Annotated in this window: 35 protein-coding genes, 1 pseudogene and 1 other annotated feature (1 of these 37 cut by a window edge); of the genes and pseudogenes, 23 read left to right on the plus strand and 13 right to left on the minus strand. The window is 51.3% G+C overall.

The features are described from left to right. The 7 genes from C1714_RS07430 to C1714_RS07460 form a co-directional block, all read left to right on the plus strand. On the plus strand, positions 1-767 hold the 3' portion of the coding sequence (locus tag C1714_RS07430; RefSeq protein WP_102342588.1) for an MATE family efflux transporter. Its footprint begins 595 nt before the window's first position; the window shows 767 of its 1,362 coding nt (coding positions 596-1,362); its start codon lies beyond the left edge, outside the window; the stop codon is at positions 765-767. A gap of 5 nt (positions 768-772) precedes the next feature. Then, the gene (locus C1714_RS07435) at positions 773-2,260 is read left to right on the plus strand and encodes a TIGR02677 family protein (RefSeq protein ID WP_102342589.1); all 1,488 of its coding nucleotides are present in this window, start codon (positions 773-775) and stop codon (positions 2,258-2,260) included. Continuing rightward, the gene (locus C1714_RS07440; RefSeq protein WP_102342590.1) at positions 2,257-3,435 is read left to right on the plus strand and encodes a TIGR02678 family protein; all 1,179 of its coding nucleotides are present in this window, start codon (positions 2,257-2,259) and stop codon (positions 3,433-3,435) included. Before C1714_RS07435 ends, C1714_RS07440 begins: the two co-directional genes overlap by 4 nt. Positions 3,436-3,448: 13 nt before the next feature. Continuing rightward, positions 3,449-7,528, plus strand: a complete 4,080-nt coding sequence (locus C1714_RS07445) for a TIGR02680 family protein (protein WP_102342591.1) — start codon at positions 3,449-3,451, stop codon at positions 7,526-7,528. Beyond that, a complete protein-coding gene (locus C1714_RS07450; RefSeq protein ID WP_167849975.1) occupies positions 7,515-8,843 on the plus strand; it encodes a TIGR02679 domain-containing protein in 1,329 nt (442 codons plus the stop codon). Before C1714_RS07445 ends, C1714_RS07450 begins: the two co-directional genes overlap by 14 nt. Next, complete coding sequence (locus C1714_RS07455; RefSeq protein ID WP_167849976.1) at positions 8,815-9,255, plus strand: DUF1893 domain-containing protein; 441 nt, start codon at positions 8,815-8,817, stop codon at positions 9,253-9,255. Before C1714_RS07450 ends, C1714_RS07455 begins: the two co-directional genes overlap by 29 nt. A 77-nt stretch (positions 9,256-9,332) precedes the next feature. Further along, positions 9,333-10,385, plus strand: a complete 1,053-nt coding sequence (locus C1714_RS07460) for a glycoside hydrolase family 5 protein (protein WP_102342594.1) — start codon at positions 9,333-9,335, stop codon at positions 10,383-10,385. A gap of 100 nt (positions 10,386-10,485) precedes the next feature. Here C1714_RS07460 and C1714_RS07465 read toward each other — a convergent pair whose 3' ends face one another. Beyond that, positions 10,486-11,541: a ribonucleotide-diphosphate reductase subunit beta gene (locus tag C1714_RS07465; RefSeq protein ID WP_102342595.1), complete on the minus strand. Its 1,056-nt coding sequence runs from the start codon at positions 11,539-11,541 to the stop codon at positions 10,486-10,488. Positions 11,542-11,552: 11 nt separating this feature from the next. Then, a complete protein-coding gene (locus tag C1714_RS07470) occupies positions 11,553-14,066 on the minus strand; it encodes a ribonucleoside-diphosphate reductase subunit alpha (protein ID WP_102342596.1) in 2,514 nt (837 codons plus the stop codon). Between the two features lie 231 nt (positions 14,067-14,297). On the opposite strand from C1714_RS07470, the gene C1714_RS07475 reads away from it, so the two are divergent. The 7 genes from C1714_RS07475 to C1714_RS07495 all read left to right on the plus strand — a co-directional run bounded on the left by C1714_RS07475 (position 14,298) and on the right by C1714_RS07495 (position 21,024). Next, positions 14,298-15,998: a phosphoenolpyruvate carboxykinase (ATP) gene (locus tag C1714_RS07475; protein WP_102342597.1), complete on the plus strand. Its 1,701-nt coding sequence runs from the start codon at positions 14,298-14,300 to the stop codon at positions 15,996-15,998. A gap of 118 nt (positions 15,999-16,116) precedes the next feature. Then, a complete protein-coding gene (locus C1714_RS14240) occupies positions 16,117-16,509 on the plus strand; it encodes an ATP-binding cassette domain-containing protein (protein ID WP_210115270.1) in 393 nt (130 codons plus the stop codon). Continuing rightward, a complete protein-coding gene (locus tag C1714_RS14670) occupies positions 16,433-16,672 on the plus strand; it encodes an ATP-binding cassette domain-containing protein (protein ID WP_210115271.1) in 240 nt (79 codons plus the stop codon). Before C1714_RS14240 ends, C1714_RS14670 begins: the two co-directional genes overlap by 77 nt. Beyond that, entirely contained in the window at positions 16,669-16,893 is a 225-nt protein-coding gene (locus tag C1714_RS14250; RefSeq protein ID WP_210115272.1) for an ATP-binding cassette domain-containing protein, read from the plus strand. Before C1714_RS14670 ends, C1714_RS14250 begins: the two co-directional genes overlap by 4 nt. A gap of 369 nt (positions 16,894-17,262) precedes the next feature. Beyond that, entirely contained in the window at positions 17,263-17,844 is a 582-nt protein-coding gene (locus tag C1714_RS07485) for a GNAT family N-acetyltransferase (protein WP_102342598.1), read from the plus strand. 2 nt (positions 17,845-17,846) lie between these two features. Further along, positions 17,847-19,286 carry an aminotransferase class I/II-fold pyridoxal phosphate-dependent enzyme gene (locus C1714_RS07490; RefSeq protein WP_102342599.1) on the plus strand — a complete coding sequence of 480 codons (1,440 nt, stop codon included), beginning with the start codon at positions 17,847-17,849 and terminating at the stop codon, positions 19,284-19,286. 124 nt (positions 19,287-19,410) lie between these two features. After that, positions 19,411-21,024, plus strand: coding sequence for a transposase (locus C1714_RS07495; RefSeq protein ID WP_102341520.1), 1,614 nt, complete (start codon positions 19,411-19,413; stop codon positions 21,022-21,024). Positions 21,025-21,217: 193 nt separating this feature from the next. Here the strand turns inward: C1714_RS07495 and scfB are convergent, their stop codons facing one another. The 6 genes from scfB to C1714_RS07525 form a co-directional block, all read right to left on the minus strand. Next, positions 21,218-22,726 (minus strand): thioether cross-link-forming SCIFF peptide maturase, encoded by a 1,509-nt coding sequence (gene scfB / locus C1714_RS07500; protein WP_245305077.1) that lies wholly within the window; start codon positions 22,724-22,726, stop codon positions 21,218-21,220. A 30-nt stretch (positions 22,727-22,756) separates the two neighbouring features. Continuing rightward, positions 22,757-22,906, minus strand: coding sequence for a six-cysteine ranthipeptide SCIFF (gene scfA, locus C1714_RS07505; RefSeq protein ID WP_102342600.1), 150 nt, complete (start codon positions 22,904-22,906; stop codon positions 22,757-22,759). Positions 22,907-22,983: 77 nt separating this feature from the next. Beyond that, positions 22,984-24,090 carry an aminotransferase class I/II-fold pyridoxal phosphate-dependent enzyme gene (locus C1714_RS07510; RefSeq protein WP_102342601.1) on the minus strand — a complete coding sequence of 369 codons (1,107 nt, stop codon included), beginning with the start codon at positions 24,088-24,090 and terminating at the stop codon, positions 22,984-22,986. A gap of 113 nt (positions 24,091-24,203) precedes the next feature. Beyond that, positions 24,204-24,941, minus strand: a complete 738-nt coding sequence (locus C1714_RS07515; protein ID WP_102342602.1) for an amino acid ABC transporter ATP-binding protein — start codon at positions 24,939-24,941, stop codon at positions 24,204-24,206. Further along, entirely contained in the window at positions 24,934-25,605 is a 672-nt protein-coding gene (locus C1714_RS07520; protein WP_102342603.1) for an amino acid ABC transporter permease, read from the minus strand. The genes C1714_RS07515 and C1714_RS07520 overlap by 8 nt, the downstream gene beginning before the upstream one ends. A gap of 14 nt (positions 25,606-25,619) precedes the next feature. Beyond that, positions 25,620-26,438 carry a transporter substrate-binding domain-containing protein gene (locus C1714_RS07525; RefSeq protein WP_245305078.1) on the minus strand — a complete coding sequence of 273 codons (819 nt, stop codon included), beginning with the start codon at positions 26,436-26,438 and terminating at the stop codon, positions 25,620-25,622. A 135-nt stretch (positions 26,439-26,573) separates the two neighbouring features. Continuing rightward, positions 26,574-26,782 (minus strand) — a binding site (T-box leader). Between the two features lie 130 nt (positions 26,783-26,912). Between C1714_RS07525 and C1714_RS07530 the strand changes: the two genes are divergently transcribed. Continuing rightward, positions 26,913-27,671, plus strand: a complete 759-nt coding sequence (locus tag C1714_RS07530) for an alpha/beta hydrolase (RefSeq protein WP_102342604.1) — start codon at positions 26,913-26,915, stop codon at positions 27,669-27,671. Positions 27,672-27,677: 6 nt separating this feature from the next. Here the strand turns inward: C1714_RS07530 and C1714_RS07535 are convergent, their stop codons facing one another. Continuing rightward, positions 27,678-28,769, minus strand: a complete 1,092-nt coding sequence (locus tag C1714_RS07535) for a DUF2804 family protein (protein WP_102342605.1) — start codon at positions 28,767-28,769, stop codon at positions 27,678-27,680. Positions 28,770-28,963: 194 nt separating this feature from the next. Here C1714_RS07535 and C1714_RS07540 point away from each other — a divergent pair. The 4 genes and pseudogenes from C1714_RS07540 to C1714_RS07555 form a co-directional block, all read left to right on the plus strand. Then, positions 28,964-29,998 (plus strand): annotated as a pseudogene (locus tag C1714_RS07540) (branched-chain amino acid aminotransferase); the annotation flags it as partial. A gap of 142 nt (positions 29,999-30,140) precedes the next feature. Then, positions 30,141-31,493 (plus strand): MATE family efflux transporter, encoded by a 1,353-nt coding sequence (locus C1714_RS07545; RefSeq protein ID WP_210115273.1) that lies wholly within the window; start codon positions 30,141-30,143, stop codon positions 31,491-31,493. 101 nt (positions 31,494-31,594) lie between these two features. Further along, entirely contained in the window at positions 31,595-32,152 is a 558-nt protein-coding gene (gene efp, locus C1714_RS07550) for an elongation factor P (protein ID WP_102342608.1), read from the plus strand. A gap of 24 nt (positions 32,153-32,176) precedes the next feature. Continuing rightward, positions 32,177-32,923: an SDR family NAD(P)-dependent oxidoreductase gene (locus tag C1714_RS07555; RefSeq protein WP_102342609.1), complete on the plus strand. Its 747-nt coding sequence runs from the start codon at positions 32,177-32,179 to the stop codon at positions 32,921-32,923. A 10-nt stretch (positions 32,924-32,933) separates the two neighbouring features. Here C1714_RS07555 and C1714_RS07560 read toward each other — a convergent pair whose 3' ends face one another. Then, positions 32,934-34,190 (minus strand): methionine gamma-lyase family protein, encoded by a 1,257-nt coding sequence (locus C1714_RS07560; RefSeq protein ID WP_102342610.1) that lies wholly within the window; start codon positions 34,188-34,190, stop codon positions 32,934-32,936. A gap of 6 nt (positions 34,191-34,196) precedes the next feature. Next, the gene (iscB, locus tag C1714_RS07565) at positions 34,197-35,501 is read right to left on the minus strand and encodes an RNA-guided endonuclease IscB (protein ID WP_102342611.1); all 1,305 of its coding nucleotides are present in this window, start codon (positions 35,499-35,501) and stop codon (positions 34,197-34,199) included. An 854-nt stretch (positions 35,502-36,355) separates the two neighbouring features. On the opposite strand from iscB, the gene C1714_RS07570 reads away from it, so the two are divergent. Together C1714_RS07570 and C1714_RS07575 are read left to right on the plus strand one after the other, a co-directional pair. Then, positions 36,356-36,895, plus strand: a complete 540-nt coding sequence (locus C1714_RS07570) for a DUF3793 family protein (protein WP_280952015.1) — start codon at positions 36,356-36,358, stop codon at positions 36,893-36,895. Positions 36,896-36,919: 24 nt separating this feature from the next. Next, positions 36,920-37,339, plus strand: a complete 420-nt coding sequence (locus C1714_RS07575) for a flavodoxin (RefSeq protein ID WP_102342613.1) — start codon at positions 36,920-36,922, stop codon at positions 37,337-37,339. Between the two features lie 89 nt (positions 37,340-37,428). Here the strand turns inward: C1714_RS07575 and C1714_RS07580 are convergent, their stop codons facing one another. After that, positions 37,429-39,162 (minus strand): AAA family ATPase, encoded by a 1,734-nt coding sequence (locus C1714_RS07580; protein ID WP_210115274.1) that lies wholly within the window; start codon positions 39,160-39,162, stop codon positions 37,429-37,431. 165 nt (positions 39,163-39,327) lie between these two features. On the opposite strand from C1714_RS07580, the gene trkA reads away from it, so the two are divergent. Both trkA and C1714_RS07590 read left to right on the plus strand, forming a co-directional pair. Beyond that, positions 39,328-40,695 carry a Trk system potassium transporter TrkA gene (gene trkA / locus C1714_RS07585; protein WP_102342614.1) on the plus strand — a complete coding sequence of 456 codons (1,368 nt, stop codon included), beginning with the start codon at positions 39,328-39,330 and terminating at the stop codon, positions 40,693-40,695. After that, positions 40,692-42,146 carry a TrkH family potassium uptake protein gene (locus C1714_RS07590; protein ID WP_102342615.1) on the plus strand — a complete coding sequence of 485 codons (1,455 nt, stop codon included), beginning with the start codon at positions 40,692-40,694 and terminating at the stop codon, positions 42,144-42,146. Before trkA ends, C1714_RS07590 begins: the two co-directional genes overlap by 4 nt. 163 nt (positions 42,147-42,309) lie before the next feature. On the opposite strand, the gene C1714_RS07595 is transcribed toward C1714_RS07590, so the two are convergent. Next, entirely contained in the window at positions 42,310-43,329 is a 1,020-nt protein-coding gene (locus tag C1714_RS07595; protein WP_102341728.1) for an IS1/IS1595 family N-terminal zinc-binding domain-containing protein, read from the minus strand. Positions 43,330-43,479 lie beyond the last annotated feature (150 nt).

The raw sequence follows: 43,479 nt of genomic DNA on the forward strand, positions 1-43,479 counted from the left end.
TTGCGACGGTGATTTCAGAGATCGTTTCCGCCGTTCTTGTTACGGTTTCTCTGATGCGCCAGTCTGATGCGACCAGACTGGAATGGCGTCAGATTCGTTTAGACCGTCACATCTTCTTCAAAATTATGCGGGTTGGAATTCCTGCCGGTATTCAGAACATGATGTGGTCCGTTTCCAATATTGCGGTGCAGCAGGCCATGAATACATTCGGCTCCATCGTCGTTGCCGGAAACAGCGCGGCTTTGAATCTGGAAGGCTTTGTCTATGTCTCGATGAACGCGTTTACGGATGCATGCATTACCTTTACATCACAGGCGGCCGGCGCGCAGGATACGCATCAGGTCCGGCTGGTGATGCGGGTAACACTGATCCTGATGACCATTGCTTCGGCGTCGATGGGCATTCTTCTGACCGTGTTCGGCAATTCGCTGCTTCTGCTGTATACCAATGATCCGGATGTCATTGTTGCAGGTATGGTCCGGATGCGCTATGTCGTTCTGTGGCTGTGGATTAATGCCGTACTGGATATTCCCGCAGCTTCCATGCGCGGCATGGACTACAGCAATACGCCGACAGTCGTTATGATGCTTGGCATTGTCGTGGTGCGGCTGATCTATATCGCTACGTTCTGGCGCCTTCATCCGACACTCGAAATGCTGTATTTCTGTTTCCCGCTGTCCTGGGTGATTACGACGATTGCGATGTTCATCTTCTGGAAACAAAACTTCGATCATTTCTGCAGAACCTATGGGACTCCGTTAAAATAAAGAAGATGAGTGAAATCGAGCTCTCCCGGATTAATGAAACCAGCTATTTGAACGCGGATAATGCCGGCCGGTATCGTGCTATTATGCGCGTCTTTTATCATGCGGATGAGCGGATGCAGAATTCACTGTATCAGGAGGATGTGCTGCGTCTTCTCAAAGAAGAGTTTACGCTGTATCAGGATCTGGACCCTTCCCAGTTGAAGCAGGATCTGGCACAGCTTGTGGCCTGGGGAAACCTGGAAGCAGTCCAGGATCCCAAGCATGTCTATACGATTGCCGAATATAAAAACAAGCGGTTCCGCTATTCCATTACACCGGCGGCCGTGGAAGTTGAACGCATGGTCTGGAAGCTGGAAAATCTGCGGCTGCAGTCATCGTCCCTGTCCTCCAATTACTTTGTGCGTCTGGAGAATCAGCTGAAGAACATGGATCAAATACCATCTATGAATGAAACCGGAGTCAATGACTGGTGGAAATTACTGATGGAAGACTTCCGCTGCATGTACGATAACTATCGTGATTATCTGCGCGAGTTTTATTCCGGAAACGGTGAAAAGATCCTGAAAAGCGTTGAATTCGTTATTCATAAAGACCGTTTCGTTGCCTATCTGCGTGATTTCATTGTGCAGCTTCAGCAGCACACGGATCGGATTGCCTTACTGCTGCGACGGCTGGATGAGAATCAGAAACAGAAGATGCTGGAGCGGATTGTGCAGTGTCAGCTGAATATTCCGCATCTAGAGACGGCACAGGATGATACGTATGAGAAGGATCTGCGGGCCCAGATCTTTACCAGCTGGGACAGCCTGGAACACTGGTTCCTGTCCAAAAACGGGCAGCCGAGTGAGAGCCTGCGCATCCTTGATGTGACCAATGACATCATTGAAAAAATCATTCAGAATGCGGCTTTGATCGTTCAATTGCAGAATCACAGACTTTCCCGGCAAAGTGAATATGCCCGCTGGATTGATATGTTTGACCATTGTGCTTCTCTGGAGGATGCGCACTGTCTGTCCGCTTTTCTGTTCGGCGCAAAGGAGGCACGTCATTTTGCGACGGAAGATGATCGCAGCACCGATTCAATCAACGTTTCAACCAGGGAAGAGGAACCGTTTGTTTACCTTCTTTCATCGCATTCCCGTACCAGCAGAATCCGCAGCGAACGGGGAGTATATACGGAGAACCGTCTCTTTCAGCAGCAGCGGCGGGAAGAATATCTGGTCCGCATGCAGGAAAACCGGAAGGAAATCAAACGCTATATTCATCATCACCGGCTCGTGATTGCGGAGATACCGGATGTGATTTCAGCGGATCTGAGGCAGATGATCCTGGGCTGGATCGCGAATGCGAATATGTCGATGGAAAAGCGCAGCCATACAGAATTCGGCCAGCGTTATCAGCTGATCCGGGAAGAGGGAGAGTGTGTTCTGCACTGCCAGGACGGAGATTTGACGATGCCGCGCTATATTCTTGTGTTTGAGGGTGAGGAATGAACAGTCTGCAAGTGCTTCTGGAAAACGAATGGATCTGCAAGCGGGAGGACCGGGATCTGTATTATGCGGTCCGTCAGGATGTGCCTGCTCTGCAGAAGTTTGTGGCGGAATATCCGGGCTGGCGCCTGGTGGTCAATGAACGGCTGATCCGGATGGAAAAAGTCCCTGCTCATGCGCAGCCGTTTATGGGGATTCAGGAGTTTACCGATATCCGTGACTATGAAATGTTCTGCGTTCTGCTGATCTTTCTGGAGGAGCAGGAAGAGGGGGATCCCTTCTTATTATCGGATTTGACGGATCGCATTCAGGCACAGTTGAAACCATGGCTCAACGTCGACTGGACCGTTTTTTCCAACCGCCGCAGTCTGATCCGTGTCATGCAGTATGCGGAGAAGATATCCCTTGTCATTCTGCATGAAGGAAACCTGGATTCTGTTTCCGGAAATACAAGGTTTGAGGTGCTGTATGAAAATACGGGGCTGTCACACTATTTTGCCCTGTCGTATCCGTATGATACGTCTTCCTGTCAAACGGCGGCGGATTTTGAAACGCTGGCGGCGGACGATGTCAATCTGGATAGGGGACGGATGCGGGTCAACCGTGTCTACCGCCAATTATTGTTATCACCGGCCATGTACTGGTCTTCAGTCGATGATGCGGATGCCTTGTACCTGCGCAATCAGCGCCGCTTTGTCAGCGGCTATTTGAAGGAGGCTGTAGGAGCACGCCTCGATATCCACCGCAATGCGGCCTTCCTGGTTTTTCAGGAAGACGCATCAGCGTTTGGCCGCGAGTTTCCCGATATGTCAACATTATCCGATGTAGTCGTGCTTGTATGCGCATGGCTGCGCGAGCAGGATTTGAAGGTAGGGGCGGATGGTACGGCTCAGATCAGTCCGGATGATTTTCAGCAGGCTGTTCAGACCGTCCGCAAACAATATGGCGGCGCCTGGAGTAAAGAATATCGGGAAATGGATCTTCCTCTGCTCATCAGCCGCATTCTTTCCTGCATGCAGGGGTGGATGATGGCACGCAGAGAAGAAACAACGATCCGTCTTTATCCGGCGGTATGGAAGTTTGCAGGAGCCTATCCGGAAGGGGCACGTACCCAGCTGACAGAAGCGGCAAACACGAAGAAGAAACGGAAGGAATCAGAACAGACAACGCTGTTCTAAGGAGGCGGAAGGAATGGAACACAAGGATAACCGGTGGAAGATGAACCGTATGGGCTTCGTTAACTTCTGGCTCTATAAGAATCAGGAGTTTCCGCTTGATCATGGGCATATTCTTCTGCGGGGACAAAACGGATCGGGAAAATCCATCACGACGCAGAGTTTTATTCCTTTTATTCTGGATGGTGACCGTACGCCGAGCCGTCTTGATCCGTTTGGATCGGATGCGCGGCGGATGGAGTATTACTTCCTTGGCGACGGGCATGATGGCAGAGAAGATGAGACGGGATATTTATACCTGGAATTCGTCAAAGAAGAGACAAAGGAGTATCGAACCATCGGTATCGGCCAGCGGGCAAAGAAGGGAGCCTCCACATTAGGCTTTTGGGGTTTTGTGCTGATGGATGGCCGCCGGATCGGCAAGGATTGTTCCCTGTGCCGGCGGATCAGTAATGATGCGTTTCGCCCTTTGACCAAACTGGAGTGCCGCGACCTCATCGGGAACAACAATTTTTTCACCGAATCGCAGGGAGACTATAAGGCTGCCGTCAACAAGTATCTGTTCGGCTTTGAACGTATGGAGCAGTTTGAACAGTTTATCCGTCTGCTGATCAAAGTCCGGGCACCAAAGCTGTCAAAGGAATTCAAACCGTCCAAAGTATATGAAATACTAAATGATTCTCTGCAGACCTTAAGCAATGAAGATACTTCTCCGATGGTAAACGCTATGGAGAAGATGGATGAAATTGAAACACGTCTGGAGCAGCTGAAGAATACAAAAACACATTTGCGCGCGATCCTTGATGAGTATGAACGCTACAATCGGTGGGTTGCGGCCCGCAAAGCAGAAGCCTGCTGGCAGAGCACTAAGGAGTTTACAGACCAGGTGCTGCGCCAGCAGAACCTGCAGAAAGAAATGCAGGAAAGCGAGGGTCTGTTACAGGAAAATACGGAACAGCTGCGTACGCTGGAACTGGAGATTCAGAAGCTGGAGGATCAGGAACTTCTGTTCCACAACAGCGGTCTGGAGGATCAGGTCTCTCAGCGCGCAATTCTGGAAAAAGATCAGACGACAAAGCTGGCACAGGCATCGGAAAAGAAGGCACGGATTGAAAAGCTGGTCGGCGCCATCCGGGAAATCGATGTTGATCTGCATGCAAAAGAAGAGGAAAGCATCTATAACCGGCGGCAGCTGAACAAACTGTATGCGGAAATGGGGGATCTGAACAGGGATCTTCGCTTCCCGGAACACAATCAGTACCGGACAGCACTGGATCAGGAAAATGAAGACGGCAAAACACGGATCCGGATGCTCAATCAGAAACTGCGTGATCTGTCAAAGGCTATCGATGCAATTACACAGAAGCTGGAAGCAGTTGAAAAGGCTGTACAGGAGGCGGACGCTGCGGAAGAGGCCCTGGAGGTCTGCCGGAAAAACCTTGACGCATGCACGAAAGAGATTGAAACGCAGCAGTCTGCTGCAGAGGATCTGCGGGAAGAGCTTATCAGCCAATGGTATCAGGCTGCCGCTTCCTGCAAAGAAATACAGATTACGGACGTACATCTGCAGAAGGTCAGTGCCCTGATCCGGGAGTACCGTCTGGAAAATGCCTATTCATATACGCAGCAGGTGAATGCGATCGGACAGGAAAATCTTTCACGGCTGAGCATTCTGCAGAGCCGGAAAGACGATGAAATTGCGCGCCAGAAGGAAACTCTGAAGCAGTTAAAGGAAGAGCTGCGCCTGCTGGAGATGGAAAAAGAGGCAGTACCAGAGCGCAATGCGCAGGCTATTGCCTGCCGCAGAGAGCTGGCTAAAGCGGGCGTTGAGACAATTCCGCTATATGAGGCTGTAGAGTTTTCTAGTCTTAGTGAAAAGCGCATGGTGATTCTGGAACAGCAGCTGGCAGCGGCCGGTATGCTGGATGCGCTGATCCTTTCAAAGGAAGATGAGAAAAAAGCAGAACCGGTCCTGCGGCAGTATCCGGATCTCTTTTTGAGGCCGGGTCTGAAGGCAAGGAACGCCGGATTGTTTACGGTATCGAGAAGTTCGATGTCCGATGCTTTGCGGGAGTCGGTTAAAAATATTCTGAACTGCATTGGCGAAGAGGATGGACAGTTCATTCTGCGCCCGGACGGTTACTTTCAAAACGGTCTGTTATGCGGATGGGTTCATCCCAACGATGGGGATGAGGTGCATTTGATCGGTGCGGAAATGCGCCGCCGCACACATGCACGCAAAGTAGAGGAAAAGAAAAATGAAATTCAGGAAGCTGACTGCGTTCTGCAGCAGCTTCTTGAGCAGAAACAGAAACTGGACGAGCGAAGCTCTATTCTGCAGGATGAAATGGCACACCTGCCTGCCGATAGTGCGCTTCATGGCAGTCTGGACCGGCTGCGCCTGCTGGAAGAGAAAGAATCAAATGTACGTCAGGCATGTCAGCAGGCGGAGATTCTGCGGAATCATAAGAAGGAGACGGCACTGAATCTGCGGCATGAGGCGGATCTTTTGATGCGGCCTTATCCGTATGCTCATTCGGTGGAAGGGTATCGGGATGCGGCTGCGATGCTTGGCTCTTATCAGGACAATGCGCAGAAATTGAGTGATGCGTACATGGATCAGCTGCGGCTGAATGAGCAGTATGCCTCAAGGCAGGCACAGCAGGAAGATAAGGAAGAAGAGAAGGCGCACCTGGAGCTGGAACTGCGTCAGCTGGATGGTGAAATTCAGCGGATCCGGGCAAGAATCGATGCGATCAATCAGATTCTGAACCTGCCGGAGAATCAGAAGCTTGTTTCGGAAATTGATTCGATTCGCAGGCAGTGTGATGCGGACAAAAAGCAGAAGGAGCAGCTGCTGGGTGAAGTTGGAAAGCTGCAGGAACGTGTGGTCCAGAACAAGGAGCAGCTTTCGCAGCGGATGGAACAGGTGCAGGCCGCTGAGACAAAGCGGGACATGGCCAGCGCCTATTATCTGGAAGAGATGCGTCTAAACTATGTGCAAGACTGCTCGCAGATGGAAGATCCGGCGGTTTTGAAGCTTGCGGAAGAAGTGATGAACTCTGTTCCTCAGACGGAGCGGGCACGGGAAGTGAGCGAAGCGGTCGGCCGGCTGAATAATGTGTTCCAGAAGCACAGTGTGCAGATGTATGAAACAAATATCCAGATGGACAGCATCCTGGATGAGTCGCAGCGGCCGGATCTACTGCGCAGGCGTTCTGTGATCCGGGCGGCTGCCGGGGCGCAGAGGATTGATCTGATTGCCTTTGATCAGGAGATTCAGTCGAACATCGAGGCGACGGAGCAGCTCATTCAGGAAGAGGACCGGAAGCTGTTTGAAAATATCCTGAGCGATACACTGTGCCGGAAGCTGATGATGCGGATTTCCGAAAGCAGGCGCTGGATCAGCGATATGTCGAAGCTGATGCGGGATATGGATTCGTCGATGGGACTGAATTTCTCTTTGCACTGGGTTCCGAAAGCGGCGGAAGGAGAAGGCCAGCTTTCGACGGATGAGCTGGAGCGGATCCTTGGCCGGGATACAGCCCTGTTGAGTCTGGATGATAAGCGTAAGGTTGCGGAACATTTCCGTAAAGACATTCAGGCGCGGCGGCAGAAGGCACTGGATGATGGGCAGATTTTGAATTACCAGCAGATGGTTCAGGAGGCACTGGACTATCGGGACTGGTTTGAATTCCGGATGTACTACCAGCGCACAAATGAAACGATGAAGGAATTGACGGATCGTGCTTTCAATACGTTCTCTGGCGGTGAAAAAGGAATGGCGATGTACGTTCCTTTGTTTGCAGCGGTGAATGCGCAGTATCTGAAAGCACAGAAGAAGGATCATCCGCGTCTGATTGCGCTGGATGAAGCGTTTGCCGGCGTTGATGAGAAGAATATCAACAGTATGTTCCGGCTGGTTGGTGATCTTGATTTTGACTACATCATGAATTCTCAGGCGCTGTGGGGCTGCTATGAATCGGTGCGGGCGCTTCGGATCGCAGAACTTCTGCGGCCGGAGAATGCGGACTTCATCACGGTGATTTTCTATCACTGGAATGGAAAGGAACGTGTGCTGGATGAAAGCGAATGAGGCGGCAGACTATTTCCGCAGCAGTCCGGGGTTTGAACGGGCGTTTCAGCAGATGCACAACAAGTGGCGCTCCTACGGGCGCTGCGGCGGTAATGTCTGTATTACGGATCCGACAGATGTGGAACGGGAGGCGCTTGGCCGCTACTTCAGCCGCGATTTTTCCGATGGCCCCGTTAAATTTTCTCTCGCGGATTTCTCCCGTACGCTTTCGGATACAAAGTTTGGGGCCATTGATCTGTATGATGTGCTGTGCGCCTATTTTGATGAAGATCTGAAGTCAAAGCGGCAGGATGCGGCGGCGGAAGAAGAGAGGCTGGAGACACGGCTGGAAGCGCTGCGTAAGCAGGCGAAACCGATTGCCGGTGAAGGGTGGCCGCGGAAATGGGTGGCGTCTATTACGCTGCGGCAGTATCGTCAGCTGCTGAAAGGCGGAACGTTTTCTACGGAAGCGGATGCGGATGCGGCAGTTCTGGCATGCGCCAGGGCATTGAATTATCTGGAGCACGGCAGGCTGCCTGTGCGTCTTTCCGTACTGGCAATGGAAGTGACGGGCAATCCGCACGGTCTGGATCAGCGAACGGGAACCGGCTGTCTGTTCCTGAAGGCGCTGCAGGCGAAGGAACATGAAAGCGGCAGTCTGAGCGGGGAGGAAGTTCTTGATCTCTACGTGCGCAGCCAGATCCGGCCGGATGCGATTTCAAGCTTTACGGTAGTTCAGGGGATGCATATGTACGGGGCGGAGGGTCTTCATCCGGCCTATGAGGGACATCTGGCATGTCGGGAATATTATCTTGTTTCGCTTTCGCAGCTGCAGAATATTCTGGCGATCCGGCCGGTGCATGTTCCGGTTTTCATCCTTGAAAATCAGATGGTTTATTCCGAACTGTGCATGCATTATCCGGAGGCTTCCATGATCTGTACGTCGGGACAGATGAAAACGGCATCGCTGCTGGTGATTGACATGCTGGCAAAAGCACATGTGAAAATGCTGTATTCATCGGATCTCGATCCGGAGGGAATCGGGATGGCGGATCGTTTGTGCCAGAGACATCCGGATTGGATTCAACCGTGGCGTATGACGGGGCAGGATTATGAGCAGTGTAAATCCAGCCAGGAATTATCGCAGGCGCGATTGAAAGAACTGGAACATGTTGTGACACCGCAGCTGCAGGAAGCGGCGCGATGTCTAGAAAGGGATCGTCTGGCGGGATATCAGGAGAAGCTGATTCCGCTGATGCTTGCGGATATTGGTGAACTGACCGGCCAGGATGCGGAGGAAAGCAGCGATGACAGGCATGGAACTTATGGATCTTGAGCGGGCAAAACAGCGGCTGGAAGAAGATGATGCCTGCTGCGTACTTGTTCATAACGATCAGATCATCGAACGGCATACACAGGGTGTTCGGCCGCTTTTGGAACTGTTGGATCAGCAGGCGGATCTGAAGGGTTTTGCGGCTGCAGATAAAGTCGTGGGCAGGGCGGCAGCTTCCCTGTATGTGCTGCTTGGTGTCACTTCGGTTTACGGGGAAACCATGAGTATAGCGGGACAAGCGATGCTCGAGGAACACGGAATCGCGAGCTCCTGTGGCACTCTTGTACAGCAGATTATGAACCGCAGCCGGACGGGAATCTGTCCGATGGAGGCTGCTGTAGCCAGGATGGAGGATGTTTCCAAAGCACCTGAGCTGCTGAAGGCTGCGATCATGAAGATGCGCCAGGGACATTGAAGCGGTTCCCTGTCATCCGCAGGATGCTATACTTTCTATATCGGAAATAAGCAATACAGGACTGGAGATAATATTGTATGGCTGAACAGTGCTTGCGGATCATGGAAGGATTTCAGAGAGGCGTCAATCTGGGCGGATGGATTTCGCAGTTTGACCGGTTTGATGAGCATCATTTTGCGACATTCATTACCGAAAAGGACATTGAGGAAATTGCGTCGCTTGGCTTTGACCATGTGCGGGTGCCGGTGGATTATAACGTTCTGGAAGATGAAGAAGGAACTGCCCGGGAGGCAGGATTCCAACATCTGGAAAACTGCCGGCGCTGGTGTGAGACATATGGTCTTCATATGCTCATTGATCTGCATGAATGTTACGGTTATTCCTTTGATCCGCTGAAAAAAGGAATGGACCGGAAAAAGTTCTTTTATGATACGACGCTGCAGGAGCGTTTCTTCCATCTGTGGGATGAGATTGCACGCCGCTTCGCCTCCTGGCCGGAGCAGGTCGCGTTTGAGCCGTTGAATGAAGTTGTTCTGGAAGAGGTTGCCGACGCATGGAATCAGGTGGCTTCTCAGTATATCCTCCGGATGCGCAGAATCGTTCCGGAAAGCTGGATTGTTGTCGGCGGCGTTCGCTATAACAATGTGCTGAGTGTTCCGCTCCTGGATCTGCCGCTGGATGACCATGTTGTTTACAATTTCCATTGTTATGAGCCGATGATTTTTACGCATCAGGGAGCGTACTGGATGGAGGGGATGCCGACGGATTTCCGGATTGGCTACCCGCGGACACTGGCGGAATACAAGGAAGAAGCAGGGCATTTGAAGGCGGATCTGAAGGGCGCAATTTATAAAGAAGGGATCCATGAGATTGGTGACGGCTTCTTTGATGATATTTTTGCGCCGGCTGTCGCAAAGGCAAAGGAAGACAATGTACCTTTGTATTGCGGTGAATACGGTGTGATTGATCTGGCCGCAAATCCGGATAAACTGCGCTGGCTGAAGGATATTCATTCGGCGTTTCAAAAATATAATATCGGTCACGCTCTCTGGAACTATAAAGAAAAGGATTTCGGCTTTCAGGATGAGCGGTTTAAAGAAATCCGTGATGAATTTATTCGAATCATCTGAGAATCCAAATGAAAATACCGCCGACCAATGCTGTGGCATTTGATCTGCGGTATTTTTATCTTTTTCCGTTTTCTCCGGTTTCCGTTTCTTCTGTGCTGTTTTACAGCGTATCGAGATCATCTTCAATCGCACTGCTCTTGGCATAGGCGGAGCTGCGTGCTTCGAAGAAGTCAGTCTTGACCTGGTTGGCGTCGGCATACTGGGATACCCAGCGCATCGATTCGGGTTCCTGCTCCAGTCCCGGATAAAGGGGATCAAAGCCGATGGATTTCAGACGGATATTGCCAAGGTAATGGATGTAGTCTTCCACCATGGACTGATTGAGGCCGGGGATCTTGTCATCGATGACGTAGGTGCCCCATTCGATTTCCTGACGAACGCCTTCATCGATCATGGCATAGATCATCTTGCGGTTTTCTTCCGTGAAGAGCTCCGGTTCTTCTTCCTGCAGAATCTGCAGGATTTCTCTGAACAGCCACAGATGTGTGTTTTCGTCGCGGTTGATGTACCGGATTTCCTGCACGGAACCGGGCATCTTGCCGTTTCTGCCGAGGTTGTAGAAGAACATGAAGCCGGAATAAAAGTAGATGCCTTCCAGAATGAAGTTTGCTACACAGACCCGCAGGAAGGAACGCTTGTCCTGATTCTGGACGAATTCGTTGTACAGATTGCCGATGAAGGTGTTGCGCTTCAGCAGATGAGGATCTTCCTTCCACTGATAGAGAATGCTGTCGCGCTCCAGCGGCGAACAGATCGTATCCAGCATGTAGCTGTAGGACTGGCTGTGGATGCACTCCTGGAATGTCTGAATGGACAGACACAGGTTGATTTCATTGGCCGTCACGTACTGGCTGATGTTGGGAAGATTGGCGGACTGCAGCGAATCCAGATAGACGAGAAAGCTCAGAATCTTGTCATAGGCTGTGCGCTCCGCAGGCAGAAGATTCGGATAGTCGGACTTGTCCTGGTCAAGATTGATTTCCTCCGGAATCCAGAAGTTGTTCATCGCGTTGCGATACCAGTTCGAGACCCACGGGTACTTCAGATTGTTGAAGTCATTGATGTTGGTTGTGTTGAAGTTGAGCAGCCTCCTATCGCGGACATCGGTGTCTCCCTCCGGGTTGAATAGCGGCTTTCTGCGGATTGATTCTTCCATATCTTCCTCCCTTATGCTGAGCAGCTTTCACATTCGTCCGGATCCAGTGACCGCGAACGTACATAGTAGATTGTCTTGACGCCAAGCTCGTCCGCAAGAATGTACAGATTCAGCAGCTGGCTCATCTTGTATTCGTTGGTGATCCATAGATTGAAGCTCTGCGCCTGATCGATGTGGCGCTGACGGACCGCCGCAGCCTTCACGGACCAGGTCTGGTCAATGGAATGGGCATTCTTGTAATACCACCAGGTGGCAGGGGAAAGATCCGGTGCTACGCGGGGGAGAATTGCCCCCTTCTTTTCTTCCAGATAATAGCGGTTCATGACCGGATCCAGGCCGGCCGTTGTTCCGACCAGAATGGAAGTGGAGCTGGTTGGCGCATCGGCGATGACGTAAGCATTGCGCATGCCGTAGGTGCGAACGTCATCCCTCAGCTTCTGCCAGCGCACGTCCGTGTAGTTTCTGCGCTCAAAGAACATGCCGCTTTCCCATTCCGAACCATGGAAGAGGGAATAGCTGCCGCGCTCTCTGGCTAGTTCACTGGAAGCCTTCACAGCGGCGTAGGAAATGTCTTCAAATACTCTGTCCGCCAGCTGCAGATGTTCTTCCGATTCCCATTTCACATGGTGCTTTGCAAGCATGTGATGGTAGCCGGACACCCCCAGACCGATGGAACGATAGGTATGATTGGTTTTCTCGGCCGCAGGGACGGGGTAGAAGTTGAGATCAATAACGTTGTCCAGCGCCCGTACCGCGTCGCGTGTAACAGACTCCAGTTCGTTTTGATCATCGACGTTGATATTGCCAAGGCATAGCGAGGCAAGGTTGCACACGACATAGTTTCCCGGCTTGCGGACCGTGACGATCACATCGTCGCCGTCCCGGTTCTGAATAGTCTGTGAAACGAAGTCTGTTTCACTCATGTTCTGGGCGATCTCCGTGCAGAGATTGGAGCAGTAGATCATGCCCGCATGCTTATTGGGGTTGGCCGCATTTACGGCGTCGCGGAAGAAGGCAAACGGGGTTCCGGTTTCAACCGCTGAGCGCAGAATCAGGCGCACGATTTCTTTGAGTGGTACGGTACGCTTGCGGATGCGGCTGTCGCGGACACAGTCAAAGTACTTTTCTTCCCATTCTTTTCCCCAGCTGTCTTCCAGGGCATATCCTTTTTTGATCAATACTTCATGGGGATCCAGAAGATACCAGTTCTGGTTCAGGTTTTCCTTTGCCATACGCCAGAACAGGTCCGGATAGCAGACGGCCGGGAACAGGTCATGCGCCTTCATCCGGTCATCGCCGTTGTTGGTACGCAGCTGCAGGAATTCAGGCAGATCCATATGCCACGCATCCAGATAGACAGCGGCAGCGCCCTGACGGACACCAAGCTGGTCGACGGCAACGGCTGTGTCGTTGATGACACGGATCCAGCGGATCACGCCGCCGGCGGCACCCTCAAAGCCGCGGATGCTGCTGCCGCGGGCACGGACCTTGCCAAGGTACATCCCCATGCCACCGCCGAATTTGGATACTTCTGCAAAATTAGAAATCGAAGTGTAGATGCCGTCCAGAGAATCGGGAACGGTGTCGATGAAGCAGCTGCTGAGCTGATGATAGGGCTTGCGGGCGTTGGCCAGGGTCGGTGTTGCCATCGTGACCTTATGCAGACTGAGCATGTCATAGAAGCGGCGGACGATGGCCAGTCTGTTTTCTTTTTCCTTCATTCCCAGGTGCATGGCGACGCCCATGAAGAGTTCCTGCGGCGATTCCATCGCAACATGGGAGCGGGTATGAATCACATAGCGTGACAACAGCAGGTCAAGTCCTGCCCAGGTGAACAGTTTATCCCGGCTGTCATCGATATTCTCTGCCAGTGCTTCGATGTCGGCAGAGGAATAGTTTTCCAGAATATAGGATCCGTAGTAGCCTTCCTGCGTGAGCCAGACAAGCTTGTCATAGAAGCTGTGAATGCCGCGATTTTCTTCTTCCTGTTTCAACTGTTTGTGGAATTGATAGGAGAGCAGGCGCCCTGCAGCCTTTTCCCATGCAGGCTCTTCTTTGGTCGTAAGCTCTTCGGCGCTGCGGATCAGCACATCCATGCGTGCGGAAGTTGACAGTGCTTCTTTGTCCATCGACTGAAACTTCAGGATCAGCCGCTCCAGATCGCAGCTGCCAAGCTCCTTCTGCATCTCTTCCAGCAACGGCTCCAGAGCGGGATCCTGCAGAAGATTACAGAGCGTTCGGCGGGCATTTCTTGCGCGGGTACGCTGCTGACGGTAGAGAATATAGGCTTTGGCGACGTCGTAGCAGCCTTCCTTCATCAGGCTTTTTTCGACGACATTCTGAATATCCTCGACGGCAGCGGACGGCTGGTCTTTGAATTCGGCCTCGACAGACGCAACGATGCGCTCGCCGATCTGTTCGTCCCATGGCTGCTGTACTTCGCTGAAAGCTTTTTGAACTGCTGCTTTGATCTTCTGCGGCTCATAGGCCGTTTCACTTCCGTTTCGTTTGATTACTCGCTCCATAGAAAATTCTCCATTAGTAGAACAATACTTGAAGACGATTACAGTGGTCAATCGAGATGACCGAAGAAAGAGAAAGCCAGGTGAACGAGGCAGGGAAAAAAGAGAAGATGAAGAATATGACAGACCGGGCGGACTCTGGACAGAATTTTGAAACTGTTGCGAAAAAATAACATAGGGTCTTGAAAAATGACCTTCGGTCATAAATATTAAGGAAAACAGAGAGGAGAAGACATGAAGGGGAGCTGCTATTTTCATGACAACGAAGTGATTCTTGATTATTCGGCAGAATTCATTGAGACATCGGCTCAGCTGGTGAACTCGGAATTTTTCAATACATTTCTGGACCAGTATCTGAATCATCTGGAGACGTCGCGCCGGGATCTGCACGATTTTTTGTATGCGGGCGGTCGGACGCGGATTCAGGTACGTGAAGATTTGAAGAATTCGATCAAGCTGCTGATGTTTATGAATATGGACCGGGCCAATATGCGCTATGTCCAGTTTCCGGACCAGTTTCTGGAAGTGGTAAGCGATATTTACCGGTGGTGGCGCAGCCTGCAGCGGTATTCCATTTTCTATTCGCAGAATTCGGACAGCTATCAGACCAATGCGTTTATGAATGTGGATACGCAGATCAATGCGATTGCCAGGGAACTGTTCCGTACGCTGGAGCGCAATATCACAGGTGTTGCGGACAATATGTACCGTCAGCTTCAGGCTGGCACCAATGCGTCTTTGTTACTGAAGAACTATGACTGGGACTGTTCGCAGGCGTATGCGAAACTGCGTGATATTGCCTTTGTGCATACGATCATGGTCCGTACGCCGCTGATGATTGAAACAAAGTCCAATAAGCGGACCAATGTGTTCAAGGATCATGATCATAATCCGATTGAGGATTTTGCCGGTGATCCGAAGGACTGGGTATGCTATCCGGCATGGGCGGGAGAGTCGCTGATCTATACCTATTTCTATCAGGACTATATGAGCTCCTGCGTCGCCGCCTCCGGTTTATTTCAGCTGGCAAGGGAAGAGGATTGTCATCGAAAGCCGGATGCGATTCTTCTGTTCGGCAATCCCGATGGGACGAAGGATACGGTGTTCTGGAAGGATCAGGAAAACGGAATCTGGGTCGGCAAGACGTCCGCGTCGCCGGAGATTGATTATTTCGGTTATGCGAAGAAGTCGATTCTGACGCTGAACAACCTGGTCATGATGGAGCACGGCTGGCTGCCGATTCATGGCTCGATGGTAAATCTTTATCTGAAGGACGGGCGGAAGAAGAGTCTGATGTTCATGGGTGATTCAGGTGCAGGCAAGTCGGAGACGCTGGAAGCCTTGAGCAATATCGCTTCGGATCTGATCGATCATCAGGAGACGGTATTCGATGATATGGGCAGCATTCATATCAATGAGGAAGGGAAGCTGGTTGCGGAAGGTACGGAGATCGGTGCCTTCGTGCGGCTGGATGATCTGGATCAGGCAACAGCTTATAAGGAACTGGACCGTTCGATCTTCTTCAATCCGGACAAGAAGAACGCCCGGGTTGTGATGCCGGCTGCGCTGTATAAGACTGTCGTCAAGGAACATCCGGTGGACTGTCTCTTCTATGCGAACAACTATGATGACAAGCGGGGAATGCACGTGTTTGACAGTGCAGCAGAGGCGAAGAAGACATTTGTGGAAGGCAAGCGCAATGCGCTGGGCACGACGCAGGAGAAGGGATTGTCGTCCACGTTCTTTGCCAACCCGTTCGGGCCGATGCAGCGTCAGGAAGAGTGCAGCGTATTGATCGATCGCATGTTCGAGAAGCTGATCGAGGAACATATTCCGCTGGGCGAAGTATATACGTGCCTCGGTCTTCCGGATAAGGGAAATCACGGCATTGAAAAGGCAGCCGAAGAACTGCTGGAGTTTGTCAAGGAGTCATAGGTTCATCAGAAACAGAAAATACATCAGGCCGGGATCGTTCGATCCCGGTTTTTATAAGGTATGAAAGAATTTTATATTTATCTTATACAATACCCCATTGAGGTATATGAAGGGCGCGATGACAGAGAACATACTTGAAGTAAAAGATCTGAAGAAACAGTATCACGGTAAAAACGGGACAGTGGATGCCGTAAAGGAAATTTCGTTTCATGTTGAGCGGGGAGAGATCTTCGGTTTCCTTGGGGCCAAAGGGGCAGGCAAGTCGACCACGATCAATATGGTGATGACGCAGCTTCTGCTTAGCGGTGAACAGAATCTGATCGATGGAAAGGATCTGACCGGGGATGCGGCCGCAATCTGGCGCAGGATTGGCGTTGTTGCTCAGAATAACAACCCGGGGCGCAACCTGACAGCGGAAGAGAACCTGTATTTCCATGGCCGCTGCTTCGGCAGATCCCAAGACGATTGCAAAGCGTTCCGAGGAACTTCTGAAGAGGTTCGGCCTCTATGATCGCCGCAATGACTATGTGAAGAACTATTCCGGATGTATGGTGCAGCGTCTCAAAATTGCGCGGGCGATGCTCCATAATCCGGAGATTCTTTTCCTCGATAGCCGACGACGGGACTGGATCCCAACTACCGCAATATTCTCTGGGATCAGGTGCTCAAGATGAGCAGGGAAGGAACGACAATCTTCCTTACGACCCATTACATGGAAGAGGTTGAAAACTTCTGCTCGCATGTTGCGATCATGAAGAAGGGCGAGATGCCTGCCCTTGGAACGGTGAAGGAACTTGAAGGAAAGCCGCATACAGATTCACTGAATGATGTGTTCCTGGTTTTGACAAACAGGGATGGGGTCGATGATTGCATGAGTGCAAATGGGGAGGAGTAAGAATATGGATGAAAAGAAACTGACACGGATTGCCTTCTGAGCAATGGTAAAGAGAGATCTGCTCGTTTAATGGCGGGATAAATGGGAATTCGTATTCCGCGTCGGGATGCTGCCGGTTGTCTTCCTTGGCAGTATCTTCTATAACTGGAAGCAGCTTGCACCGCGCTGCTGACGGTTGCTGGAATTGCAGTATGGATTGTTGGTATGGGAGCGGTTGCCCTGAAGCGGTTTGACCGGATGGTTTACAATCACTGATGATTCAACGGAATGCCGGAGTTTCCATGTCTGCCATGGGCTTCGGCATTTTCAATTCCTTTCGACAGGCAGGCATGCGCTATCATAGTAAGCAAATACAGAGGGAGGATCGTTATGAGCGGGTGGAAGATTCGTACCGTGGATCCTGAGAACGATGCGGAAGCATGTCTTGCCATTTATCGTCCGTATGTTGAGCATACGGCAATTACGTTTGAATATACGGTACCTTCGGTTGAGGAGTTTCGCAGCCGCATGGAACATACGCTGGAACGTTATCCGTATCTTGTCATAGAACGCGACGGGAAGATCGGCGGCTATGCCTATGTATCTCCATTCAAAGAACGTGAGGCCTATGATTATGCTGTTGAAACATCGATCTATCTTGATGCGTCCTACCGCCATCAGGGCCTGGGAAAGATGCTGTATTCTGCCCTGGAGAGCATTCTGAAGAAAATGGGTGTGTGCAATGTCAATGCCTGCATCGGCGTTCCTCCTGAAGGAATGATTCTTCCGTTCCTCGATAACAACAGTATGGATTTCCACCGCCACCTTGGCTATCAGATGGTCGGGCGCTTTCACAGCTGCGGCTACAAGTTTTCAACATGGATTGACATGGTTTGGATGGAGAAGATGATTCAGGACCATCCATCATCCCCGGCTCCTCTTCGTCCCTATTCAAAGGTGCGCAAAGACTGAGCATGGAAAAATATTACGGAAATCTGGAGCAGCAGCTTCGCGCCTGCTGCAGAAGCGGGCAGACGCCGCTGCATATGCCGGGACATAAGCGCAGAGTCTCAGTAACGGGAGCCATCGACAGTACGCTTGATTTTACGGAAGTCGAAGAAACGGATGATCTGCATCATGCGGAAGGGATCCTGAAAGAAGCGATGGAGCGGACTGCTGCTCTCTATGGCGCCAAACGGACCTGGTATCTTGTCAATGGCAGTACGTGCGGCAATCTGGCCGGTATCGCGGCAATGACCCGTCAGGGTGATGAAGTAGTCGTCGGGCGCAACTGTCACCGCTCTATCTTTCATGCGCTGCAGCTGCGCGGCCTGAAGGTGCACTGGGTGATGCCTGCGTACATTGAGGAGTATGGCATTTATGGCTCTCTGTCGCCCGCAGCGGTGGAACATGCGCTGCAGAAGTATCCGCATACGCGTGCCGTTATTCTGACCAGTCCTACCTATGAAGGCGTGATCAGTGACATTGCCAGTATTGTCACCGCAGCCCACGAAAGGAATATTCCGGTCTTTGTGGATGAGGCACATGGTGCCCATCTTGGCTTTGGGAGCTTTCCTGAAAATGCAGTTCAGTGCGGGGCAGATCTTGTCGTCCAGAGTCCGCACAAGACACTGTTCTCGGCAACACAGACGGCCTGGCTACATTTGAACGGGAATCTTGTCTCTCAAGAAAAGGTTGAACAGCAGCTTGGAATCTTTGAAACATCGTCGCCATCCTATCCTTTGTTGATGAGTCTGGACGGCTGCACAAAAGCATGGCATGACCATGGCGGAGAATTCGCATCCCGCTGGATGAACATGCTTGCGGAGTTTGACCGTGAGGCCGGCGGACTGTCGAATCTTTCCATTCTTTGGCATGACGGCAAAGACCAAAGAGACGGCTGCATCTTTTCCTATGACCCGGGAAAAATCATGATTCACAGTCCGGTGTCCGGAGAGAAACTTCTTCATCTTCTCCATGATCAGTACCGTTTCACACTGGAAATGGCAGAGGGAAACAACGTGCTGGCAATGACCAGTGCCGCCGATGATCCTGCCGAGATTCATCGCTTCGCCCAGGCTCTTCATGAAATCGACGACTGCATTTCAGAGGGCGAGGAAAAGAGGGATGATCCTGCCGCAATGCAACGTCTTCCTGCGGCGGTCATGAATATTCAGGATGCCGTGGAGAGCAATCATGTTTCATTGCCCCTGTTTGAAGCGGAAGGGAAGATTGCGGGTGAATATGTGTTTCTTTATCCGCCGGGAATTCCGATGATCGTTCCCGGGGAAGTCATTGAACCGGCGCAGCTGGATTTCTTCCGCAGAGCAATGCAGAAGGGTTACAGAATCCGTACCAGTGAATCAGCAGATGATCATGTTCTGGTCTGTCGCGAAAATCAAGAATATGAATGAAAAAAAGGGGCTGTAACAGTTGAATGACTGTTATGGCTCCTTTTTCGGCGGTCTGATGTTAAAGAAGTTCAAGAAAGTTGAAATCCATGTTGATTAAATACATGCTTGCATGTATAATTAAGGTATGAAAAATGCTGATCTTGTTTTCGAAGGACCCGATCAGCGCACTTATTATAACGCTGTTCAGCTGGCCCTGCCTCTTAATCTCTTTATCAAAGTGCCTCAGGATGACACCCTTTATTCGTTTCTCGGTGCGGTGAAAGGAGTGAACTTCAGCCGTTATGTGAAACCAATCCGTTCGAATAACTCCCGCAGTCATGACAGAGGTATGCTCGTTAAAGTCATTCTCTTTGCCTACATGAATCGCATTTATTCCCTGGAAGATATCGTCCAGCACTGTCGGACCGATATCCGGTTCATCTATCTCTCTAATCAGGAAATGCCCAGTAAAATGGCCTTTTCGCGTGTGATGAATCAGCTCACTGAATCCATTGACAGCCTCATGAAGGATCTCAACCTGGATATTATCAACGAGACTGGAATTGATCCGAACACTCAGTTCGTAGATGGCACGAAGATCGAGGCGAATGCGTACAAGAATTCCTTTGTTTATAAGAAACGAATTCTGAATGCACGTGCAGATCTCTTCCGCGATATTACCAAAGCGGTCACCTCACTGAATCTCGCTTATGGGTACTATTACGAAACCAAAGTGAGATACTCTGCTTTGGAAATATGGTTCATCGTTCAGTATCTGATGGATGTCATGGTTCATGAAAACATTCAAATTCAGTACGGAAAAGGAAAGCGCAAGTCAGACATTCAGAAGCGGTATGATCTTCTGCTTGGCTACGCAATACGGCTCAGCGGCTATGAGACCTGGCTTTCTATCATTGGTGACAGGAACAGCTGCTCAAAGACGGATCATGATGCGACCTTCATGGCTACCAAATGGGATTATTACAACCGTTCCGGTGTAACACGCCCCTGCTATAACTGCCAGATCGCCGTTTCAGAGGGATTCATTGTAAACAGCGATATCTATCAGACGCCTGGAGATACGGTCACCTGGGAACCATTTATGGAGCGATTCCACAGCTTATACGGTTATTATCCCAGGGATCCGACGGCTGATGCCGGATATGGAGGTTATGACAATTATCTGTATAACATCCGGCATGGAATAAATCTGGTTCAGAAGTTCCCGATGTACGGCAAGGAACACGACAGAATGTTCAGGAAGAATCACCCATTTAATACATTCAACTGGGGTGTTGATAAAGATGGCTATCGGATCTGTCCGAATGGAAGAAAGTTCGATCATTATGACGGAGACAGAAGTTCAATTTCACGGGCAGGAAATCTGACCATTCTGCAGAATTATTCAGAGCCAAAACATTGCGAAGGCTGTCCACTGAGAGACAAATGTATACCGAAGTACAACAAGCGTGGATATCGTCAGAACAGCGTGAATGTTGTGGGTGAAGAGCTGAAAGCGGAAGCCAGAAAACAGCTGGATTCAGAGAAAGGAATCGAACTGAAAACCAAGCGCAGCGAGCAGGCGGAAGGTGCCTTCGGAGTGATTAAGGAAGACATGAGATTTACCCGATTCCATAGAAGAGGAATGAAAAACGTAAAAATGGAATTTCTTCTGGTAATCATGGGATACAATCTCCGCAAATATCACCACTGGCGTCTGACTGTGAAGAAGCCAGAGCAGAATTCACTGATGAACTAAAGCGAAAGACAGTAAGAAATTTTCATGGAACTAACAAAGATGTTTTTAATGCGTGCTGATTTGATACCGTCAGCCGCTTTTTCATATTGCCGGAGAATGAATGCTCGAGCACTATCATTCACCATGCAAGAAAAGGGGCCGTAGCAGCCTGAGCAGATTCTAAATATGCTCAAACTGTTACAGTCCCTTTTCATCAGAGCTGATTTTGCGATGAGCAGCTGCTTTCGCATTCTTCATCGCACGGATCCGTGCTTTTTGAAGCAGAGGTCTGGCCGCGCATTGCCGCAGCTACCTGGATCATGATTGCGCACTCAATCCGCTTGCGGAAGATCTTGCAGCCGTATTCATAGGTGCCGTGAATGTCACCTGTGGAATGGTAGGCATTGGCCGCGCATCCGCCGGCGCAGTACAGCTTCGCCCAGCAGTCTTTGCACTCGGGACGGCTGTAGACGTTGCAGGACTTGAACTCATCGCGCAGGGCGGTGTTTGTAATGCCGTGGTAAATGTCGCCGAGCTTATAGGCAGCGTCACCAACGAACTGATGGCAGGGGTAGAGATCGCCCCAGGCTGTGACAGCGACATATTCTGTTCCTGAGCCGCAGCCGGAAATGCGCTTGTAGATGCAGGGTCCGTGGGCAAGGTTGATCATGTAGTGATAGAAGGTGATGGGATGACCTTCCTCTTCCCGGCGGACCATGTCCCTGGCAAGAATTTCATACTGTTCAAACAGCTTCGGAAGATCTTCTTCCGTTAATGCGCTGGGACTGGAAGGATCGGCGACCACCGGCTCCATGGACAGCTCTGTGAAGCCGAGGTCATCGGCCATGTGGAACAGGTCTTTGGTGAAATCCGTGTTGTAGTGCGTAAACGTTCCGCGCATGTAATAGTTCCTGTTGCCGCGCGCCTTGACCAGCTTCTGGAAGTTTGGAACGATCGTGTCGTAGCTTCCTTTGCCATTGATATCGACGCGGAAACGGTCATTGACTTCCTTGCGGCCGTCAAGGGAAAGGACGACGTTATAGCACTCTTTGTTTGCCCATGCGATGACTTCATCATTCAGGTTGACGCCGTTGGTGGTCAGAGTGAAGCGGAAATTCTTGCCCTTTTCCTTTTCGATACTGCGTGCATAGGCAACAATCTGCTTGCAGACGTCGAAGTTGACCAGGGGCTCACCGCCGAAGAAATCAACCTCGAGATTGCGCCGCGTTCCTGAGTGCTCGATGAGAAAGTCGATGGCCCGCTTTCCGGTTTCAAAATCCATGAGACCGGCTTTGCCATGGAACTTGCCCTGTGCCGCAAAGCAGTAGGAGCAGTTGAGGTTGCAGGTGTGGGCAACCAGCAGGCACATGGCCTTGATGACATTGGACTGATTCTTGAGCTTCGGCGCAAGATCCGCAAAGGTGTCGCTGGTGAACAGTTTTCCCGCATCAATGAGCTCCTGAATGTCACTGAAAACATCGTCGATGTCGCTGTCTGAGATGCCTTTTGCGGCATAGTTCTTCTTCAGCCGGGCAGAGGCTTCTTCTTTCGTGCAGCCCTGATCAAGCAGAGTGATCGCATCATATGTCACATCGTCAGTGACGTGTACGCTGGCACTGTAGGTGTCCAGGACGATGTTGTATCCGTTCATTTTGTACTGATGAATCATAGGTTCCCCTTCCATGAAAGAACCGGAGAGCTGATGAATCAGCGCTCCGGTCATTCGTTCTGTGTTACTTATGAGCAGCGATGCTTACTTGGCCTGCTTGTTTTCGCAGCTCTGATTCGCAATACCGCAGCTCGTCTTGCAGGCGCTCTGGCAGGAAGTCTGGCACTCGCCGCATCCGCCGTTTGCTGCACTGTCCTTCATGCTGCGTGTATCCAATGTCACAATGTGCTTCATTCTGCTTTCCTCCTCGTCTATGACAGTATCTTTCTTTCGAAACCTTACTCGTATGGTATGCGTCGAAACGCGCCTTGTCAAGTTTGACAAGGATGACTCATGGCAATCAGATATCCGCTCAGCAGCTGCAGGCCGCGGCGCAGCGTTTCGGGTTCTGCCGTAAAGGTGAGACGCAGATGGTAATCGCAATCAAAGCAGCTTCCCGGCACAAAGAAGACACCTGTATCCCGCAATAGATCGCGGGCAAGATCTTCACTGTTGATCGGGGCATCGTACTTCAGAAAGCCGACGGTTCCGGAAACCGGCATTTGAATCGACATGCGGGGATCCGTTTTCAGCCACTGCTCAATGACGGCCTGGTCCTCTTTAATGCGGCTGCGGCTGCGGCAAAGCAGCTGATCCTTGTTTTCAAGCGCAATCAGAGCCAGCGTGTCCCGCAATGGTCCTGTTGATATCATGGAATAGTCGCGGCGTTCGTTGATCTTGTCGATCAGCTTCCTCGGCCCCTTGATCCATCCCAGGCGCAGGCCGGCCAGTGAGAATAATTTGGAAAGCGAAGAAGTAGAGATGCCGAGCGGATAGAGATCGGCAATACTGGGAAACTGTGGATCCCGGTACACCTCGTCACAGAGGATGTAGCTGCCGCAGCGTTCTGCATATTGCAGCAGGGCCTGCAGGATCGTTTCATTGAGCATTGAGCCGGTAGGATTGTTCGGCATGTTGAGGATTACGAGCCGGAAACGGTGACTGGCAAATGCTGCGGAAATATCTTCCAACTCCGGCTGCCAGCCGGTCTCTTCATGAAGCTTGATTTCCGTCACTTCACAGCCGAGGGATCTTGGAACATCAGAAAACTGCTGATAACCGGGTGAAAAAGTAAGCACCTGATCGCCTGACTCCAGCAGGGTGTTCATGATCAGTTCATTGGCATGCAGGCAGCCATCCGCGAGCGTAATGTCATCGATGGTACCGGTCTGATACAGGCTCAAAATACATTTGCGAAGAGCCTCGTTACCCGGGATGACGCCATAGTCGAGCTTCAGGTCATGGAGGCGATCGCCAGGATCCATGGCCGTCAGCTGCCGGAAGGTGAGAGGGCTGACGCAGGTGTCCGTCAGATTGTAGACGGCATCATTTTCGTAGATGTTCATCCACTGTTCGGTTTTGAATGGGGGCAGTTTCATAGTCTGTTTCCGTTTTTACTATACCTTATCTGTCATTTCACTGCTGATGGAACGGTGCGCAGTGCATCCGTGCATGAAAAGCGGCCGCAATTGCGGCCACCGGATTGCCTGTTTCAGTCGTAGAGAACCTTGGAGAGGAAATCCTTGGCCCGATCGGTACGGGGATTGGAGAAGAAGGCTTCCGAAGTGTTCTGCTCCACGATTTCGCCGTTATCAAGGAAGATGACCTTATTGCCGACCTTGCGCGCAAATCCCATTTCATGGGTGACGACGAGCATCGTCATCCCCTGATTGCCAAGGTCACGCATGACTTCCAGCACCTCTTTGATCATTTCCGGATCGAGGGCCGACGTCGGTTCATCAAACAGCATCACTTCGGGATTCATGCACAGGGCACGGGCAATTGCTGCACGCTGCTGCTGGCCGCCGGACAGCTTGGAAGGATAGGAATCAGCCTTGGCTTCCATGCCGACCTTCCTGAGATATTCCATGGCGATCTCTTTGGCTTCCTGTTCGCTCTTGCCAAGAACCGTCATCGGTGCAAGCACGCAGTTTTCCAGTACGGTCTTGTTTGCAAAGAGATTGAAGTGCTGAAAGACGAAGCCCATCTTCTTGCGCTGGGCGGCGTAGGCTGCCTTATTGCCCGGGTCCATCAGAACGTCATCGAGATAGATACTGCCGCTGTCCGGGGTCTCCAGGCCGTGGATGCACCGGCAGAGGGTGCTTTTTCCGGATCCCGAAGGACCGATGAGGCAGACAATGTCGCCGTCTTCAATTTCCAGGCTGACGTCCTTGAGTGCCTTCAGTGCTCCGAAGGTTTTGTTCAGGTGTTCAACTTTGATCTTAGTCACTTTGGGCCAGCTTCCTTTCCAGCTTCTTTGAAAAATACGAGGTAATGACCGTCATGATGAGATACAGAATACCGGCAAGAATCAGCGGATCCAGATAGTCATAATACCGGGCGCCGAGGATCTGCGAACGATACAGCAGTTCCAGTGCGCCGATGTTGGAAATCAGCGAACTGTCCTTGGTCAGCGTAATGAACTCAGAGACCATCGGCGGAATGATATGACGGAACGCCTGCGGAAGGATGATTTCCTTCATCATCGTCTTGTATCCGATGCCAAGGGTGGCGCACGCTTCCCACTGACCTTTGTCGACGCCCTGGATGCCGGAGCGGATCAGTTCCGTCTGGTAGGCGCCGGAGTTGAAGGAAAGGGAGAGGAGACCGACGATGTACGGGTTGGCAGTCATCCGGCTGCCGGTGATGCGCTGATAGAGAACCGGAATGCCGAGGAAGAAGAACAGGATCTGCAGCAGCATCGGGGTGCCGCGGAACAGCTCGACATAGATGTTGGCAATAACATGGAGAATTTTGGAATGCGACAGCTTGGCTGCTGCCAGCAGGATGCCGATGACGCATCCGATGGCTACAGCTCCCAAGGCTAAAAGCAGGCTTATGCCTGCTCCCTTGATTAGAAAGATGAGATTTTCAGAGGTAAAGATATCTGCCATCCGCTGCTCCTGTTTTATTCGATGCCGTACTGTTCTTTCAGACTATTGTAGTCGTCGCTGTCCAGGAATGCGGCAAGGGCCTTGTTGACGGCATCCATAAGTTCCGTGTTGCCTTCCTTGGCAATAATGTGGCACGATTCATCAAGCAGCTTACCGTCGAGCATTTTGAAGCCGCCGGCAGCGACATAGTTCTTGGCAACGGAGATATCGAGGATGACAGCGTCATAGCCGCCTGCCTTCAGTGTTTCGATGGCAACGCCCATATCTTTAACAGCCGTGGTATTGTCCGGCGAAACTTCCTCAGCAACCGTCTGGCCCGTGGAACCGAGCTGGCAGCCAAGCGTCTTTCCCGCAAGTTCATCGGTAGAAGTGAGGGGGCTGTCATCCGGAACCAAAGCAACCTGTGCCGATTCATAGTAGGGATCGGAGAAGAGTACCTTCCGGTCTTCGGCATAGGTGAAGCCCGAGATGCCCAGGTCAATCTGATCGGCCTGAATTGAGGAGATGATGGTGTCGAAGCTCATCTGTTTCCATTCATGTTTGTAGTTGTAGCCGTTTTCGTTGAGCCAGTTGAAGATCCATTCGCCCATGTCATAGTCGAAGCCGGTCAGCTGGCCGTCTGTGGTCAGATCATCAAACGGCGGATAATCCGGCGAGATGCCGATGAGAATCGTCTGTCCATCGCCTACAGCTGCGGCTGCCGTCGAAGCAGCTGCGGAAGAAGCGGCGTTTGATGTGGTAGATGCGGATGCGGCAGCGCTGCTGGATCCGCAGGCCGCCAGGCTCAGTGCCATGCCGGCTGTCATGATTGATTTCCAGATTTTCGTGTTCATTTTTTCTTTCCTCTCTTTGTTTGTGTGTTTGTGCTTTGAATGGATAATGCCAGTATCAGTTCGTCGGTCGTTTTCGCTTTCGTTCTGCATCGCATCACCTCCATTCGCCTCAATAACAGAAAAAGCCGTCTCTTTTGCAGAGACGACTTTGATCGCGGTACCACTCTGTTTGCCAGCCGTTGGCTGACCACCTCAATCCGTTAACGCCGGCAACGTTTCTTCTTACTTTTTTTCAGAAGAACTTCTCCCAGATGCGCTTCTCTGCCACCGGTGCCGCCGGACTTCCACTCTGTTCCGGCTCGCTGGTGGGCGATGGCAGATACTCTTCTGTTCGTTGAACTTGTCATTAAAGTATCCCATGGGAGGCGGGGTGTCAATCAAAATTACAATAGTTTTCTGAAAAAGTTGAAAAATAATATGAAAAGATCGAAGAAAATTTTCGGACTACAATGATGAATAAATGAGGATACAGAGATGACAGAAAACGGCGCCGCAGCAGTAAAAAAGAATAAAGGAAAGGGACGGAAACGGAAACGGCTTGTTCTATTCCTTGTGCTGGCCCTGTTTCTTTGGGGTTGTTTCTATTTCGGCTCGTACTATCACGCCGATGACACGGCACTTGCGGCACTTGAAAGCGATGATACGGTGCAGGTAACAGAGATTCCGGAAGGCGGCTGGCTTTTTGACGGACCTACGAAGGATACAGCGATCATCTTCTATCCCGGCGCGAAGGTGGAAACCTCAGCCTATGCACCCTTGATGCACAGGATTGCGGAAGAACGTGCGGATGTATTTCTTCTTGACATGCCGCTGCACATGGCGTTCTTCGGCATCAATAAAGCCGATCGCATCCGGTCGGCTTACGGTACGTATTCTTCATGGTTTATGGCCGGCCACTCGCTTGGTGCGGCGATGGCGGCACAGTATGTCTCAGAACATCTCGATGCGTATGATGGCCTGATCATGCTTGCCGGCTATCCGACAAAGGATCTGCATGCGGATGGTTTTTCGCTGCTTAACATCTATGGCTCCAATGATGGTCATACCGGTATGCTTGCGAAGAACCCGCAGTATCGTCCGCAGGATACAACCGAAGTTGTGATTGACGGCGGAAACCATGCGCAGTTTGGCAATTATGGTATTCAGAAGGGGGACGGGATAGCGGATATTTCTGCCGCCCGGCAGCAGGAAGAAACCGCGGAAGCCGTTGCAGCATTTCTTTCTTTGCACTGAAGCCGGCTAGAACAGCATCGTTTTGTCTTCGCCCATTCCCATCATTCCATCGAGGATGTACATGGTCCCGTCTTCGTCGCGGACATAGCCGCTTAACTCACCGAATGTTACGTAGTAGTCGATTGAGATGATTCCGGCATGCAGGACCATGGGGCTGATGCCCTGAACAAGGAAGCGGATACGAACCATATCGTGTTCATCGTTGATGAGCCAGACACTTTGGCCGCGAAAATCTTTGGACTGAGGCCGGCGCTGGAATGTGACGGGCGGCAGAAGGCTGGTTTCGCCCTCTTTCCAGATCAGGTTTTCATTGTATTTATCCTGATCCATGGACTGGTTGCGGGTCAGATTCAGGGCGAGGAACTGTTTTCTGCCATTGTGTACATTGGTGCCCATGGTCGTTACCCAGTCGTAGTGCATGCGGCGGGGATAATAGCCGCGATGATCGTCGACGACGGCGGTAGTATCTTCGTTCGAGAATATTGTTTCGCCATTCAGAACAAGTTTTCCTTCGGCATGGAAAAAATCTTTCTGGCTGTACAGCGGACGATTGGGGCCGAAGGGAATACTGACGACGCTTGGTCTGGAAATACGGGTGAGATGAAAATCGTAGGAGATTGTATCGCTGGATGATGAATTACTTCCGGTATGGTGTCCACTGAGGTGGCATGCTCCATTTTCGAAAGAATTCTCATAGCGTATATGGCTTGTCTTTGTTTCGGCTTCCGTGATACTGCCATGCAGAAGATTGGGGGCGATGTGCGTATCCCGGCTGGCAAGGTTTGTATCCCAGGTCGTTACTTTTTTCGTACGCCTGTCGAAGAAAATGTTCAGCGTTTTGCCGAAAAAACCCATGTCACAGACGACGGCCAGCAGGACGCCTTCCTTGAGACTGATTTCGGTCGCTTCCCAGAGGGTCAGCCTGTAACGGTTGAGAATCTGCGGGGCACGGGTCGGCTTTCTGGCACGGAGAAGGTCCATGGATTCGAATTCGCGATCGAAGGTTCCAAAGACGCAATTGCCGTCAGCGTCTACGAGCTCTTTTGAGACGGGTACACTGCGCCGGCAGGGGTCGATAAAACGGCTGTAGTTATTCATTATGATTTCCTTTCCTGATTCTTTCCTGCCTCAGTATAGGACGTTGAGATCGAAGGCGTCAAATGACGGGAAACGCATCGAATGTAAGAAATGTAAGAATAGGCAGGAAAAAGTGGAAACTGTTTCAGCCTGAGGGACAGAAAGTGAAAGAAGTCAGGCGGGGTTCAATATAATGGAAAAAGCAGGGAGAAACAGACATGGAAAAGAAGAATATTGACTGGAAAAATCTGAGCTTCAGTTATCAGCCGATTGATCAGCGCTATGTTGCGGATTATGTCAACGGCGCCTGGACGGAAGGCAGGCTCAGCAGCGATCCGATGATTACGATGAGTGAGTGTGCAGGGGTTCTGCAGTACTCGCAATCTGTATTCGAGGGACTGAAGGCTTATACAACCAGAGATGATCATATTGTGTGCTTCCGGCCGGACCTCAATGCCGAGCGGATGTACAACAGTGCACTGCGCATGGAGATGCCGCCGTATCCGAAGGACAGGTTCGTGGAAGGCGTCAGGGAAGTCGTCAGCGCCAATGCCGCCTGGGTACCTCCGTATGGAACAGGAGCGACCCTGTATCTGCGTCCGTATATGTTCGGCATCAGCCCGGTCATCGGCGTTGCGCCGGCAAAGGATTATCAGTTCCGCATCTTCGGGACTCCGGTCGGCCCTTACTTCAAGGGCGGCGTCAAGCCGATTGTCGTCAAAGTCAGTGATTTCGACCGCGCAGCTCCCCGTGGGACGGGCCATATCAAGGCCGGCCTGAACTACGCCATGAGCATGCATGCGATCGTGACGGCGCATCAGGAGGGATTTGCCGAAAACATCTACCTCGATGCGGCGACCCGTACCAAGGTTGAAGAAACCGGCGGCGCCAACATTCTTTTCGTCGATGGTGACAATACGCTTGTCGTCCCGAAGTCGGACACGATTCTTCCTTCCATCACGAGACGTTCACTGGTCTATGTTGCAGAACATTATCTGAACATGAAGGTCGATGAGCGGCCGGTGTACTGGGAAGAAGTCAAGGAACATAAGTTCAAGGAATGCGGCCTGTGCGGAACGGCAGCCGTCATCTCACCGATCGGAGAGATCAATGATCATGGTACGATCATCGATTTCCCTTCCGGGATGGAAGAAATCGGACCGGTGATGAAGAAGCTGAGAGAGACACTGCTTGGTATTCAGATGGGAGAGATCGAAGCTCCCAAGGGCTGGATTTTCCAGATTGCCTGAACAAAACAACATATATATTTTTTTGCACCTTCAGCGACCATTGATCATGCGTACAACGGCGGGGTCAAAGAGGTCGATGTTTTCCTCCTGGTCACTTTAGAAGGTTGAGCAAGTGCTGGTGATCGGGACTACAATAGCACCTGTGAAAAATAGACATGGAAAAACACAGATCGATATGCTGGAGGGCAGCCTTGGTGACAAGATCCTTTTCTTTGCGCTTCCGTTGGCTGCAGCCAGTATTCTGCAGCAGCTGTTTAACAGCGCGGATCTGGCGGTTGTGGGACGGTTTGATTCGGCGGCGGCGATGGCTGCGGTTGGCTCCAATGCGCCGGTCATCAATCTGATTGTGTCGTTGTTTACAGGACTTTCGGTAGGGGCAAATGTTGTGATTGCGTCGATGGTCGGAGCTGGGCGTCAGAAGGAGTGTCCCCGCGCCGTTTCGACGCTGTTTACGATGGCCCTGCTGTCGGGCGTTGCATTGATCTTCATCGGGCTTCTGCTGGCGCGGCCGATTCTTTCTCTGATGGGGGCGCCGGCTAATGTGATGAATCTGGCCAGCGAATATCTGGAAATCTACTTTCTCGGCATGCCGTTTGTCATGATCTATAACTTCGTCAGCGCTATTCTGAGGGCCCGGGGCGATGCGCGGCGGCCGTTGATTGCGTTGACGATTGCCGGTATTGCCAATGTGTTTCTGAATCTGTTTTTTGTGATCGTTATGGATTTGTCTGTGGCGGGCGTTGCGATTGCGACCGACATTTCCGGTGCGATCAGTGCAGCCATTGTTACCTGGGATCTGGCACATGAGGAGGAAGATTTCCACCTGAATCTTCGTCATCTTTGTCTGGATCACCGATACATTGTGAAAACGGTAAAAATCGGTCTTCCGGCAGGACTGCAGGGTGCGGTATTCGCTTTGAGCAACGTTGTCATTCAGACGGCAATCAACAGCTTCGGCGCCAATGCCATCGCCGGCGCAAGCGCCGGTTCCAATTTCGAGTTCATGTGCTATTTCATCATCAATGCGTTTGCCCAGACGGCGGTTACCTTTACGTCGCAGAACTTTGCGGCAAAGAAATTCGACCGGTGCAAGCGCGTGCTGCGCTGGTGCTGGGGACTGGGAACGGTGCTGACGCTGGCGCTAAGCCTGGTCTTCTGGTTCGGCCGCGGCTTCTTCATCCGGTTCTTTACGGAGGATCCGGAAGTCATTCAGTATGCCTATGTCCGTATGCTGTTTGTCAGTACGCTCGAAATCGGGACGGGACTCTATGAAATACCGGGCGGGTGTTTGCGCGGGATGGGCCGCAGTATGACACCAGCCTTGCTGACGATCCTGGGGTCGTGCGTCTTCCGTCTGATCTACATCAATACGATCTTTCTGCGCTTCCGCTCCTTTGAAACACTGTTTATGATCTATCCCGTTTCGTGGCTGTTAACCGGTGCGATGGTCATTTCGGCGTACTACAGCGCACGAAAGCATCTCTTTGTGATGTAAACGGGGAAGATCGCTGTGAATTCTTCTGTTTCCTATTGTTTCATCATGGAGTAAACTGCTAGAATATCAGCGCAAAAGAAAGAAATTGTTTGGAGGATAGTATGGCAATCGAAGCTGGAGATTTTAAAACAGGATTAACCGTCATGGTTGATGGCGATCCGTGGGTCGTCCTGGAGTTCATGCATGTGAAGCCGGGCAAGGGCGCCGCAATTCTGAAGACGAAGATGCGCAACCTTAAGACCGGATCGACACAGGAGCGCAACTTCAATGCAAACACGAAGTTCGAGCCGGCAATGATCGAGAAGAAGGCAGTCAACTATTCCTATGAAGCAGGTGGAACCTACAGCTTCATGGATATGGAGACCTATGAGACCTATGATCTTTCCGCAGAACAGATCGGGGACAACAAGTATTTCCTGAAGGAAGGCATGGAGTGCTACCTGATGATTTTCAACGGTGACATTCTCAACGTTCAGCTGCCGGATAAGGTTGAACTGACTGTCGCTGAGACGACACCGGGTGTCAAGGGTGCCAACTCTTCGCAGACCAAGGATGCGACGACTGATACAGGTTTGACGCTGCGTGTTCCGCAGTTCATCAATACCGGTGACGTCATCATCGTTACTACGGCTGATGGGAAGTATTCTTCGAGAGCTTGATCAAGCTCTCTTTTTTCTGTCTGTATGAAAAGAATTGTTCTGATTACCGGAGCTTCGAGAGGGATCGGTGCCGCCACGGCACTGAATCTTGCCGGGGCCGGGTATGATATTGTCATTAACTATCATCATTCCAAAGATGCGGCGGAAGAGCTGCAGAAGAAAATTCTTACTTCCTTTCCCGTCCGGTGCATGACGTTCTGCGCCGATGTATCAAAGGAAGGAGAAGTCGAGGCCATGGGCAGCGCCGTGGAAGATATGCTGGGCAGCGTATCGGTTCTGATCAACAATGCGGCAGTCGACCTTTCCAACCTCGTTCAGTTCAAGACGGCAGATGAATTTCGCCGCGTTCTCGATGTCAATGTCGTCGGCGCCTACAATTGCGCGAAACGCTTTGCGTCAGGCATGAAAGAAACAGGCTATGGCCGCATCATCAATGTATCCTCCACCAACGGCCTCAACACTTACTATCCAATGAGCTTTGACTACGATGCTTCAAAGGCGGCTTTGATTTCCCTGACCCATAACATGGCACTGCAGTATGCGCCGAATGTTCATGTCAATGCGATTGCGCCGGGCTTCATTGGAACGGAAAGTGAACTGGATGGCTATGATGAAGAATTTCTGAAGGAAGAGTGTCAGAAAATTCTGGTGGAACGCTATGGAAAACCGGAAGAGGTAGCGAGCCTCATCCGGTTTCTGATCAGCGATGACGCCGATTATATTAACAACACGGTGATCCGCATCGATGGCGGACAGAGGGGAAGCTGCTGAGTTTCCTCTTTTATTGTTCCTGTTCGATCCGGGTCAGTGCCAGAAGGATACTGAGCTTTCCGTACTCCGGCGTCAGGCCGCCCTGGATATACAGGGTATACGGTTCAATGACCGGAGCGTCGGCGGAAAGTTCAATCGTCGAGCCCTGGGTGAAGCAGCCGGCAGCCATCACTTCATCGAAGGGGTAGCCGGGCATCGGAGCCGGAAGAATATGGACAAAGGAATCAATCGGCGACGCATTCTGAATGCCCTGCGTGAAGCGGACAAGATTTTCCTTACTGCCCAGTTCCACCGTCTGGATGATATCGGTACGGTATTCATCCCAGCGCGGCGACACATTGTGGAAGTCGAGCTTTTCCAGCATCCAGGCACAGAAGGCCATCGACTTGAGAGCGCTGCGCACAGCACCCGGAGCCATGTAGATGCCCTTGAAAAAGGAAATGTTCTGATTGAAGTTGGCACCCTGTTCCTTGCCGATGCCGGGTGCCGTCAGACGGTCGGCGACCATTTCAATGACGTCCCTGCGTCCCGCAATGTAACCACCGGTCGAGGCGATGCCGCCGCCGAGGTTCTTCATCAGAGAGCCGACAACGACATCCGCGCCGGCGTGGCCCGGTTCCTCTTTTTCAACCAGTTCGCCATAGCAGTTATCGACCATGATGAGAACTTCATCATTCACTTCCCGGATCTTCTGAATCAGGTGACGGATTCTGGCGATCGTCAGTGATTTGCGCTGCGAATAGCCGCGGGAACGCTGAATCTCGACAAGCTTCACATCCTTTTTCGCGAGGCGGGAAAGGATGCGCTCTTCGTCAAACTCATTGTTCACAAGATCAATCTGTTCATACTTGACGCCGGCATTTTTCAGGGACTGGCTTGAATCGCCGCTCAGACCGATCATTTCCTGCAGAGAATCATACGGCGTGCCGGTCAGGGAAATCATCGTATCTCCATGTCTTAACAATGCAGAAAATGTGAGCCACAGTGCATTGGTTCCGCTCATGATCTGCGGACGTACCAGGGCATCTTCACATCCGAGAATTTCAGCAAAGATCCGCTCCAGCTTGTCGCGTCCCTCATCGTAATTGCCATAGCCGTTGATATCGGCAAAATCGGTATAGGAAACATTGTTCTTGATAAAGGCGGAAAGAACGCGGTCGGAATTGTACATGCAGGTTCTGTCGATTTCTGCATAGATATCCTTCAGGGCAGTATCCGCTTCTTCTGCCATCGTTAACAGTTTCGAATCAATCTGATCCTTGATCATAAAATTTCAGGCGAGGAAACCCACGGATTCATTCGTGGGAGGAATCGCCTTTCTCCTTTCCAGCAACGCCCCTGCGTTGCAATGCTGAACTGAAAACTTTCTGAAGCTCAGCGATCCACCGCTCACTTTGACACCGTCAAGTGTGCGAATATCCATCTGCCCAGATGCCCTGCGCCCGAATATGAAATACGTGTTTCTGGCGTACTTCACGGAGTCAAACAGCCGGCACCCTTTCACCACATGAGGGGCCTGATTGCGTTTGCGGATACCGCCTTTCAGGATCTTGTTTTTGTGAATCTGGCGGTTATGCCTCCGCACAGCTTTGGCAAAATACCAGACATCATCCGGCACGGCGGTGAAGTGCTTGCTGATGACGATGGCATCGTTGATGTGAGACTTTTCGATGCGATACAGATCACGGTACAGCTTCGTGATATAGCCGTATGTTCCATTCACCGGGATGCCTGGTTCTGCGCGCAGACGCTCCAGCATCGTTTTGCGCATAATGCCCATGAATGCCGCATCGCGCAGAGACTTTGTGCTGCGTTTAGCTTTACGAGCATGAAGCGTTTTTGCGCCGGCATGAATCGCTTTGTGGCAGTCTTCACACAGCGTGATCAGATTACCCGGCGCATTGCCACCGGTTTTGCGGCTTTCCAGATGGTGCACATGGAACTGCACACCATCACCGTGCTTCCCGCAGCACTGACAGGTGTAGTTATCACGTTTCAAAACATACTGACGAACGTTATAACTGTCGTACATCTCGCCAAGCTGATAATCAGTGCCGACCGGAAGGGGCCTGCCTTCTTCCACCGCCTTCATGCGCTGTGTGTCAAACTCTGCAGTCTCTACATGAACTTCCGTAATCGGAAGAATCTGCTGTACGTGTTTGATCGCAGTGATGTGCTCCTGGATCTTTACCTCAACAGACGGTGCCAGCCAGCCTTTGCGCTTGGCATGCACACGATTGTCGAAACGCACTTTGCGGTAACGCGTCTTACGATTCCGGCGGGATCTTCTATTCTGCCGCCTAACAGACATCAGATTTACGACGTCATTGCGAGGCGTCAGTTCTTCTGCAAACAGAACTTCTTTTTCAGTTGTGGCGGCAATGCCGATATGCTTACTTCCGGCATCAACGCCAAGTGATACAGGCTGCTTATATCCCGAACTTCCATACAGAAGCCGGATCGTGAAAGGCATCTGCTTCGCAACAACTGCTTTCTGCTGTTTCAGCAGCAGCCTTGCTTTTTTCGGATTACACGGCATCAGCGGATTGCCGTGTTTGTTAAGCACAAAGACTTTCATAATGCCGTCCTTTCATTAAGTGCCAGATCAATGACGGAGAACAGATCTCCGTCCGGCATCTGGCTGCCGTAGTGAAGCAGAATGCCGGTCTGCTTCGATGCCTTCGCCAATGTTGTCAGTGCTTTTTACACCTGCCGCACCGCTCCTTTCCCTCAGAGCTTTTAACGACAGGTCCAAGAGCCGCAGATTAGGCATTACGTCCACGGGTTTGATGACAGAGACAACGTAGTACTGTTAGCGCACATGGCTTGTGCAACAGTACTCAGGCTATTCAGTTAGTGCTTGCGCACTACGGCATGAGGCGATGGGATCTTTTACAATCCCACGTGCTTCANCGTCCACGGGTTTGATGACAGAGACAACGTAGTACTGTTAGCGCACATGGCTTGTGCAACAGTACTCAGGCTATTCAGTTAGTGCTTGCGCACTACGGCATGAGGCGATGGGATCTTTTACAATCCCACGTGCTTCAGCCGTGGGTTACTGAAGGTTATCTCCTTGCACAGCCTAACCATTATCGTCCAAAGGAATGGAAAATGCAGAGAAAATATAGCGGGATATCATAGATTAGGGTTAGCAAACTGAGACTGGACAGTACAGCAGGGGGGGTGACTATGAGCAATGCCTATACAGCCACCCGGGTGGCCTATGTCATCACATCGATTGTCGCAACGATCGGGATCTGGTATCTTTTCATCCGCATTTACCGCCATATTCACCATCAGAAGTGATGAATTAAATCCATCCCCGGTAATGGATCATCATGCTTGCGGGGAAACGGAAGGGATGGTAGGATATCCCCGTAAGTTAGGAATACCTAACTTATTGAGGATGCCATATCTGATGAATATCTGATCGATTTCTTTTCACCGACACTTGCGTCGCTGAAAACAGGGAGTCTGTTCAACAGCCCCTATGAATCCGAAGAGAAACTGCAGCAGTGGCTTGCCGCCAAGAACAGTAAGCTGAACCCGCGGAGGATTCACCTGATGCTGTTACGGCGCTGCAGCAAGCATTCGCTGATCTACGTCTATCGGCCCAGTGCACTGGTGAGCGCCCTCAAAGAGAAGGATGTTCAGGCGTTTCTCAGGGAATGCGGATATCCTGCGCCGGGAAACATGGCTTTGTGCCTTTCTCTTCTGAAACAGAGGACCGCAGACTGCGGCCAGCAGTTTCCGCACGAAATCGGCATCTTTCTCGGCTACCCGCTCTATGACGTTCAGTGCTTTATCCGCTACCATGGCCAGGGCTGCCGGAAACTCGGGCTGTGGCAGGTGTACGGCAACGTCGAAGAGTGCAATCGCTGTTTCATCCGCTATCAGAAATGTACATCGGTTTATCGCCGCTCATGGTCGCTGGGCAGAAGCGTGGTTCAGCTGACCGTGGCCGGTTGAAATAACAAAGAAAGGAAAAATATTATGAGCAAAGTAGCAGTCGTTTATTGGTCCGCAACAGGAAATACAGAAGCCATGGCAAATGCCGTCAAGGATGGCGCAGCCGCAGCCGGCGCAGATGTGACGCTGGTACCCGCCTCCTCGTTCAGCGCTGGTGATGCAGCATCGTATGATGCCTTCGCCTTCGGATGCCCGGCCATGGGTTCCGAGCAGCTGGAGGAATCGGAGTTCCAGCCGCTGTGGGATTCTGTCAAGGGAAGCCTCGGTGGAAAGAAGACCGGCCTCTTCGGTTCATGGGGCTGGGGCAATGGCCTGTGGATGGACAGCTGGAAGGATGATGCACTGTCCAGCGGCGTCAATGTCGTTGATACGGTGATTGCCGAAGGTTCCCCGGATCCGGCAGCCATTGCGGCATGCGAGGATCTCGGCAAGGCCCTTGCCTGAAAAAAGACAAAACAGATACAACAGACAAAACAGAAAAACAGTAATAAAAAATGCCTTCATCGGGATGATGAAGGCATTTTCTGTAGGTTTCAGAGTTCCAGAAGCTGTTCCACATCAGTTCTGTCGAAGATGACTGAAGAGACGTGCCGTGTCTCAATCTGGTACAGCGTGTTGGCTGCGATATGTTCGGCAGCCTGCTCGATGGCACGTACACCCGGCTCATTGGCGCAACGGTCGATCACTGCCTGCATACCGTCTTCGGTGAGGACGCATTCCTCTTTCTTCATGCCCATGCGCTTGAGGATCTTGGGCATGACGTAGTCGCGCAGAATGATGATTCTTTCTTCCGGCGTATAGTCCGAAATGTGGATGACGGCAAAGCGGCTCATCAGAGGTCCGCTGATGCGGCTGAGATCGTTGGCGGTCGCAATCGGATAGACGCCGTTGGTCGGAATCGTGCATTCCATATAGTTATCCGTAAAGCCGAGGCCGTCCAGCAGTGTCAGCAGGGTATCCGCAGGGTTGCCGCCGCCGGCACTGTTGGAATCTGCCTTGTCCAGCTCGTTGATAATGACGACCAGGCGGCTCGAGCGGGCATTGACGAAGGATTCCATGATCTTTCCCGGCTTGGCGTTGGAATAGATGCGGGGAGATCCGGTCAAAGCTTCCGGATCCTGAATCGTGCTCATACTGAAGGATGCGTAGGGAAGTTTCAGAATTCTGGCAACGGCATAGGCAATCTGCGACTTTCCTGTTCCCGCCGGACCGACCAGCAGAAGACCGTACGCAGGAAGTGTATGGGTGCGGTTGATCTGAACGATCGTTTCAATGATCCGCTGTTTGACGCTGTTCATGCCGTACAGCTCTTCATCGAGAATCCGGCGCGCTTCATACGGATCGATGGAAGGGAAGAAGGAACTCTGCCACTGCACCTGCAGCATCAGTGACAGGGCGCGTTTGGCATGGCGCTGTTCCTCGGGCGAGATGGTGCTGGACTTTGCCAGAGCGATGTTCTGATAGCACCAGCTGCGGATATTCTTCGGCAGCGTATCCCCGGCCGCGGAAAGAAAGTTGACGATGTTTCCAAGGTCTGACAGTACCATCGATTCATTGACCCTGGTTTTGACATCGGTGCCTTCCTCTTCTTCCTCGTCCCTGTTTTTGGGAGGCGTGGAGGTTTTCAGGCGGCGGATGACGAACTGCAGGAAGGCGTCGTTGACATCCATCCAGGCTTCGTTGCCGTTGGGATCCGTAGCTTCCATGTGGGTGATGGCAAAGCCTTCTTTGTTTTCTTCACCAAAGAGGCGGACATAGATATGGCTGGAGCCGAGCCATTCAATGAACTTGATGTAGCGCTTGTCGATGGCGGCAATGTCGAAGCGGAGAATCTCACCGTTATCCTTCTTGGATTCGAAGGCGTGGCTACGCTCCGGATTGGTGAAGGCACCGATCAGGGGAGCCTTGATCCGATGATCCTCATCAAAAAGAATGACGATCGGATTTTCCGTGGTGAAGTCGCTGGCATAGGAAGTCAGAGGGCGGAAAGGGGGATGGACGACTTTCGGACTCTCGGATTCCGATTCCCTGTTTTCGCCGGTGTTCTGCCCGCCGGCGGTGGCCACGGCGGAAGCGCTGCTGCCCAGCGGGGCAATGACACCCAGGCCGCGGTATGTTTCCAGAACGGTATCGATCTCGGCGTCACTGACGGTATGGTCCTTGTTCATGCTTGCCCAGAAATCACTCATCTGTTCCTTGGCATTGGGGGTCGCAAACGGGGTGTAACCCATGTGATTTGCGGCAAGCAGTTCATCAAACGTCATCATATTGTTGTCTCCTGCCTCTCTATCATACGGTCAACTGCACCTGTCTTGAATCAGAATAATATTTACAATCAGGCCTTTCTGTTTCAGTAGAAGAATCGGGCATTGATGCTAGAATAGAACCGCATTTTTAAAGAAATTGTCGGATTTGGAGCAGGGTTTGGAGTTATGAAAATTATTCTTGCGGGCTGTGGTAAAGTCGGCTCTACATTGGTGAAGGAACTGACGGCGGAAGGCCACGATCTCACCGTCATTGATCAGAACGGGGCGGTGATGGAAAGTCTGATGGAGAGCTATGACATCATCGGTGTGCAGGGCAATTCCGCTGCTATGTCGGTTCTCGAAGATGCGAATGTGCAGGAGACACAGCTGCTGATTGCGGTAACGGATGAAGACGAAGTCAATCTTCTGACATGTCTGACGGCGCATGCGATGAATCCGCAGATTCACACCATTGCCAGAATCCGCAGTTCCGATTACCGGGAACAGTCCTACCGGATGCGTTCGCAGTATGCCTTGAATATGATCATCAATCCGGAAGAGACGGCTGCCTATGAAATTGCGCGTCATCTGCAGATGCCGGGCTTCCTGAAGATCGAGAGCTTTAACCGCAGTGCGGCCATGATGGCGGAACTGCGCGTCAAGGGCGGCAGTAAGCTGGACGGGCTTCTTCTGAATCAGCTTGGCTCCGTGGTCAAGTCGCGGATTCTGATCTGCGCCGTGCAGCGCGGCGATGCGTGCATTATTCCGGATGGAAGCTTCCGCATGCAGCCGGATGATCTTCTGTACATCACCGGTGCCCAGGCATCTTTGGCTGATCTGCTCAATGAGCTTGGCGTCATTTCACGCAAAGCACGCAGCGCAATGATCGTCGGCGGCAGCCAGACGAGCTATTATCTTGCGCAGGAACTGCAGAAGAGCCGCATCGATACAACCATCATCGAGATTGATCCTGATAAGTGTTCGCTGCTGGCATCGGAACTGGACAAGGCAACAATTGTGCAGGGGGACGGCAGCTCGCAGGACTTCCTGGAACAGGAGGGCATTGCAAGCTTCGATTCCTTCATTACGCTCACGGGTCTCGATGAGCTGAACATCGTCATGTCCATGTATGCAAGTGAACGTAATGTTCCGACTGTTGTAACCAAGCTCAGTCATGCAGAAAACAACCGTATTCTGGACCGCCTTCCGATTGGAACAACCATTTCGCCCAAAACTCTGGTGTCCGACGGGATCATCCGTTATGTGCGGGCGATGCAGAATAAGAAGGGTGCTGCTTTGACCATTCATATGATTGCGCAGGGCAAGGGCGAGGCCATCGAATTTAATGTCGATGATGATACGCTCTATACCGATACGCCGCTGAAGGATGTGCCGACGCGGAAAAATGTCCTGATCGCGACCATCAGCCGCGGCTGGCACAGTGAACTGGCAACGGGATCTTCTGTCTACCACAAGGGTGATACGGTAGTCGTTATTGCCAACAGTGATCGCCGCATACTGAAGCTGAACGATGTTTTTGAGGATGCCGCATGAATTACCGGATGATTGCCAAGATCCTCGCTAAGATTCTTGTGATGGAAGTGGCTCTGATGGTTCCGGGAGCGGTTCTTGAGGCTGTGGATCATAATCCTGTCGGGGTTCGCTCCTATTTCCTTAGCTGGGCTATTATTCTTTTCGCTGCGCTGCTTTTGTATCTGATCGGCCGCAAGGCAAGACACGGTTTTTATGCCCGGGAAGGTCTGGTGACTACGGGATTGACATGGCTTTTGATGTCATTGCTCGGGTGTCTTCCTTTTTATATTTCCAGAGAGATTCCGCGCTACATCGACTGCGTCTTTGAAATGGTATCGGGTTTTACGACGACCGGTTCATCGATTCTGAATGACGTGGAGGCGATGAGCCGGGGCATGCTGTTCTGGCGCAGTTTCTCGCACTGGGTTGGCGGTATGGGCGTTCTTGTTTTCCTGATGGCGGTTGTTCCGCTGGCGAAGGAGAATGAGGGCTATACATTGCATATTCTGCGTGCGGAAAGTCCGGGACCGATTGTCGGCAAGCTGGTTCCGCGCATGAAGCAGACGGCTTCCATTCTTTATATTCTCTACATTGCGCTATCGATCATTAACTATGTGTGTCTGAGAATTGCGGGGATGCCGTGGTTTGATGCGATGTGCATCATGTTCGGTACAGCCGGTACCGGCGGCTTCGGGGTGCTGAACAGTTCGATGGCTTCCCATTCCCATGCGGCGCAGACGGTGACCACCGTGTTCATGTTCCTGTTCGGTGCAAACTTTTCCGTCTACTATCTGCTGCTTCTGCATCGCGTGAAGTCAGTCTGGGTGGATGAGGAGCTGCATCTGTATCTGGCTGTCATCGGCATTTCGATTGCCCTTGTTACCCTGAATATCTATGCGCTGTACGGTACGGTGCGGGAGTCTCTGCATCAGGCAGCCTTCCAGGTGGCAACGATCATGTCTACCTCAGGATTTGCGACAACGGACTTCGATCAGTGGCCGGTATTCTCGAAGACGATTCTTTTGATTCTGATGATCGGCGGTGCCTGCGCCGGGTCGACGGGCGGCGGTATGAAGATGAGCCGTCTGCTGATGCTGTTCAAGACGCTGCGGCGCAATATTCATGTCAATCTGCATCCGCATGAAGTGGAGCGTGTACGGGTCAATGAGCGTCCGGTGGAGGAGATCATTCTGCGCAACCTCAACGGATATCTGACGGCCTACGGTCTGATTGTTGTCCTGAGCATGCTGATTATTTCGCTGGACGGTTTTTCAATTGAAACCAATCTTTCCGCGGTTTTGGCAACCTTTAACAATATTGGTCCGGGTCTTGGTGCGGTGGGACCTGTGCATAACTTTTCGGGATACAGTGTACTTTCCAAGATCGTTCTGATTTTCAATATGCTTGCGGGACGTCTGGAAATCTACCCGATTCTGATTCTGTTTTCACGGACTACGTGGCGTCGTCATTGAGCGGTATTCATATTCTGAAACTTTCTAGTCTGCTCTGGTCATGTGCCCGTATCGGGATGCTTTGTTCAAGGCAGACCCGGATCTGTGACTATTCGAAACAGAAGTGACTTTTCAGCAAAAATCCCTTTTTGCACAGTGTTGGTAAATCTGCGTCTAGAACCGCTTAGTCATGCGGTTCTACGGAATAGTAATCTCGATATCTTAGCGTTTCTGGGATATATAGTGAGCTCACCAGCAGTACTTTGACTTTTTCCAGCGGCTCTGCAGGCGGATTCATCAGAAATGCAAACAGATCCAGATATCCCTGCAGTTCATCGCGTTCAAACCCGGAATGTGATCTCAGGAAAGCTTTCAGCAGAGCACATGCGTGGTTCACTTCTCTGAGAGGATTGTCCTTATCATCCAGTCTGATCAGATCTCGTGAATTATATTTCTTTTCGGTAAGGTTCAGATCCGATACCAGAATTGAATGTGAACGCTCACTGTCATGGATCAGTATGGAGCCTTCCTGAATATGCTGGCTGAAGGCATTCCAGGTACTCTCTTTCGTAGGCTTTCCTTGATGGTTTTCGTAGATTGCAATTGTCTGCGTGCCATCAGTTCCAATTGCGATACACATCTTGTTTCTGGATATGCCTCTGTATTGTTTGCCGTCAATCAGCTGCCTGTGCTTTTTTCCCAGATCCCAGTATGTTTCATCGATCTGAACATTTCCGAACAGCACAATGTTCTCCTGATAGTTATCTAAGATTTTGAACAGCTTCGCATCCCAATATTTCGTTGTTGTGAAGGAATTACGGCCATTCTTTGAGGCAAGACTCATACTTTCATAACCGATAATTCTCAGGAGCTGCTCAACCCATTCTGTGTACGGTATTTTATGATCTTCAAAAATGGTCCCGGTTGTGATGGTGAATGTCCTTCCGCAATCTTTGCAGAGATACCTGTTTACGCCATTTGAAGTATGACCGTACTTGATGAAGTTTTCTGATCCGCAATGTCTGCATTGAAAGACCTGAAATGCATTCAGAAACTCTGCTTCTCCGGATTCTATCAGGCTTTGATGCCTGCGATCAAAGACTTCCACATACTGATCCTTAATGAACTGCTCGTACGGCGAAAGACTCTCCTTATAATCCCAGGGCGTACGGCGCCTGGAAGAGGTAAGCGATTGATTATACATTTGTGGTAGACCTCAATACTTAAGTAAGCAGTCATGAGGAGGCCTACCACAGCTAACTCAGAACCACTTACCAAAGCGTTTTAGCTTTCTAGCCCCGTCGGGCTATCCAAATTATAGATTCTTCACCAACACTGTGCAAAAGCGGATTAT

The organism is Galactobacillus timonensis (assembly GCF_900240265.1).
Taxonomy (GTDB): Bacteria; Bacillota_I; Bacilli_A; order Erysipelotrichales; family Erysipelotrichaceae; genus Bulleidia; species Bulleidia timonensis.

What these genes read in the sequence shown, in the direction of transcription:
- C1714_RS07435 (WP_102342589.1), top strand. Translation starts at nt 773, where the DNA reads ATGAGTGAAATCGAGCTCTCCCGGATTAATGAAACCAGCTATTTGAAC.
- C1714_RS07440 (WP_102342590.1), top strand. Translation starts at nt 2,257, where the DNA reads ATGAACAGTCTGCAAGTGCTTCTGGAAAACGAATGGATCTGCAAGCGG.
- C1714_RS07445 (WP_102342591.1), top strand. Translation starts at nt 3,449, where the DNA reads ATGGAACACAAGGATAACCGGTGGAAGATGAACCGTATGGGCTTCGTT.
- C1714_RS07450 (WP_167849975.1), top strand. Translation starts at nt 7,515, where the DNA reads ATGAAAGCGAATGAGGCGGCAGACTATTTCCGCAGCAGTCCGGGGTTT.
- C1714_RS07455 (WP_167849976.1), top strand. Translation starts at nt 8,815, where the DNA reads ATGACAGGCATGGAACTTATGGATCTTGAGCGGGCAAAACAGCGGCTG.
- C1714_RS07460 (WP_102342594.1), top strand. Translation starts at nt 9,333, where the DNA reads ATGGCTGAACAGTGCTTGCGGATCATGGAAGGATTTCAGAGAGGCGTC.
- C1714_RS07465 (WP_102342595.1), bottom strand. Translation starts at nt 11,541, where the DNA reads ATGGAAGAATCAATCCGCAGAAAGCCGCTATTCAACCCGGAGGGAGAC.
- C1714_RS07470 (WP_102342596.1), bottom strand. Translation starts at nt 14,066, where the DNA reads ATGGAGCGAGTAATCAAACGAAACGGAAGTGAAACGGCCTATGAGCCG.
- C1714_RS07475 (WP_102342597.1), top strand. Translation starts at nt 14,298, where the DNA reads ATGAAGGGGAGCTGCTATTTTCATGACAACGAAGTGATTCTTGATTAT.
- C1714_RS14240 (WP_210115270.1), top strand. Translation starts at nt 16,117, where the DNA reads ATGACAGAGAACATACTTGAAGTAAAAGATCTGAAGAAACAGTATCAC.
- C1714_RS14670 (WP_210115271.1), top strand. Translation starts at nt 16,433, where the DNA reads ATGGCCGCTGCTTCGGCAGATCCCAAGACGATTGCAAAGCGTTCCGAG.
- C1714_RS14250 (WP_210115272.1), top strand. Translation starts at nt 16,669, where the DNA reads ATGAGCAGGGAAGGAACGACAATCTTCCTTACGACCCATTACATGGAA.
- C1714_RS07485 (WP_102342598.1), top strand. Translation starts at nt 17,263, where the DNA reads ATGAGCGGGTGGAAGATTCGTACCGTGGATCCTGAGAACGATGCGGAA.
- C1714_RS07490 (WP_102342599.1), top strand. Translation starts at nt 17,847, where the DNA reads ATGGAAAAATATTACGGAAATCTGGAGCAGCAGCTTCGCGCCTGCTGC.
- C1714_RS07495 (WP_102341520.1), top strand. Translation starts at nt 19,411, where the DNA reads ATGAAAAATGCTGATCTTGTTTTCGAAGGACCCGATCAGCGCACTTAT.
- scfB (WP_245305077.1), bottom strand. Translation starts at nt 22,726, where the DNA reads ATGACCGGAGCGCTGATTCATCAGCTCTCCGGTTCTTTCATGGAAGGG.
- scfA (WP_102342600.1), bottom strand. Translation starts at nt 22,906, where the DNA reads ATGAAGCACATTGTGACATTGGATACACGCAGCATGAAGGACAGTGCA.
- C1714_RS07510 (WP_102342601.1), bottom strand. Translation starts at nt 24,090, where the DNA reads ATGAAACTGCCCCCATTCAAAACCGAACAGTGGATGAACATCTACGAA.
- C1714_RS07520 (WP_102342603.1), bottom strand. Translation starts at nt 25,605, where the DNA reads ATGGCAGATATCTTTACCTCTGAAAATCTCATCTTTCTAATCAAGGGA.
- C1714_RS07525 (WP_245305078.1), bottom strand. Translation starts at nt 26,438, where the DNA reads ATGAACACGAAAATCTGGAAATCAATCATGACAGCCGGCATGGCACTG.
- C1714_RS07530 (WP_102342604.1), top strand. Translation starts at nt 26,913, where the DNA reads ATGACAGAAAACGGCGCCGCAGCAGTAAAAAAGAATAAAGGAAAGGGA.
- C1714_RS07535 (WP_102342605.1), bottom strand. Translation starts at nt 28,769, where the DNA reads ATGAATAACTACAGCCGTTTTATCGACCCCTGCCGGCGCAGTGTACCC.
- efp (WP_102342608.1), top strand. Translation starts at nt 31,595, where the DNA reads ATGGCAATCGAAGCTGGAGATTTTAAAACAGGATTAACCGTCATGGTT.
- C1714_RS07555 (WP_102342609.1), top strand. Translation starts at nt 32,177, where the DNA reads ATGAAAAGAATTGTTCTGATTACCGGAGCTTCGAGAGGGATCGGTGCC.
- C1714_RS07560 (WP_102342610.1), bottom strand. Translation starts at nt 34,190, where the DNA reads ATGATCAAGGATCAGATTGATTCGAAACTGTTAACGATGGCAGAAGAA.
- iscB (WP_102342611.1), bottom strand. Translation starts at nt 35,501, where the DNA reads ATGAAAGTCTTTGTGCTTAACAAACACGGCAATCCGCTGATGCCGTGT.
- C1714_RS07575 (WP_102342613.1), top strand. Translation starts at nt 36,920, where the DNA reads ATGAGCAAAGTAGCAGTCGTTTATTGGTCCGCAACAGGAAATACAGAA.
- C1714_RS07580 (WP_210115274.1), bottom strand. Translation starts at nt 39,162, where the DNA reads ATGATGACGTTTGATGAACTGCTTGCCGCAAATCACATGGGTTACACC.
- trkA (WP_102342614.1), top strand. Translation starts at nt 39,328, where the DNA reads ATGAAAATTATTCTTGCGGGCTGTGGTAAAGTCGGCTCTACATTGGTG.
- C1714_RS07590 (WP_102342615.1), top strand. Translation starts at nt 40,692, where the DNA reads ATGAATTACCGGATGATTGCCAAGATCCTCGCTAAGATTCTTGTGATG.
- C1714_RS07595 (WP_102341728.1), bottom strand. Translation starts at nt 43,329, where the DNA reads ATGTATAATCAATCGCTTACCTCTTCCAGGCGCCGTACGCCCTGGGAT.